Source organism: Streptomyces sp. NPDC058632 (assembly GCF_042717095.1).
Lineage (GTDB): Bacteria > Actinomycetota > Actinomycetes > Streptomycetales > Streptomycetaceae > Streptomyces.
The window spans coordinates 13061-69575 of the sequence record NZ_JBHXQZ010000009.1 but is presented as its reverse complement, the minus strand read 5'-3'; the positions used below and the strand labels follow the sequence as shown (position 1 = coordinate 69575).

The window sequence follows — 56515 nt, the reverse complement described above, 5'->3', positions numbered from 1 at the left end:
GACACCAGAGACGAAGGCGCCCGAAAAGAAGGCGCCGGAGAAGAAGGCGCCGGAGAAGAAGGCGGCGGAGAAGAAGGCGGCGGAGAAGAAAGCCCCCGCGCAGGGCACCGAGGAACGGGCGGACCGCGCCACCCAGAAGAGCGGTACGCGCGTGGCCCCGGTCGCCGCCCCCCTGGGTACGCCGTACCACCAGGCCGGTTCCTCCTGGTCGAAGGGCTACCACACCGGTGTCGACTTCCCCGTGCCCACCGGCACGTCCGTGAAGTCGGTCGCGCCGGGCACCGTCGTCAGTGCCGGCTGGGAGGGCTCGTTCGGCTACCAGGTGGTGGTCCGGCACGCCGACGGCCGCTACAGCCAGTACGCGCACCTGTCGGCGATCTCGGTGAGGAGCGGCCAGTCGGTCGCCGCGGGCCAGCGCATCGGCCGGTCCGGCTCGACGGGCAACAGCTCGGGCCCGCATCTGCACTTCGAGGTGCGGACGGGGCCCGGTTTCGGATCGGACGTCGACCCGGTCGCCTACCTGAGGGCGGGCGGTGTCAGGATGTGACGCGCATGCGGTCCGGCACGTGCGTCGGGAGGTACGGGCCGCCGTAGAAGGGCGCGTACGCGAACACCGGCAGCGACGGCTCCGCCGCCTCGACCGCCGCTCCGATCTCCGCCCCGGCCACCGGGGCGGAGCCCGCGGCAGCCGGGGCCGGCACCCGTACACGTACGTCCCGGGCGAGTTCGGAGCGCAGCAGCCGCTCGGCGGAACGGGACAGCGAATCGGCATCGGCCGCGCTCGAGGACCGCCCGCCGGCCGCCGCTCCGGCCATCGCGACCTCCACCTCCAAAGCCGCCGTACCCACCGGAGCCGCCGGGACGACCGCGGCGACCCGGGAAGCCCTCGAGCCGGCCGGCGCCACCGGGGAGTCCACCCCGGCGCCCTCCGCCTGCCGCTGCTCGCGCGCCAGCCGTTCCGTCGTCAGCAGGATCAGACCGCCGGTCGCCACCACGCCGCAGCTCAGTGCGAGCGCCGTGCCGGTCGTGCCGTAGCGGAAGGTTTCGCCGAACATCGTAATGCCGACCGCCGCCGCGACCACCGGGTTCACCACCGTCAGCGTGGCCAGCGGAGCCGCGAGTCCGGCACCCCGGTAGGAGGCCTGGGAGAGCAGCAGGCCGGCCGTGGCCAGCACGCCGATCACCGCGAGGGACGGCACGTCCCCAGCCGAGACGCCGTCGGCCCAGTCCACCGCCACGGTCTTGGTGAAGACGGACGACATGCCGAAGGCGATGCCGGAGGCGACGGCGAGCAGGATGCTGCGCACCGCCGGGTGCCGCTGCGCGGTCCGGGCCGCGACCATCAGGGCGACGACCGCGACGGTCGTGGTCAGCGCCACCGCCACCCGCTGGCCGGTGTCGAGGGACTGCGCGTCGGACGCGCCGACCAGGGACAGCAGACCGGCGAGACCGACGGTCGCCATGAGGGCGCCGCGCCACGCCGTCGCCCCCGCCCTGCGGCCGACGAACAGCGCCGCCATCGGCAGCGCGAACACGATCGTCAGCGCGCCCAGCGGCTGGACCACGCTCAGCGGGCCGTAGGCGAGCGCCACCACGTGCAGCAGACCGCCGAGGCCGTTCAGCGCGACCGCCGCCCACCAGGCAGGTCGACGCAGCGGCGCGTACTGCTCACCGGGTGAGGACACCGCGACCCGCTCCTGCACGATCGCTCCGCCCGCATACGCCACGGCGGAGACGAACGACAGCAGCACGGACAACGCGAGGGCGCTCATCGGCAGCTCCTCTGCGTGAGACCGGGGCGCCGACCCCGGCGCGGCGAACAGTCGGCTTTCATGGACAACACGATGCCGTGTCCCGCTGTTCCCGTCGTCGTCCCTGAGCACCCAATGAGTCCTACTGCCGATGGAGTACGAAGACGCCCCCGTCATCCCCTGGGTGGGCATCCGGGGGACGACGGGGGCGGACGGACCCTGACGGCTTCCCCTAGGGGGCCTTCGTACCGGCGTCCCCGCGGTACTCCGGGCTCTGCGGAACACTCCGCGGTACTGCCCCGTTCCGTCGTCCCGCCCGTGACGCTCTTCCCCGCGCGCCCCGTCTGGGTGACCATGAGGGCAACGTCCGTTCAGACAGGGGGTCCGCGGGTGCGAGTGGGACTACTGACCCGGGAGTACCCCCCGGACGTGTACGGCGGCGCGGGCGTCCATGTCGAGTTCCTGGCCAGGGAACTGCGTCCCCTGGTGGACCTGGAGGTGCACTGCTGGGGCGAGGGCCGCACCGACGGCGTGCGGCGCCACCGCCCCTGGACCGCCCTCGACGACGCCAACGACGCGCTGCGCGCCTTCTCCGTGGACCTCGCCATGGCGGCGGCGCTCGAGGGCCGCGAACTCGTCCATTCCCACACCTGGTACGCCAACCTCGGCGGCCACCTCGCCAAGGAGCTGTACGGCATCCCGCACGTGATGACCGCCCATTCCCTGGAACCCCTCCGTCCCTGGAAGGCGGAGCAGCTCGGCGGAGGCTACGCCCTGTCGGGCTGGGCCGAGCGCACCGCCGTCGAGGCCGCCGACGCGGTGATCGCCGTCTCCGCCGCCATGCGCGAGGACATCCTCGGCTGCTACCCGGCCCTCGACCCGGCCAGGGTGCACGTCGTGCACAACGGCATCGACACCCGGCTGTACCGGCCCGACCCCGGCACCGACGCGCTGGACCGGATCGGCCTCGACCGGTCCCGGCCGTACGTCCTGTTCGTCGGCCGCATCACCCGGCAGAAGGGCGTGCCCCAGTTGCTGCGGGCGGTGCGCGGCATCGATCCGGCCGCGCAGGTCGTGCTCTGTGCGGGTGCCCCCGACACCCCGGAGATCGAACGGGAGTTCCGCGAGCTGTACGAGGAGCTGAGCCGGGTGCGCGCGGGCGTGCACTGGATCCCGCAGATGCTGCCGCGCCCCGAGGTGGTCCAGCTGCTCACCCATGCCGCCGCGTTCGTGTGCCCGTCGGTGTACGAGCCGCTCGGCATCGTCAACCTGGAGGCGATGGCCTGCGGCACCCCCGTGGTGGCCTCGCGGGTCGGCGGTGTCCCCGAGGTCGTGGAGGACGGCGTGACCGGGGTGCTCGTTACGGTGGACGACGCCTTCGAGCAGGGCCTCGCGCGGGCTCTGGACTCGGTCGTCGGCGACCCGGAGGCCGCCCGGCGGATGGGCGAGGCCGGGCGGGAGCGCGCGGTCGGCGAGTTCGGCTGGGGGGCGGTGGCCCGCCGTACGGTCCTGCTCTACGAGGAGATCCGCAAACAGGCTTAGCGGTACCCGCCCGGGGGCAGGGATGGGGAAATTCGGCGTGAGGGGAGCGGCCATGCGTCGTGGTGGTCCTTCGGTCCTGGGAATCGTGCTGGCGGGCGGCGAGGGCAAGCGCCTGATGCCCCTTACCGCGGACCGTGCCAAACCGGCGGTCACCTTCGGCGGCACCTACCGGCTGGTCGACTTCGTCCTGTCCAACCTGGTCAACGGCGACATCCTGCGGATCTGCGTGCTGACCCAGTACAAGTCGCACTCGCTGGACCGGCACATCACCACCACCTGGCGGATGTCCAGCCTGCTCGGCAACTACGTCACCCCCGTCCCCGCCCAGCAGCGGCTCGGCCCGCGCTGGTACCTGGGCAGCGCGGACGCCATCCTCCAGTCGCTGAACCTGGTGTACGACGAACGGCCGGAGTACGTGGCCGTGTTCGGCGCCGACCACGTCTACCGCATGGACCCGCGCCAGATGCTCACCCAGCACATCGAGAGCGGCGCCGGCGTCACGGTGGCGGGGATCCGGGTGCCGCGCGCCGAGTCCTCCTCCTTCGGCGTGATCACCCCGGGCTCGGACGGCCGGAGTGTGGAGCGCTTCCTGGAGAAGCCCACCGATCCTCCCGGCCTCGACGGCGACCCCCAGCGCGTCTTCGCCTCCATGGGCAACTACATCTTCACCACCAAGGCCCTCGTCGAGGCGCTCCAGCGGGACGCCGAGGACGAGCGCTCGGTGCACGACATGGGCGGCTCGATCCTGCCCCAGCTCACCGAGCGGGGCGAGGCCTGTCTCTACGACTTCAGCTCCAACCACGTGCCCGGCGAGACCATCCGCGACCAGGGCTACTGGCGGGACGTCGGCACGCTGGACGCCTACTACGAGGCCCACATGGACCTGATCGCCGAGCGCCCCGCCTTCAACCTCTACAACCGGCAGTGGCCCGTCTACACCCACTCCGGCCAGCTCTCGCCGGCCCGGTTCAACGCCGGCGGCATGGCGAGCGAGTCCATCATCAGCGCCGGCTGCCTGATCCGCGGCCAGGTCACCCGGTCCGTGCTGTCACCGGGTGTGGTGATCGACCAGGGGGCAGTGGTCCAGGGCTCGGTACTGCACGACAACGTGCACATCGGACGGGGCGCGGTGGTGCGCGGCGCCGTCCTGGACAAGAACGTGGAGGTACCGCCCGGCGCGACCATCGGCGTCAACCCGGAGCGGGACGCGGAGCTGTACACGGTGTCCAAGGGCGGAGTGATCGCCCTCGGCAAGGGACAACTGGTGCCGTAGCGCACGCGCCTGTCGGCAGGACAGGCGCGGTGGTACGGGAGGGACGGGCCCCGGTCGACGCGACCACCGGGGCCTTTGTCATGTCCCTGGACGGGCGACCGAATCCGTGCTGTCATGCCAAGTGCTGTTCGTGACAACGTTGTACAGCTGATTGCAACGCACAGAAAAGAACACGCAGCACACGAATCGAGCACTGAGACCGAGCACTGAGACCGAGCACTGAGCAGAGAGCCGTCACCTTCCCCACAGACGGAGGATCCGTGCGCATCAGACGACTCAGAGACCGTTTCGCCCTGTTCCTGGCCGCCGCGCTGGGAGTCGCAGGGCTCACCGCCACCGGCCGGAGCGCGACCGCTGCCGAGGACGATCCGGTGGACATCCACGGACTGAGGGGCGAGTACTACACACAGTCCGCCTCCGGCGCCTTCGACTTCCACGAGCTCAGGGCCACCGCCTTCGACCCGCACCTCGACTTCGACAACCTGGAGCCGCGGCTGAACCTCACCACCGGCCGGTCGGACGACGTCAGCGTCCGCTGGACCGGGAAGATCGTGCCGGAGAAGACCGGCGCGCACACCTTCTCGATCATCGGCGACAACGGCTTCCGGCTGTGGATCGACGGCCGGCTCGCCATCGACCACTGGGTCGACGACTGGGACCGCGAACAGAGTGCCGAGCCGGTCGAGCTGACCGCCGGCCGGGCCCACGACATCAAGGTCGAGTACTTCGAGCACTACGGCGGCTCCAACCTCCACCTGCGCTGGACCGAGCCCGGCGGCACGAAGGAAGCCGTACCGCAGTCCGCGTTCCGCCTGCCGGACGGCTTCGACTACGACGGCGCCCTCGCCGCCACCGTCCTCGGTTCCGGACGCACCCTGAAGCTCGACTTCCCGCGCCCGCTCGCCGTTCCCCCGGACGGACTCACCGGCCACGTCGACGCGGTCATCGGCGGCGCGCAGTGGCCGCTGACCGGCGCCGAGCGGGACCCGGCCGACCCCAGGGCCCTGCTCGTCACGCTCGGCGAACCCGTCGTCGGCAACAGGACGGGCACCGCCCGCGGCACCGCCGACGTCCGCTACGACGGCCAGGGCGGCCTGACCACCGCCGACGGCGACCGGGTGGACGCGTTCATGAGCAGCGGGCCCAACCGCTCCACCCACGAACTCACCACCAGGTGGGCCGAGGAGGTGGGTCCGGACAACGCCCTCCCCGAGTACCCGCGCCCCCAGCTCACCCGCGACCAGTGGCGCAACCTCAACGGACAGTGGCAGTTCGCCGCTGCCGAGGAGGGGGAACAGCCGCCCGTCGGGAAGACGCTGGGGGAGCGCATCCTCGTCCCGTACCCGGTGGAGTCCCGGCTCTCGGGCATCCAGCGGCACGAGGACCGCATGTGGTACCGCCGCACCTTCACCGTCCCCCGCGACTGGAACATCGGCTCCGGCAAGCGGCTGCGGCTGAACTTCGGCGCCGTCGACTGGCGGTCCGAGGTGTACGTCAACGGTACGAAGGTCGCCGCCCACGAGGGCGGGTACGACAAATTCAGCGCCGACGTCACCGACGCGCTGAAGCCCGGCCGCACCCAGGAACTCATCGTCGGCGTGTACGACCCCACCGACGCCGCGAACGGCGAGAACCCGCCGCTCGGCAAGCAGCGCCTGGACCCCAGCGGCATCTGGTACACGCCCAGCTCGGGCATCTGGCAGACGGTCTGGATGGAGCCGGTCGCCCGTGACCACGTCGACTCCCTGAAACTGGTGCCCGACGTGCCCGGCGAACGGCTCACCGTGGAGGCGGAGGGCGTCCGCGACGGCGTACCGGTCAGGGCGACCGCCTACGACGGACGGCGCAAGGTCGCCACGGCGGCCGGCCGCACCGGGGAGCCACTGGACCTGGAGATCGCGAACCCGCGGCTGTGGTCGCCCGACGACCCGTTCCTGTACCGGCTCGAGGTGACCGTCGGCGCCGACCGCGTCGGCAGCTACTTCGGGATGCGCTCGATCGCCGTCGAGGAGATCGACGGGGTGCCGCGTACGGTCCTCAACGGCGAACCGGTCTTCCTGATGGCCACCCTCGACCAGGGCTTCTGGCCCGACGGCCTGCACACCGCGCCCACCGACGAAGCCCTCGCCCACGACCTGCGCGTGCACAAGGAGCTCGGCTTCAACTCCGTGCGCAAGCACATCAAGGTCGAGCCGGACCGCTGGTTCCACTGGGCCGACCGGCTGGGACTGATGGTGTGGCAGGACATGCCGTCCATGAGGGCCGGGGTGAACCCCGGCGACTCCTCCCGCGCCCGCTACGAGCGCGAGATGAAGCAGATGATCGACGAGCACCTCAGCAGCCCGTCGATCGTCATGTGGGTGACCTTCAACGAGGGCTGGGGCCAGTACGACGTGGGCCGCATCGCCGAACAGGCCAAGGCCTGGGACCCGTCGCGCCTGGTCAACAACCAGTCGGGACTCAACCTCGGCGCCGACGGCCACGCCGGCGACATCATGGACGAGCACGGCTATCCCAGCCCGGCGCTCCCACCGAGCCCGGACGGACGGCGCGCCCTGGTCACCGGTGAGTACGGCGGCCTCGGTCTCGCGGTGCCCGGTCACGCCTGGGCGGTCCAGCAGTCGTACGTCGACGTCGACCCGGAGACCTACACCGAGGACTACCTCACCAAGCTCGACGAGGTACGGGCCCTGGTCTGCCGGGGCAGCAACGGCGCCGTGTACACGCAGATCTCGGACGTGGAGGGCGAACTGAACGGCCTGCTCACCTACGACCGACGCGTGCTGAAGCCGGACGTCGCCCGGGTGAAGGCCGCCCATGACGCCCTGATCCGGGACGCCTCCCGTGCGCAGCCCGCGGGGTGCCCGGCACAGGGCGCCGCGAGGTGAGCGGTTCCTCCGGCGGCCCGCGCCCGTCCGGGTGGCGTTCGTCACCCCGGGTGCCCTCCGGGTCCGCCCCCGAAAGCCGCGCCGGATGCCGCCCTGCAGGGCGTTCCAGGAAAGCCTTCTGACGCCCCGTCGGGAGATTCCGGCCGTACGGCGGTGACCCCGTCAGCCCTTCGAGTCCCGCCCCTCCCGCCGAACCGGCGGGAGGGGCGGAGGCGTAATCTGATGTTAACTGTGTGTGGCGGGATCGTACTTGACCGTAATCGGTCACGGACGGTTGACTGCTGCTCCACCCCGTCGTCGACGCGAGGCAAGCCCGTGAACGCAGACCTGCTCGCTCCTCTCGACCTGGCGTTCTGGAACATCGAGTCCGTCCAGCACCCCATGCACCTCGGGGCCCTCGGGGTCTTCTCGGCCCGTTCGCCCGCCGCGGCCGCCCACGCCGCGGATCTGCTCGCCGCCCGCGCCGCCGCCGTGCCCGGACTGCGCATGCGCATCCGCGACGTGTGGCGGCCCCTGGTCACGCGCCCCTCCTCCCCGTCGGCCCCGCGCCGCCCGCTCGTCACCGCGCTCGGGGCGGCCCTCCGCCGGCCGCTCGGCTCCGCCCTGCGCGGGACGCTCGCCTTCGGCGGCGCCGAACGGGAGACCGACCCCGGTTTCGATCCACTGAACCACGTCCGGCTGCACGCCCCCGCCGCCGACTTCCACGCGGCGGCGGGCCGGCTCATGGAACGCCCCCTGGAGCGCACCCGGCCGCCCTGGGAGGCCCATGTGCTGCCGGGGGAGGACGGAATCTCCTTCGCCGTCCTGTTCAAGTTCCACCACGCCCTCGCCGACGGACTGCGGGCCCTCACCCTCGCCGCGGCCCTGATGGACCCGATGGACCTGCCCACCCCCCGGCAGCGCCCCGCAGCGCCCCCGCGCGGACTGCTCCCGGACGTGCGCGAGGTGCCCGGTCTCGTCCGCGAAGCCCTGTCCGACGCGGGCCGGGCCCTGGACATCGGCGCCTGTGTCGCCCGCTCCACCCTCGACGTGCGCTCGTCGCCCGCGCTCACCTGCGAACCCAGCGGCACCCGCCGCACCGCCGGGGTGGTCCTCGACCTCGACGACGTGCACCGGATCCGCAAGAGCGTCGGCGGCACCGTCAACGACGTGCTGATCGCCGTCGTCGCCGGCGCCCTGCGCCGCTGGCTCGACGAGCGCGGCGACGGCAGCGAGGGGGTCGCCCCGCGCGCCCTCGTCCCCGTCTCCCGGCGCCGTCCCCGCACCGCCCATCCCCAGGGCAACCGGCTCTCCGGCTACCTGACAAGGCTTCCGGTCGACGAGGCGCAGCCGCTCGCCCGACTCGCCCTGGTGCGCACCGCCATGGACCGCAACAAGGACGCAGGGCCGAACCGGGGCGCGGGCGCCGTCGCCCTGCTCGCCGATCACGTTCCGCCGCTCGGCCACCGGCTCGGCGGACCCCTGGTCGGCCAGGCGGCCCGGCTCTGGTTCGACGTCCTGGTCACCAGCGTGCCGCTGCCCGGTTTCGGACTGCGGCTCGGCGGCGACCCGCTCGGCGCCGTCTTCCCCTTCGCGCCGCTCGCTCCCGGCCACTCCCTGGCGGTCGCCGTCTCCACCTACCGCGGCCACGTCCACTACGGACTGGTCGCCGACGGCGTCGCCGTCCCCGACCTCGACCGGCTGGCCGCCGCCGTGACCGAGGAGGTGGAGACCCTCCTCACCGCGTGCGACGCCTGACCGGCCCGCCGCGCCCGCCGCCGCGCCCGCCACCGTCCGTGGCCCCGGCCCCGGCCCCGGGCCGGTACGGGTTTGGCGCTGCGGCCCGGCGCTCCGTAAAATCGCCCGTTCGACAGCGGGCGCGACCGGAGCGCCGCCACGGCAGACCAGGAACGGCAACGGCGATGACGGTGACAGAGGACGGCCCCCGGGCCACGGACACGGTGGCTCACGGGGGCACCGTGGCGCGCGAGGACGTGGTAGCACACGGGCCCGGCATCGACCCGGAGCGGCTGGCCGTGTGCCTCGACGTGCTCGCGGAACTCGACACGATCGACGTCGACCACCCGGACGCGGTCACGGTCCGCCGCGCCACCTCGCACATCTACCGCATGGTCAAGCAGCGCCGCCGCCAGGAGCGCCGGGCCGCCAAGACCGCCCACGACAAGGCGGTCACCGAGGCCACCGCCACCGGCTCCGCCGAGCGCATCGACGACGAGACGGAAGGCATCCTGCCCTCGTCCCGCACCGAGGAGGGCACGATCGCGGGGATACTCCAGCGCCCCCGCTCCTGCTACATCTGCAAGCAGCGGTACATCGAGGTCGACTACTTCTACCACCAGCTCTGCCAGGAGTGCGCCGCCGAGAACCGCAGCCGCCGGGACGCCCGCGCCGACCTCACCGGCAAGCGCGCGCTGCTCACCGGCGGCCGGGCCAAGATCGGCATGTACATCGCGCTGCGGCTGCTGCGCGACGGCGCCCACACCACCATCACGACCCGCTTCCCGAACGACGCCATCCGCCGCTTCAAGGCACAGCCCGACAGCGACCAGTGGATCGACCGGCTGAAGATCGTCGGCATCGACCTGCGGGACCCGGCCCAGGTCGTCGCGCTCGCCGACTCGGTGTCCGCCGCCGGCCCGCTGGACATCCTGATCAACAACGCCGCGCAGACCGTACGGCGTTCCCCGCAGGCCTACAGCGAGCTGGTCACCGCCGAGTCCGCGCCGCTGCCCGCCGGTGAGCTGCCCGCCGCCGAGGTGATCGGCGGCTTCGGCTCCGGTGCGGTGGCCGAGCTTCCGGTCGCGGGCTCCGGCGCGCTCACCGCGCAGGACGTCACCGGCCTCGCCCTGGTCTCCGGGTCGGCCTCCCTGGAGCGGATCGCGGCGGGCACCGCGATCGACGCCGGCGGCCTGGTCCCGGACCTGCACGACACCAACAGCTGGGTGCAGACGGTCGAGGAGGTCACCCCGGTCGAGCTGCTCGAGGTCCAGCTCTGCAACTCGACGGCGCCGTTCCTGCTCATCAGCAGGCTGCGCCCGGCGATGGCGGCCGCGGCGGCGAAGCGGACGTACATCGTGAACGTCTCCGCCATGGAGGGCGTCTTCGACCGCGGCTACAAGGGTGCGGGCCACCCGCACACCAACATGGCCAAGGCCGCCCTGAACATGCTCACGCGCACCAGCGCCCAGGAGATGTTCGACAACGACCGCATCCTGATGACGGCCGTCGACACCGGCTGGATCACCGACGAGCGTCCCCACCCGGACAAGATCCGCCTCGCGGACGCCGGCTTCCACGCCCCGCTGGACCTGATCGACGGCGCGGCCCGCGTCTACGACCCCATCGTGCGCGGCGAGGCGGGCGAGGACCTGTACGGCGTCTTCCTGAAGGACTACGCGCCCGGCAGGTGGTGACGCGGCCGGCCGGCAAAGGCGGCGGGGAAGTCAGTCCACCGCGCCGAGCCGGGAGTTGCGCGCCGCCAGCAGCTCCAGAACGGTGCGCCAGTCCTCCAGGACCCCGGCGTCGAAGCAGGCGGTACGGGCCTCCTCGTCCGCCGTGCGCAGGGCGAGGAGGTCGTCCTCCTCGCCCTGGAGGCCGTGCCGGGGCCGGCGGCGGACCAGTTCCGCCACCCGCTCGCCGAGCAGCGCGCGTACCGCGTCCGCGGCCCGGTCGGCCCCTGCGGCGGGCTCGGCCGGCTGCAGCAGCCGGCCGACCGGCCGGACCAGGCCCGCTATCTGAAGCTCCTTGTCGGCGGGGCGCCCCCGGCGCAGCAGCGCGGCGGTGCGCAAGGCGTGGTCGTACGCGTCGACCGGGGGCCCGCCGGGAACCGGGACGTCCCGGGCACCCCGGCAGGCGTACAGCAGGTCCATCAGCTCCTCGACACTGCGCAGCTCCATGCGCCGCTCCTCCCGGAAGACAGCCGTTCTGCCGTACGGCAGCACACCATGACGAGCTTGCGTGCCGGCCAACAGGACTTGAACTGCGCCATGACCACGCGGCCTTCTCGAAAGCGTGGACACCCCTGTAGTCCGATCGAGCGACCGGCCGCAGTGGCTCCCATAGTGAAATAGCGGCATATGGGGGCGGAATGGGTACGGTCCGACAGGAGATCGTTACGTCGAGTTTTCAGCCCCATCGAGCGGGGGTGCGCTCATTTGGCTAATCTGAGGCGGACGGGCAGCAGTACAGGGTCCTACCCACACCCACCGGTCCGTCATGGGACACGCCGCTTCACAACGGCCTGCTCTCCTACGATCAACCGGCGCCACCGCGTCCGAACGGCTTTCGCATCATGCCCGAGCGGACGTACGACGCGGGCGCGGCAGGACCGGCGCGATACGTCCCGAGGGTGACCGACACATAAGGAGTGCGCGGTGACACCGGAGAAGACCAACGCGGATCAGCCCGTCAAGGAACGCCCCGAGCGAGCGGGCCGCCCGGCCGGCGAGCTCGGCAGCCTCGACGTATGGGCCCGGTCGGCCCCGATCCGCCTGGCGGGCTACGAGGACGACCTCGCCGAGCCCCACATCCTGCCCAGCGTCGACTGACACCGGCCCCGCCCCGCGCCCCGTGTGATCGCCGGGTGCGGGAGCGTGCCAGACTCACGTCCATGCCGATCAGGGAAGCAGTCGCCGACGACTGGCCGCGCATCTGGCCGTTCTGGCACCGCATCGTCGCCGCGGGCGAGACGTACACCTGGGACCCGGACACCTCCGAGGAGGACGCCCGGGTCCTGTGGATGAACCCGGTGAAACAGGTGTACGTCGTCGAGGACGACGCCGGAGCGGTCGTCGCCTCCGCCTACCTCACCCCGAACTACGGCGGCCCGGCGGCCCGGATCGCCAACGCCGGCTTCATGGTCGACCCCGACCACGCCGGCCGGGGACACGGCCGCGCACTCGCCGGGCATCTGCTGGACGAGGCCCGCGCGGCCGGCTACCGGGGCATGGTGTTCAACGCCGTCGTCGAGACCAACCCCGCCGTACGGCTGTGGACCTCCCTCGGCTTCACGATCCTCGGGACGGTCCCCGGGGCGTACGAGCATCCCCGGCACGGGCGGGTCGGACTGCACGTCATGCACCGGGCGCTGTGAGCCGGCCGGCGGCCTGGCTCAGGGACGGGCGTAGGGCCGGGTCATGATCTCCAGGTTGTGGCCGTCCGGGTCGTCGAAGTAGGCACCGCGACCGCCGAAGAGGCGGTTGATCCTGCCGGGTTCGGTGTGGTTCGGGTCGGCGTAGTAGGTGACCCCGACCGCCTCCAGACGGGCGATCATCGTGTCGAACCGGTCCTCGGGGACGAGGAACGCGTAGTGCTGCGACTGGATGGGCTCGTCGCGCTGCTCGTAGTAGTCGAGGGTCACGCCGTTGCCCAGGTCGACGGGCAGGAACGGGCCGAAGGGGGCGCCGACCTCCAGCCCCAGGATCACGGCGAGGAACTCCGCCGACAGGCGGCGGTCGCGGGCGAGGACGGCGGTGTGGTTCAACTGGACGGTCGTGATGGGCGGTTCGGGTATCTCGGGCATGGCCGGCTGGTCTCCGGGTGTCGGTTTCCGTCGGGGATGCCGCGCGGGGCGCGGCGGAGAGCGGGAAGGAACGCGGAGAGGGAGGCGGGGCGCGGGCGGGGCCCCGCGCCCGGCCGGGCGTGAGCGGGGACACCCCCGCCTGGCTCACGCCGAGGCCGGGAGCGTCTTTCGTGTGTGGCCCAAGGCCGACCCGGCAGTCACCCGGCCGACGATAGCCGTGCGCCGCCGATCACCGCAATACCCGGCCCGCTCAGTCGTCCAGCCGGGAGCGCAGCCACTGCTCGACCTCGCCGACATGGGCCGCTGCCGCCACCCGCGCGGCCTCCGGGTCGCGGGCGGCCAGGGCGCGGTGGATCGCGGCGTGTTCGCGGCGGGTACGGGCGAACGCGCCCTCCTCCTGGTAGCCGCGCCAGACCCGTGCCCGGAAGGTGCGGGACGACAGGCCGTCCAGGATCGCGGCCATCGTCCCGTTGCCCGCCGCGGCGGCGATCTCGCGGTGGAAGGCCAGATCGTGGGCGAGGATCTCCTCCGGGTCGTCGGTGGCGTTCATCGCGGCCAGGTGCCCGGCGACCTCGGCCAGCTGGTCCGGCGTGATCCGCGCGGCGGCCAGCGCGGCCGCCGTCGACTCCAGCGCCCGGCGCACCTCGAGGAGTTCGACCAGACGCGGCCCCCGGGACAGATCGGCCACGACCCCGAAGGTCTCCAGCAGGTCGCCGGCCTCCAGCCGCGTCACGTAGATGCCCGAGCCGTGCCGGGCCTCGAGCACACCCAGCACCGTGAGCGCGCGGATGGCCTCCCGCATCGAACTGCGGGAGATGCCCAGCCGGACGGCGAGATCCCGCTCGGTGGGCAGCCGCTCGCCCGGCTGCAGCCGCCCCTCACGGATCATCTCCTTGATCCGCTCGATGGCGCGCTGCGTCACGGTGCCCTTCCGCGGGGCCGGGCCGGTGCCCGTGTCCCCGGTCGCGGTCTCGTCCACGCCCCTCCTCCTGTCGCCGGTGCGCGCAGTCTAGCCATCATGGTGGTCCGACCACTGAGGGTGCGAGGGTGCGTAAATCGCGGCTCAGGGGTGTCCTATCCCGTAAGTGGTCTGATAAATATGCGCCAGGAACGACCGCGTACCGCTTCTGCCACCCACCGAAAGGCCCTTCGTGCCCCCGACCCCCGCCCGTGTCACCGCCGTCGACACGTACGACGTCCGATTCCCCACCTCGCGCGAACTCGACGGCTCCGACGCCATGAACCCCGATCCCGACTACTCCGCGGCCTACGTCGTCCTGCGCACCGACGCCGCCGACGGGCACGAGGGACATGGATTCGCGTTCACCATCGGGCGGGGCAACGACGTACAGGTCGCCGCGATCGAGGCGCTGCGCGGACACCTGGTCGGCCGGTCCGTCGACGCGCTCTGCGCCGACCCCGCCGCCCTGAACCGCGACCTGATCGGCGACAGCCAACTGCGCTGGCTGGGCCCCGAGAAGGGCGTGATGCACATGGCGATCGGCGCAGTCGTCAACGCCACCTGGGACCTGATCGCCAAACGCGCGGACAGACCGCTGTGGCGGCTGCTCGCCGAGGCCGAACCCGAGTGGCTGGTCCGGCAGATCGACTTCCGCTACCTCACCGACGCCCTCACCCCCGAGGAGGCCCTGACCCTCCTGCGCCGCGGTCGTGAGGGTGCCGGGGAACGCACGGCCCGGCTGCTGGCGCGCGGCTACCCCGCCTACACCACCTCACCCGGCTGGCTCGGCTACGACGACGACAAGCTGACCCGGCTCGCCGTCCGCGCGGTCGCCGACGGCTTCGGCCAGATCAAGCTCAAGGTCGGCGCCGACATCGAGGACGACATCCGCCGCTGCAGGGCCGCCCGCGCGGCCGTCGGCCCCGGCATCCGCATCGCGATCGACGCCAACCAGCGTTGGGACGTGGACGAGGCGATCCGCTGGACGAAGGCGCTCGCCGCGTTCGACCCGTACTGGATCGAGGAGCCCACGAGCCCCGACGACGTGCTCGGCCACGCGGCGATCCGGCGGGCCGTCGCCCCGGTGAAGGTGGCCACCGGCGAGCACGCGCACAACCGGATCGTCTTCAAGCAGTTCCTCCAGGCCGGCGCCCTCGACATCGTCCAGATCGACGCCGCCCGCGTCGGCGGCGTCCCCGAGAACCTCGCGATCCTGCTGCTCGCCGCCAAGTACGGAGTGCCGGTGTGCCCGCACGCCGGCGGTGTCGGCCTGTGCGAACTCGTGCAGCACCTGTCGATGTTCGACTACGTGGCCCTCTCCGGCACCACCGAGGACCGGGTCATCGAGTACGTCGACCATCTGCACGACCACTTCCTCGACCCCGTGGTGATCCGCGAGGGCCACTACACGGCACCCACCGCACCGGGCTTCTCGGCCGCCATGCGCCCCGAGTCCCTGACCCGGTACACCTACCCCGACGGCGGCTTCTGGGCCGCCGACCCGGGCACCCGGCCCGGTACGGATTCCTCCGGCACGACGAACGAGAAGGAGCGGGTGGCATGAGCGACTTCGAGGGTCTGACGGCCCTGGTGACCGGCGGCGCCTCCGGCATCGGCCGGGCCGCCGCGGAGCTCCTCGCCGCGCGCGGCGCCCGGGTGGCCGTCCTCGACCTGGACCCGTCCGGCGTCGCGGCGCCCCTCACCGGGCACCGCGCCGACGTCACCGACGACGCCTCGCTGCGCGCGGCGGTGGCCGCCGCCGTCACCGGCCTCGGCGGGCTCGACGTGCTGGTCAACAACGCCGGCATCGGTGCCCGGGGCACCGTCGAGACCAACTCCGACGACGAGTGGCACCACGTCTTCGACGTCAACGTCCTCGGCATGGTCCGCACCGCCCGCGCCTGCCTGCCGCACCTGCGGGCGTCCGCGCACGCGGCGATCGTCAACACCTGCTCCGTCGCGGCCACCGCGGGCCTGCCCCAGCGGGCCCTGTACAGCGCGACCAAGGGCGCCGTTCACTCCCTGACCCTCGCCATGGCCGCCGACCACGTCCGCGAGGGCATCCGCGTCAACTGCGTCAACCCCGGTACCGTCGACACACCCTGGATCGGCCGCCTGCTCGACGCGGCCGACGACCCCGCCGCCGAACGCGCCGCACTCGAGGCCCGCCAGCCCACCGGCCGCCTCGTGACGGCCGGCGAGGTCGCCGCCGCCATCGCCCACCTGGCGAGCCCGCTGTCCGGTGCCACCACCGGAACCGCCCTCGCGGTCGACGGCGGCATGCAGGGCCTGCGGCTGCGCCCGGCCGCCCGGTGAACCGGCTCGGCCGCAGCGGCGTCGAGGTCACCCCCCTGGCCTTCGGCGCCGCCGGGATCGGCAACCTGTACACCGAGGTCGGCGAGGACACGGCGCACGAGGCGGTGCAGGCCGCCTGGCAGCGCGGCATCCGCTTCTTCGACACCTCCCCGCACTACGGCCTCGGCCTGTCCGAACGCCGCCTCGGCGCCGCCCTGCGCGCCCACCCGCGCAGCCGGTACACGGTGTCCACCAAGGTCGGCCGCCTCCTCGAACCCGCCGGCACCGGCGGCGAGGACCTCCCACAGGATTTGGCCCACGGATTCGCCGTGCCCGCGACCCACCGCAGGGTCTGGGACTTCAGCGCCGACGGCGTACGGCGCGGCCTGGAGGCCAGTCTGGAGCGCCTCGGCCTCGACCGCGTCGACGTCGTCCACCTCCACGACCCCGACGACCACGCCGAGCAGGCCTTCCGCGAGGGCTATCCGGCGCTGGAGAGGCTCCGCTCCGAAGGCGTGGTCGGCGCGATCGGCGCGGGCATGAACCAGACCCGTATGCTCACCCGCTTCGTCCGCGACACCGACGTCGACGTGGTCCTGTGCGCGGGCCGCCACACCCTGCTCGACCAGAGCGCGCTGAGGGACCTGCTGCCCGCCGCGCAGGAACGCGGCATCTCCGTCGTCATCGGCGGCGCCTTCAACTCCGGCCTGCTCGCCGACCCGAAGCCGGGCGCCACCTACGACTACGGCAGCGCGCCACAGGAGTTGCTGGACCGCGCCCGGCGGCTGCAACGGGCCGCCGAACGCCACGGCACCACCCTGCGCGCCGCCGCCCTGGCCTTCTGCGCCGCCCACCCGGCTGTCGCGAGCGTCCTGGTCGGAGCCCGCTCGGCGGCCGAAGTCCACGACTGCGCCGACCAGTTCACCGCCCCCGTACCCGCCGCCCTGTGGCAGGAGCTGCGCACCACCGGCCTTCTGCCGCCCGAGGCCCCTGTCCCGGCCGAGGAGCTGGTGAGGGAATTGCCGAGGGAGCTGCCGTGACTCCCGCCGGCATGCCCCCCGACGCGGTGACCGTCGACGCGCACCACCACGTCTGGGATCTGTCCGTCCGCGACCAGGACTGGATCACCGGCCCCCGGCTTCAGTCCCTGCGACGCGACTTCACCATGGACGACCTGCTTCCCGAGGCCCGCGCGGCCGGGGTGCGCCGTACCGTCCTGGTCCAGACCGTCACCGTCCCCGAGGAGACCCCGGAGCTGCTGGCCCTGGCCGCCGCGCACGACCTGATCGCCGGGGTCGTCGGCTGGACCGACCTCACCCGCCCCGGCCTCGCCGACGAACTGGCCCGGCTGCGCGAACGGCCCGGCGGACCGTACCTGAAGGGCATCCGGCACCAGGTCCAGGGTGAGCCCGATCCCCACTGGCTGCTGCGGACCGACGTCCAGCGCTCCCTCGCCGCCGTCGCCGACGCGGGACTGGTCTACGACCTGGTCGTCCAGCCCCACCAGCTGCCCGCCTGCGTCCGCGCGGCGGCGTCGCTGCCCCGGCTCACCTTCGTCCTCGACCACGCCGGCAAGCCGCCCGTCGCCTCGGGCCGGCTCGAACCCTGGGCCCGGGACGTCCGCGCCCTGGCCGCGCTGCCGAACACGGTCTGCAAACTCTCCGGACTGGTCACCGAGGCCGCCCCGGTCACCTGGAGCGTCGACGATCTGCGCCCGTACACCGACGTCGTCCTGGACGCCTTCGGCCCCGGACGGCTGATGTTCGGCTCGGACTGGCCGGTGTGCACCCTCGCCGCGTCCTACGGCGACGTCCTGGCCGCCGCCCGCGCACTGACCGCGGACCTCGACGCCACCGGACGGGGGGAGGTCTTCGGAGCCACCGCCACCCGCGTCTACGGCCTGTGAACCGCCCCCGTCAGCCGGGTCGGCGGCAGATACTCGCGCACGTACGTCCGCTCCCAGCACGCCCCCGTCTCCCGCAGCTCGCGCCAGGTCGTGTAGCGGTAGCGGAACAGCCGGGCGCGGACGTACAGGGGCGGCGCGTGCGACGGGAACGGGGAGCGGCGCAGCAGCCGCAGCGTGTCGCGGTCCCCCTCCAACAGCCGCTCCACCAGCGCGCCGAACCACGGCCCGGCGTAGGACGGCGACAACGCGGCGAACCACATCATCCAGTCGAGCCGCAGATGGTACGGCGCGAACTGACGCGGCCAGCGCCGGGGGTCCCCCGGCTTGCCCCGGAACTCGTACGCCCGCCAGTCCGAGTCCTTGCGGGGCCTGTCGTCCGCGGTGCCCTCGACCACCACCTCGTACCGGATCCGGCTGACACTGCCGAACGCCCCGTAGCTGTTGACCAGGTGGAGCGGGTCGAAGGACCGGTTCATCACCTGGCGGCGGGAGAGCAAGTTGCGCACGGGGTGGTAGCCGAGGGCGAGCAGCAGCGCGGACACCGCGAGGACGACGACCACATACCACAGCGGGGCGCCGGCCGGGTCCGGCGGACCGGCGGGGAACACCGACACGGGGAACGCGACCGCCGACAGGGCCAGCACGATCGTGATCCAGTTCAGCCAGGAGAAGTTGCCCGACAGCACCAGCCACAACTGCGTGAGGACCATCAGCGCGGCGGCGACCGTGGCGACCGGCTGCGGAGCGAACAGCAGGAACGGCACGATCAGTTGGGTGACATGGTTCGCTGCCGCCTCGACCCGGTGCAGCGACTTCGGCAGATGGTGGAAGAACCAGCTCAGCGGCCCCGGCATCGGCTGGGTCTCGTGATGATGGTCCAGGCAGGTGAGGTCGCGCCAGCAGGCGTCGCCGCGCATCTTGATCAGCCCCGCGCCGAACTCGACCCGGAACAGCACCCATCGCAGCAGGAACAGCACGACCACCGGCGGCGCCACCTCGTCGTTGCCGAGGAACACCGCGAGGAAGCCGACCTCGAGCAGCAGCGACTCCCAGCCGAAGGCGTACCAGGTCTGCCCGACGTTGACGATCGACAGATACAACGCCCACGGCACCAGCCACAGCAGCATCCCGGCCCACAGCGGAAGCCAGGAGTCCGCCCCCGCGAGCAGGGCCGCCGACACCGCGCAGCCCGTCCAGGCGCACCCCGCGAAGAACCGGTCCGAGTAGCGCAGCTGGAACAGACCGGGTGCCCGCGCGAACGGGGTCCGCTCCACGAACCGGGGCACCGGCAGCATCCCGCGCTCGCCGATCAGCGCACGGAACTGCAGCACCGCCGTCAGGAAGGCGACCAGGTACAGCCCGGCCAGCGCCCGCTGGAAGACCAGCCGGCTCAGCCAGTAGTCGGATGCGGTGAACCAGTCCACAGCGGTGCGCTCCCTTCCCGCCCATTGTCCGCCCCGCGGGCTCCGGGGCACACCGGTCGAAGAATCGGATGAATCCTGACAAGGTGGGTCCATGGCTGATCGGGGAGCGAGCGCCCTGTCACTCCCGGACGACTGGCCGGACCACCCGGATCCGATCCTGGCGCTCAACCGCATGGGCAGGTTCGACTGGGACCTGGACACCCGGGTGATGCTGATGGACGCCCAGGCGCGTGACATCTTCGACCTGCGCCCCGACGAATCCGAGGCTCCCGACGTACTGGTGACCCGGATCCCGCCCGCCGAGACCGTGCGCCTGGACATCGCCGTCTCGCAGGCACTGAAGGACGGAAGCGAGAACTACGGCGTCTACTTCCGCGTCCGCCGCCGCGACGGCACCCTGCGCTGGACCCACGTCCGTGGCTACATCGGCCGGGACGCGACCGGACTGCCCCGACACATCCTCGGCATCGTCCGGGACGCCACGGAGGAACTCGGCGACGGCGGGGCCAGAGGGGAACAGGCCTCCCAGGAGGACGCCCTGCGCCAGCAGACCAACATCGTCCAGCTCACCACGGCCGCCCTCGCGCACGCCCGCACCGTGCAGGACGTCATCGACGTCGTCAAGGACACCCACGGCCTCACCCTTCTGGGCGCCACCAGCCTCGTCATGGGCCTGGTCGAGGCCGGCCGGATCCGGCTGGTCGCCGAGGGGCCCGTCGGCAGTTTCGTCCCGGGCACCCGTATCACCCGGATCGACGAGCAGTACCCGATGAGCGAGGCCGTACGGACCCTGAGCCCGCGCTTCATCGAGTCGCCGGAGGAGTTCGCCGAACGCTACCCGGTGCTGTGGCCGCACCTCGCCGACCTGCACATCACCTCGGCGGCCTACCTGCCGCTCATCGTCCAGACCCGCCCCATCGGCGCCATGGGCCTGCTCTACAGCGACCGGCGCGGCTTCACCCCCGAGGAGCGCAACATCCTCGTCGCCCTGTGCAGCAGCATCGCCCAGAGCATGCAGCGGGCCATGTTCTACGAGCAGGAGATGGACCTCGCGCAAGGACTCCAGCAGGCCATGCTGCCCCGCACCATCCCCAGCGTGCCCGGCGCCGACGTCGCCGTCCGTTACCGCGCGGCCAGCATCGGCGGTGGCCTCGGCCGGGACATCGGCGGCGACTGGTACGACCTGATCCCGCTGCCCGGGGGCCGGGTCGGCGCCGTGATCGGCGACGTCCAGGGCCACGACACCCACGCCGCCGCCGTCATGGGCCAGCTGCGTATCGTGCTCCGGGCCTACGCCGCCGAAGGGCATCCGCCGGCCACCGTGATGGCCCGCGCCTCCGTCTTCCTGCACGAACTCGACACCGACCGCTCCGCGACCTGTCTGTACGCCGAGGCCGACCTGTCCACCGGTGTCCTCCAAATGGTCCGGGCCGGCCACATCGACCCGCTCGTCCGGCGTGCCGACGGCGTATGCCACCGCGTCCACGTGCCGGGCGGGCTGCCGCTCGGCCTGTCCGCCGAGTTCGACCGGCTGGAGTACCCGGTCGGGACGATGGAACTCGACCCCGGCAACGTGCTGCTGTTGTGCACCGACGGTCTGGTCGAGGAGCCCGGCGCCGACCTCGACGACGGCATCGGGACCCTCTCCGCGCTCGTCACCACCGGTCCCGAGGACGTACGCGAGCTGGCCGACCGGCTCATCGACGTGGCCGAGGAGCGCGGCGTGGACGACGACGTGGCCCTGCTCCTGCTGCGCCGCCGCCCGCCGGACAGCCCGCGCGCGGGAGGCCGGCTGCAGCAGCACGTGGCCCCCGGCGACCCCGAGGCCCTCACCGAGGCCCGGCGCATGGTCCGCGCCGGGGTCGGCGCCTGGGGCACCGGGAACCGCGCCGACGAGATCGAACTGGTCGCCGACGAGCTGATCACCAACGCCCTGATGCACACCGAGGGATCCGCCGTCGTCACCCTCCGGGTACTCACCGGTGGCGAGCGGCGGCTGCGCGTGGAGGTCGCCGACTCCTCCAGCGCCCTGCCACGCCGCCGCGAGGCGGGGGAGTCGGGCGTCTCGGGGCGGGGCCTGCTCCTGGTCGAGCTGCTCGCGGACGAGTGGGGCGTGGAGGCACGGGGCGGAGGCAAATGCGTGTGGTGCGAGTTCTCGGTGACCAAGACCTCCGGCCACGGCCACGACCCCGGTGACGGTGCCCGTGTCGCCGACGCCGATGCCGACGGTACGGGACGCGGCTCCCGCTGACCGGTCCGGGGCGCCACTGCGGACGTGGGCCGGAACTTCCCGGGGCCGAGGCGCTGCGGACGTTCCCCACCGAGCGGCTGCTGGGCCACGAGACCACCGCCGTGCCGGGGCCGGTGACCGCGGGGGTTGTGGGGATTCCCGATGTCACCCGGGCTTCAGCGTCACCAGGTGCTCGCCGTCGGAGGAGCGCAGCTCGTAGCGGTCGACCTGCCCGGTGTGCAGGGTGGAGCCGCCCGTCATGGTGTTGGGGCGGGCGTCGTGACGGGGCACGTTCCAACTGGTCACGGTCTCCTCGGAGCCGTCCTGCCCGACCACCACCAGCCGGCAGACACGGGGCCCGGCGCCGTCCTTGACCTTCAGCTGCAGCCGGCTGCCCCAGTCCTCGTCCGCCGTCGTGATCTCCGCCCACACCCCGGACCGCTCATCGGTCGCCGCGATGCTCGCGGGCACCTGCCCGCCGCCGTCCGTCGACAGCACGGCGAGCGCCGGCGCGGTCGACGCGAGCACCACCGAGGCGGCCAGTGCGAACAGCAGCCGACGGCGCACCGCCCGGTTCCGGCCCGCCACCTCGGACAGCAGCCGGTCCAGCATCCTCGGGCCCGGCTTGGACATCGGGTGCGTCAGCGGCGGGGTGGAGCGCCGGTACAGCATCAACTGCCGTGTCGTCGCCCCGAATTCGGTCACCTGTGCAGCGCAGCTGGGGCACTCCATGAGGTGGTCCTCGAAGCGGAAGGCCTCCGCCTCGTCCAGCACGCCGAGCGCGTACGCGCCGACGTCGCGATGCCTTTCCAGGGACCTCATGCCGAATCCTCGTGCCGTTGGGTGTGGGTGGGGTTACTCCTTGCTCCCACCGGTACGCACCAGGCAGTCGATTCACTCAAGCCGCATGCCGAATCGTAACCAAAGGATTCGGAGCCCTCCGGACCGCGGATTGGTCCGATTCACCGGAAGGCTAAAAAAGGTGGATGGCGAGGTGTCCGAGGGGCAGCCCGAGCTGCCACGCGGGCGTCCACACCTTCGGCCCCTCGTCCTCCCCGCCCCCCGCGACGCCACCCGGTACCGCGTTCAGATCGGGTGCCAGCAACTCCGTCTCCCGCAGCCACCGCCAGGCCGACCGGGCGAGTTCCAGGCCGGGATCCGCCGCGGCCCGGCCGGCGGCGTCCGCGGTCAGGTCCGCCAGACGTCTTCCCACCCACTCCTGCCACGGCTGGTCGTACGCGGTCAGCGACAGCCAGGTCTCCAACTGGGTGATCACCCGGATGCCGGAGAGCTCGCCGTCGGCGTCGGACAGGAAGACGGTCAGTGCCAGCGCCTCCCGGCCGGCCCGGAACTCGAAGGACGTCGTCGGCATCAGATCGCCGCTGCGCAGCAGTTCGTCGGCGATGTACTCGGCGTACAACCAGGCCATGGGGACGGTCGGTTCGCCGTCGCCCGTGCCGTCGGTGCTCTCTTGACCTCTGTGCGGCATCCCTTCCAGCCTTCCTCCGGTACGTGCGCGTCGCCCGAACCCGGGCCCCGGTCCGCAGCACGGATGAGGACAGCCGATTACCCAACGGGGGTCGTCGGCAAGGCGCTTTACGGAGACTTGACCCGGCCGCCGGTTTCACCGCAGGTCGGCGGCGTATCCCGGAAGCACTCGGCGCAGGGCGCGCAGCGCGTAGTACGCGCGGGACTTCACGGTACCGGGCGGTATCCCCAGTGCCGCCGCGGCCTCCGCCACACTCGCCCCCTGGAAGTACACGAGCACCAGGACTTCACGGTGCTCCGGAGTGAGAGTCTTCACAGCCTGGCGGACATCGAGCGCAGCCGCGGCCCGTTCGGCGTGGTCGGAGGTCACCCGCGCGTTCTCCAGCACCGCGTCGCCGACCTCGGGCGGCCGGGCCTGCCGGGCCCGCCGCGCGTCGATGGCGAGCCGCCGGCCCACGGTCATCAGCCAGGGCCGTACGGACTCGAAGTCGTCGGCGCGCAGCGCCTCGGGATGCTGCCAGGCGCGTACCAGCGTCTCCTGGACGAGATCCTCGGCGCGCTGCCGGTCCCCGTCGCAGAGCCGGAGCAGCAGTGCGAAGAGGGGCCGGCCGTGCTCGCGTTGCAGGGCGGCGAGTTCGTGCTCGGCGGTTGTCCCGTTCATGAGTGTCATTCCGGCCGTCATGGCGGTATGGCAACGCACGGCGCCCGCCGGGGACAGAGAGCGCACAACGGCGTGCGGCGGACGGTCGATCGCGTCGACGAACGGTTCGACGAACGGTCCTGGCGACCGTTCACGCACGCCGGACGGCCCAAAGACGGACCAAGGGGCGTGTCGGAACAGCGAGGCCAGAGGAAGGGCTTCTTATCTATTTGTCAGTAAATACGGCAAGAGAACACCGCACATTGGGGTGAAGTGATGATCGCACGCAGTAGACAGGTGGCCCTGGCCCTCACCGTCGTCCTCGCCGCGGGCGCCGCCTGGCAGGCCCGGGAGCACCGGCCATCGGAATCCGGCCATCCGGTTCCCCCGGCCGGGCGGGACCGCGGCTTCACCCTGGTCGCCTCCGGGGGCGTACTGCCGCACAGCTCGGTCATCGACCGCGCCCGCTTCGACGCCGGCGGCACAGGACACGACTTCCGGCCGGCGTTCTCCGGCATCCGGTCCGTCGTCGCCGACGCCGATCTGGCGCTGTGTCACATGGAGACCGTGTACGGCGCCGACGGCGACCGCACCGGCCACCCCGCCCTCAAGTCCCCGCCCGAGGTGGCCCAGGGCCTCGCCGCCACCGGCTACGACGGCTGCTCCACCGCCTCCCACCACGCCCTGGACGACGGTACCGACGGCATCCGCCGCACCCTGGACGCCCTCGACCGGGCCGGCGTACGGCACGCCGGCGCCGCCCGCTCCGAGCGTGAGGCCCGCACGGCGACCGTCCTGCGCGCGGGCCCGGCCAAGGTCGCCCATCTCGCCTACACCCACGGCACCAACGGCCTTCCGCTCCCGCCCGACGCGCCCTGGGCCGTCGGCCTGATCGACGAGCCCCGGATCCTCGCCGACGCACGGGCGGCCCGGAAGGCGGGTGCCGACGTGGTCGTCGTCTCCCTGCACTGGGGCACCGAGTGGCAGGAGGCCCCCGACGGGCAGCAGCTCGCCCTCGCCCGCTCCCTCACCGCCGCCCGCACCGGCCACCGCCCCGACATCGACCTGGTCCTCGGCACCCACGCCCACGTCCCGCAGGCCTACGAGAAGATCAACGGCACCTGGGTGATCTACGGGATGGGCGACCAGATCGCCGGCGCGACGACCAACCACCAGGGCGCCCCGGACCCCCGCGGCAACCAGTCCACGCTGGGCCGCTTCACCTTCGCCCCGCCCCAGCGCCCCGACGGGCGCTGGGAGGTGACCAAGGCCGAGTTCGTCCCGCAGCTCTACGACGTGGACGCCGGCCGCGTGGTCAACCTCAACCGGGCCCTCGCCGGGGGTGCCGAGGTCCGTTCCGTCCGCGACCGCATCCGGAACGTGGTGCTCAGCCGGGGCGCGGCGAAGGACGGGCTGGTCATGGGGGAGTAGTCCGTACCGGTCAAGGCGGCGACCGGTTCACGTCCACGGTGTCGAACAGGGTCAGCATCTGTGCGAGGACGCGTACACAGGTGCGCAGGTCGGCGTCCGTGAGGTCCCCGCCGACCTCCCGCAGCACGGCGTGCTCACGGGCGACGACGGCGGCGATCGCCGCCCGGCCCTCGTCGGTGAGCCGGATCAGCGACGACCGCTGGTGGGCGGGGTTGGGGGTGCTCTCCACCAGGCCCCGCGCGGCGGCGTCGTTGACCATGCGCTGCACGAACTGACGGCTGATCGCCTGCGCGCGGCCCATCTGGGGCACGGTCATCGGGCCGTGCTTGTGCAGCAGGTCCAGCACGGCGCGTACCCCGACGGACAGACCCTCGACGGCCTCGCCCTGCTCGACCTCACGCTGCACCCGGCGGTACAGCGGGCCGACCAGGTCGAACACCTCCATCAGGCGCGGGCCGAGTTCGTCGGGCGGAAGGGGCTCGTCGGTGTCGTTCACCCCCTCATCATGACACCTCGGTTGCCAAAGTTTGCCGAAGGTGACACCTTGGTTGTCATGAATACGGTTTCGGAACTCCAGTACTTCACTTCCTCCGACGGCGACCTCGCCTACCACGACAGCGGTGCGGGAGACCTGGTCGTCCTCCTCCACTCCGGCTTCGTCGACCACCGGCTCTTCGCGGACCAGATCCCGGCCCTCGCCACCCGCCACCGGGTGATCGCGCCCGACGTACGCGGCCACGGCTCCTCCGCCAACGCCACGGAACCCTTCCGCTGGGCGGACGACCTCGCCGCCCTGCTGCGCCACCTCGACGCGGGGCCCGCGGCCCTGGTGGGCGTGTCGATGGGCGGCGCCATCGCGACCGACACCGTCCTCGAACATCCGGATCTGGTACGCGCGGTCGTTCTCTGCGGGGCGGCCACCAGTGAGTTCGAGTACACCGATCCGTGGATCCGCCAAATCCAGGCCGAGTTCGCCCGCACGCTGGGCACCGGTGACATCGAGGGCTGGCTGGACGCCTTCGTGCGGGTCGCGGCGGGCGAGCACCGCGGTACCGACGCCCTCGGGCCGGACATCCCGCGCCGGCTGCGGGAGATGGCGCTGCACACGATCTCCAAGCACACCCCGGACGAGAAGGACCGGCGCGTCCCCGTCACCAACACCTGGGACCGGGTACCGGCGATCGACGTGCCGGTGCTCGCGGTCAACGGCTCACTCGAACCCGCCGACCTGACCGCGGCGGCCGAGCGTCTCGTCCGCGGTGTACGCGACGGCCGCTCCGCCACCATCGAGGGGGCGGGACACTACGCGTGCATGGAGCGGCCCGAGGTCTTCAACGAGACCCTCCTCGGTTTTCTGCGCACTCTCTGATGCCGCCCGCCTTCCCACGCACCTTCTGACGCGGCGGTATCTACGGCATCACCGTCACCGGCCAGCGCCCCGCCTTCACCAGCCGGACCGCCACCGACCCCACGAACCGGTGGCCCGCCTGCTCCGAGGCGCCCACCACCACCGCGTCCGCCTTGAGGTCGTCCGCGGCCTTCACCATGCCGTTGTACGGGTCGCCGCGGAACGTGTGGAACTCCCAGCGGAAGTCGAACACCCCCCGCACCTGCTCGGACGCCTCCCTGACCTGCCTCACCAGGTCCTCGGCGATCTCGTCGGTCGCCTCCGCCACCGGCGCCCCGAGCGCCGCGCCCGCCGCCAGTACCGGCTGCACGTACACGACGGCGAGCAAAGCGTGCTGACGCCGGGCCATACCGGAGGCGTAGGCCGCCGCCCGGAGGGAGGTGTCGGAGCCGTCCACTCCGACCACGATCACCTTCGGGCCGTCCGTGCCCCGTTCGAACTGCGTCGAGTGCTTCTCCGTCACGGCGCCGAGGCTATCGGACGTCCGTACGGCGGCCGTACTGGGCCGAGCGGGTGGAAAGACCCCGCCGTACCGGTGTCGCGGAGGTCCACCCGCCACCGGGCGGGCGACTGATGAGTCATGCAGAAGGATCAGTTGCTCACGCGGCGCCGGGCGCTGCTCACCGGCGCCGCCGTCGTGGGGGCGGCCGGCGCGGCCGGACTCCTCGCGACGGGTTCCGGCACCGAGGCGGCACGCCCCGCCACGCCCGCCGCCGGAGCCCAGGCCGCAGGCCGCCCGCTCAAGCCCTCCGCGTACCGCCTCAGACCCCTCACCGGCTACGGCCCGCCCCAGGCCCTGCTCGGCAGAACCCGGGTGCGGAGCGCACCGCTGCTGCGCGTGTCCAGACGGGGCAGCACCATGGTGCTGACCTTCGACGACGGACCCGACCCCCGCTACACCCCGGACATCCTCGACACACTCGCCGCGTACGACGTCCGCGCGATGTTCTTCGTGTGCGGGGAAATGGTCTCCTACAACAAGGACCTGCTCGCCCGCATGGCCGACGAGGGACACGTCGTCGGCAACCACACCTGGTCCCACCCCCTGCTCACCCGGCTGACCCGCGGCAGGATCCGCTCCGAGATGGAACGCACCTGCGACATCATCGAGGAGGGGTACGGCGAGCGCCCCCAGTGGTTCCGCGCGCCCTACGGAGCCTGGAACCGCGCCACCTTCCAACTCGGCGCCGAACTGGGCATGGAACCCCTCGCCTGGACCGTCGACACCCTCGACTGGACCAGCCCCGGCACCCGCACCATCGTCGAGCGGGTGGAGAACGGCGCCGCCCCCGGCGTCGTGGTGCTCTCGCACGACGCCGGGGGCGACCGCTCCCAGAGCGTGCGGGCCCTGCGCGCCTACCTGCCCGAACTGCTGGACTCCGGCTACCGGATCACGGTGCCCCGCCGGCAGTACGCCTGAGCGCGTACCGCCCCGCCCGGCCGGTCCCGTCCCCCCGGCCGGAGGGGCCGGCCGCTCAGCGGACCTCGGCGAGGCGGGCGAAGACGACGACGTTCCCGTCGTAACCGTCCTGCTGGGTGAAACCGCCGCCGCAGGTGATGACCCGCAATTCCGACGCGCCCTTCGAGTTGTAGACCCGGTCACCGGGAAAGTCGTTCTTCGCGAAGACCTCGATGCCGTAGATCTCGAACACCGCGGTCTTCCCGTCCTTGCGCTCGATCTCGACGCGGTGGCCCTTCCGCAGAGCCCCGAGCCCGTAGAAGACGGCCGGGCCCAGATGGTTGTCGACGTGGCCGACCACGACCGCCGTGCCCTTCTCCCCGGGAGCGACCCCACCGGTGAACCAGCCCGCCAGATTGGGGTCCTCGGGCGGCGGCGCGTCCACCCACCCCTCCGCGTCCAGACCCACCGCCATCACCGGCGCGTCCACCTGGATCGCAGGAATCCGGACCTGGCCCGGAACCGAGTACGGCAGCGGTCGCACCGCCGCGGCCGTGGAGGCACCGGGCACCTGGCTGTCCGCGGCGGCGGCACCGGCGGGCTGCGGCGGCCCCTCGTCGAACTCCCCCGAACCATTCCGGATGAGCGCGAGGCCGGTGAGCAGAACCAGCGCTATCACGCCCCACGGAGCACGCTTCTTCCGCCGCGCCTCCTCTTCGAATTCGGCCGGTTCGAAAGCAGACATTCGCTTTTCCCCTCTCGACACGGCCGTCGCCGTATCACTCGCGCATGGCAGAAACGCTAGAGGCGGCGCGGAGAACCGGCGACGGGGAAAAGGCGAACGGGTGGCCGCGCGGTGATCGGTAAGCCATCCGGGGTGCCGCCGAACGAAGATCTTCTGACGGTCCGTGACCTGCGGTGATATCCGAAACCACGGATGTGGGAGGGCCGCGGCCTCACCGGGACGGAGCATCGTCGACATGCGCGCCGGGGCAGGGCAACTGAGGGTCTTGCTGGGAGGCGCTTTCTCGCCGATCGACCGGGGACCGGCCCCGGGGCGCCTTCCGCGGAGGATCACATGCGAAAGTCACGTGCCCTGGCGTCCGTCGGCGCCGCGGTCGCCGTCCTCGGGCTCGCCGCCCCGGTCGCCGTCGCGGACGGCGGCCGGGTCCCCAGCCCGTCCAACATCGTCGCCCTGCCCAGCGTCATCGCCCGTGGCGGCCAGCTGACCATCACCGTCGACGGCTGTCCCAACGGCGGCCACGCCACGTCCAACGCCTTCTCGAGGACCAACCTGACTCCGGTCCACGGCGCCGGTGACACCGCGAAGGGCACCGCCACCATCGACGACGACGCCCGCCCCGGCTCGTACGACATCACGGTGCACTGCTCCGGCCGGAGCCTGACCCGGCCTGCCGCCTTCACCGTCATCGGCGGGGTCCGCGGTGGCCTCGGCGGCAGCAGCACCGACGGTGCGACCCCGACCGACATGGCCATCGGTGGCGGACTGGTGGCCGCCGCGGCCGCCGCCGGCGGTGTCTTCTGGATGCGCCGCCGCGCCGAGAAGCAGTTCTGAGCCCAGCCCTTTTCAGCGGCCGTTTCGCACGTGTGACTGGAAGCCGCGCCCCGGATCCCCGACCGGACCCGGGGCGCAGCCGTGTGGGGCCGTCAGGTGCCTTCCCGTGCACCGTCGCGGCGGGTGAAGCGGTACGCGGCGCCCACCGAGCCCGTGACGAGTGCGGCACCGAGCCCGATCCCGCCGACGTCGAGGCCGGCCGGACTACCGCCCTCCCCGGCGTGCACACCCCTCGGATGTCCGGTCGCGCCCCCGGCTTCCGCGGGCAGCGGGGACGGGAGCGGTACGGGGCGGCCACCGGCGACGGTCAGACTCGTGGTGCCGGTGACACCCTCACAGGTGAACGCCACCTGGTGTACCGTGCCGGGCCTGGCGTCCCGGTACACCTCCGCCGTCACCCTCGAGCGCTTCTTCGGGATGGCCACCGTGTCGAGGACCGGCGAGGAGACCGTCACGTACCCCTCGCACCCGCCGTCGGCCCGGTCCACCCGCAGAGTGACCCGGTCGCCGGGCTCGACGAGGGCGGGCCGGACACCGAAGCCGGACGGTGTGACCTCACCGCCCACGGCGACGGCACCCGGCGCGGCGGCGAGGGCCAGGGCCACGACGCCCAGGAGTGCGGCGGAAGCGACGCGTATCGCGTGCATGGTGAGTCCTCCGGGTCCCGAGGAGCAGCGGCGGATCCGTTCCGCTCGCGCCAGGAATGCGCCTCGATGTCCGAAACGGTAGAAAGTCGCACCGGGCGGCGCGATCGCAGTCGCGCGAACGGGTCACTCCTGTGGGCCGCACGAGGGACAACCGATGCTGCGGGAGGGGGACGCGCACGGCGTGGCGCACGCCCCCGGGGCCGGAACCGTGGTGCGGGCCGGTCAGCTCCCGACGTCGGGGAACAGGAGGCGGAACGGATCGGCCGACGCGGCGAGGCCACGGCTGAACGGCGCGTCGAAATCCCAGATCAGGAAGAGCAGGAAGGCGATCAGCGCCGAGAACAGTCCGGCGAGGATCAGCTCCCGCCGGGTGCGCCGGATCTGCAGCGCGAAGATCATCCCGATGGTGATGACGGCCCCGCCGATCAGTCCGAACCACACCACGCCCGGCATGGTCTCCCCGGTCGACTCCGCACGGGCCGCGCGTGCCTGGTCGGCGGCGGACACCTGGTCGACGAGCGGCTGATAGGCCTGGGCCTCGAAGTCCGTCCGCGGTTCGTAGTCGGTGACGTCCCGGCGGATCCGGTCGAGCAGCTCGGTCCCGCGCCCGGTGACCTGTCCGTCGTCGGCCATGGCGCGCCACTCGGTGGTCACGACGTGTCCGACATAGGCGTTGACATCGTCCCGAATGCGGTCGCGGACGTCGGCAGGGTAGATCCGTACCCGCTCCGAGATCTCGTGCAGCGCCACCGCCTCCGCCCGTACGTGGTCCTGGGCGGCGCTGCGCCCCTCCCAGACCCCGGCGATGGCAAGACCCAGGACGATGGCGTACACCACGCCGATCCACATCGTCATGTACTCGATGACGTCCGGGGTCTCGCTGGGGTCCTCGTCGTCGGGAGCCGCGCGGTGACGTACGAGGGTGATGGCGACCACCACGACGCAGACGGCCGGCATCGCGAGGGTGAGAACAAGCCATTCCGGCAAGAGGTGCCTCCACGGCGGGTTGTCGGGTTCGGCGGGGACGGACGGGACCGGGGCTCAGCGGGGCCGCAGCGCGGCGATGGCGACGACCGCGGGCGTGATGATGAGCAGGACGAAGGTGAGCGGTGACATGGCGCCGCCGGACGGCCGCTTGACCGTGAGCGCCGCGCGATACCGGGGGTAGTGCACGGGCGTCAGGGACGGGCGCGGGGTGGGTGTCGCCGATGGCGTGGGGGAGGGGCTCGGCGGTGGCGGTGGCGGAGGAGGAGGCGGGGCCGGACGGGCGGGGGGTGGCGCCGGGCGGGCCTGGCGCGGGGGCGGGGGTTCGGGCTTCGTGGTGGTGGGAGTGGGCTTCGGTGGCGGGGCCGGTGGCGGGGGAACGGGTGGTGGCGGTGGCGGCGGAGTGGGTTCGGGCGCAGGTGGCGGAGGGGGCGGGGTCGGCGCAGGTGTCGGCGTGGGTGGGGGCGCGGAGGGTGAACAGGCCGGAGGGAGTGGCCAGGTCACGTTTCCGACGACCGCCACCGCCTCCGTTCCCTCCGGGCCCGTCGAGGCGTAGGCGCACGCGTCGGCCACCGCCGTGCCCGGCGCGCCGGTGAGCGCCCAGGTCAGCGTCGCCGTCGCCAACACCCTGGCAGCGAGGGCGGATCGGGTCGGTACGAGTCCTTGCACGATGAAGATCATGAGCCGTGTCCCGCCGGGACACGCGCGAGTGCCGGGCGATTACCCCAATGGAGGTAAATCCGGCAACTTCCGTTTGGTCCTGCGCTGATCACTCGATGGGGGGAGCGCGCGCGGATGTGTGATGCGGTAGGGGCGGACCGGGTGATAAGGGGAGGAACCGCGAGCTCCGGAAGAAATATCGGCCCGCGTTGAACACGGCAGGTGCGCTCATGCGTACTCCACGTCGAGCGGCGGCGCAGCAGGGCGCTGCAACACCCTTGCGATAATCTGGAGTTGAGATGAAGACCTCCTGGCGGACCGCCTCACTGGTGGTGAGCGCCGCGGCGGTGCTGACGCTGACGACGGCGTGCGGTCAGGACACCCCGCCGCCGGCCAGCAGTCAGAACGTGGGCGCCTCGGCCGCGCCCGGAGACCTCGGAGGCATCGACACCGGGGCCGGTGCGGAGGCCTCCACGAGCCCCGCCGGCGGAGCGGGCAAGCTGGCCGTCGCCAGTAACGCCACACTCGGCAAGCTGGTGACGGACGAGCTCGGACTCACCCTCTACCGCTTCGACCAGGACACCGCCGAGCCTCCCAAGTCGAACTGCGACGGCGACTGCGCCGAGACCTGGCCGCCGGTGCTCGCCGACGACGCCGCGGCCGGTGAGGGCATCGACGAGTCCCTCCTCGGTGAGGTCACCCGGGCCGACGGCACCAAGCAGCTCACCGTCGACGGCTGGCCCGCCTACCACTACGTCAAGGACGTCAACGCCGGTGACGTCAACGGCCAGGGCGTGGGCGGCAAGTGGTTCGCGCTGACCCCCGAGGGCAAGAAGGCGCAGGAGGCCGGCGAGCAGCCCGGCCTGTCCACCCGCGAGGATTCCGAACTCGGCGAGATCGTCGTCGACAAGGACGGCAGGACCGTCTACCGCTTCATGAAGGACGAGGCCTGGCCGGAGCCGGTCTCCGCCTGCACCGGTGCCTGCCTGGAGAAGTGGCCGGTGGTGGCGCCGGTCGACATCAACGACACCAAGGGCATCCAGAAGAAGAACTACATGACCTTCACCCGCCCCGACAACAAGGCCGAGCAGCAGACGATCAACTGCTGGCCGATCTACACCTTCGCGGGTGACAAGGCCGCCGGTGACACCAACGGCCAGGGCGTCGGCGGGACCTGGTACGCGGTGCGGCCGAACGGAGAGCCGGTCGGCGCGCCGGAGAAGTAGCGCAACCTCCCCAGGGTGTCGTTTCCTTCCGGCACCGCCGGCCTCGGCCCGGTCCGCCTCTCCGTGTCCCGCGGAGAGGCGGACCGTTTTGCCGTGATTCACCGGAACTCGCGGATTTTCCGACGCTCTTCACCTTTCCTGCGCCGCTCGCCCGTTTCTCCGTGCGTCGTGCCATTCCGTGCGCCCGGTTTCTTTGTGTGCCGGAACTCTCCGGAATGCCGCGCATACCTTTCGTAGCGTGCTCACGGTTGCCAATTCGGCACATGCCGCAGGCAGTGACCGGGAACGGATGGTCAATTTCCGTTTGGGGTCGCTCCATTGGCGAGCGATCAGTAGCCTCTGCTCGGACACCGGATCGCCAACGCTGTGGAGAGATAGATGGAGCGTCCCGCCTGGGCCCCGCGGAGCATCGACATCACGGTGCCCAGCGTTTCCCGGATGTACGACTACTACCTGGGCGGTTCGCACAACTTCGAGGTCGACCGGGAAGCGGCCCGCCGGGCCATGGAGTTCATGCCGGGACTGCCGAAGGTCATGCAGGCGAACAGGGGGTTCCTGCGCCGGGCGGTGCGGTTCGCGGCCGATGAGGGCATCGCCCAGTTCCTGGACATCGGATCCGGCATCCCGACCTTCGGCAATGTGCACGAGGTGGCGCAGGCGGCCGTTCCCGGCGCGCGGGTGGTCTACGTCGACCACGACCCGGTGGCCGTCGCGCACAGCCAGGCCGCCCTCGAGGGCGACGAGGACGCGGCCGTTGTCGCCGCCGACCTCCGAAAGCCCCAGGAGATCCTGGACAGTTACGAGGTCGGGCGCCTGATCGACCTGAATCGCCCGGTGGCGCTGCTGCTCGTCGCCGTGCTCCACTTCGTGGACGACGCGGAGGACCCGTACGCGGCGGTGGCTCAGCTGCGCGACGCACTCGCGCCCGGCAGTATGCTGATGCTCACCCATGCCTCGTACGAGGGAATTCCGCTGCCGCCGGAGCGGGCCGGTGGCGCGGTGGACGTGTACAAGGACATCCGCAACCCGTTGATCATGCGCTCGCGCGACGAGATCGCGCGGTTCTTCGAGGGGTACGACATGGTGGAACCCGGACTGGTGCCGATGCCGAAGTGGCGGCCGGACACCGCACCGGAGGACGAGGATCCCTACGCCTTCTCCGCTTACGCGGGCGTGGGGCGTACCGCGTGAGCGCGGAGCCGGACGGGCCGGAGGACAGACTGCGCCGGTTCGCGACGATCTGGAGCCGGGCGGTCTTCCCGGTGACCTCGACCTCGTCGACCCGGCCGGAGTTGGAGATGCAACTGCTCCCGCTGGCACGGCGGTTGAGCGAGGCGCTATGGGCGAGGGCCTTCGACCCGGACACCGGCAAGGCGGTCGGCGCCGCCCTGGTCCAGGCGCACTGCACCGACCCGGAGGCGCTCAGCCGGACCCTGGACTGCGTGGACGCCTACCTCGTCCTGTACTGCGGCGGCGACGGCGACCGCGAGGACCTGCGGGCGCGAAGCGCCAGGCTGCAGCACGCCATGGCCGCCGGATACGCGCAGGCGCTGCGCGAGCGGACGCTGGCCGAGCAGGAGGCCATCGCCCAGGCCGCGCTGCGGGCGCAGGGCGTGGTGGCACAGGCCCTGCACGACACCGAGGCCAGGTTCCGCGCGGTCTTCGAGGGCGCGGCCATAGGCATCGGCATCGCCGACCTCAAGGGCAACATCCTCCAGGTCAACGCCGCCCTGCGGCGCATGTTCGGCCTGTCGGAGCAGAGCCTGCGCAGCCGCAGTGTCCCGGAGTGGACGCATCCCGACGACGCCCCGCAGACCTGGACCCTCTACGACGAGCTGGTACGCGGCGAGCGTGAGCACTACCACCTCGAGAAGGCGTTCTACCGGCCCGACGGCACGGTGCTGTGGACCAACCTCACGGTGTCCCTGCTGCGCGACGCCGACGGTGAACCGCAGTACCAGCTCGCGCTCATGGAGGACACCACCGAGCGGCGGCTGCTCAACCTCCGGCTGCGCTACGAGGCCACCCACGACGCGCTGACCGGTCTGCCCAACCGCACGTTCTTCTTCGAGCGGCTCGAGAAGGCGCTGAACGCGGGCGAGGGACAGCGCTTCGGCCTGTGCTACCTCGACCTGGACGGCTTCAAGACCGTCAACGACAGTCTCGGACACGCGGCCGGAGACCGGCTGCTCGTCGAGGTCGCCGACCGGCTCCAGTCCTGTGCCACCGCGCCCGGGGAGATGGTCGCCCGGCTCGGCGGCGACGAGTTCGTGGCGCTGACCACGGGCCCCGACACCCAGCACACGGTCGACGAACTCGCCGCCCGCATCATGAACGCGCTGCTCGCCCCCATCGGCGTCGACGGCAGGGACCTGACCGTGCGCGGCAGCATCGGCGTGGTCGAGGGGCCGGCCGGGGAACGCGGTCCGGCGGAGGTGCTGCGCAGCGCCGACATCACCATGTACCGGGCCAAGTCGGCGGGCGGCAACCGCTTCGAGCTCGCCGACCCGGAGTCCGACGCCCGCGCCATCACCCGGCACGGCCTCACCACGGCGCTGCCCGCGGCGCTGGAACGGGGCGAGTTCTTCATCGAGTACCAGCCGCTGGTCCACCTCGGCGACGGCAGTGTCCGGGGCGCCGAGGCGCTGGTGCGCTGGCTGCACCCGCAGCACGGGGTGCTGTCGCCGGACCGGTTCATCCCGCTCGCCGAGCACACCGGGCTGATCGTCCCGCTGGGCCGCTGGGTGCTCGAGCAGTCCGTGCGGCAGGCCCGCGCATGGCAGGAGCGGCACGGCGGCGCGGACGCGCTCGGTCCGTTGCGCATCAACGTGAACCTCTCGCCGTGCCAGCTCACCCACCCCGGCCTGGTCCAGGACACCGTCGACATCCTGGAGCGCACCGGCGTCGAGCCGGACGCGCTGTGCCTGGAGGTGACCGAGTCGGCGCTGATCGGCGCGGACGACGACCTGCTGAAGCCGCTGCGCCGGCTCGCGGAGATGGGCATCGACATCGCCCTGGACGACTTCGGCACCGGCTACTCCAACCTGGCCAACCTGCGCCGCCTCCCGGTGAGTGTCCTCAAGCTGGACCGCTCCTTCACCCAGAGCATGCAGCAGTTTCCGGCGGACCCGGTCGACCTCAAGATCGTCGAGGGGATCGTCTCCCTGGCCCACAGCCTCGACCTCGCCGTGACGGTGGAGGGCGTCGAGACGGGGGCCCAGGCCGAACAGCTCCGCATACTCGGCTGCGACACCGCCCAGGGCTGGTACTACGCCCGCCCGGGTCCACCGGAGCGGCTGCACGAACTGGCACTGGTGGACGCGACGGGGTGACTCCGTCGTGCCGACGGCCTGACGGAGGCGGCGCGGCGATGCCGGGCAGCGGTCGCCACGATGCGCCGACGGTGACCGCCTCGACGGCCCGGTCCCCGTGCCCGCCCGCCGACCCGGTCCGCGGGCAGCCCTCGCGCCTCCGGGCGCCCGTGCAGGCAGTCGCCGCGGCCGGCCCTGCGGGGCGTCGGCGCGCACCCGTCGGCCCGGTCCGTGGGCGCGCCCGGACTCAGGCTCCCGCACCTCCGGGCGCCGCAGGCACTCCCGCGTCCGGTGTGTGCTCCGCCGTCCGTCCGGTCCGCGGGCTGCACAGGACGTCCCGTTCTCGGGCCCGGCCCGTACCGGCCGCCGACAGGGAACGCCGCCGACCGTGCGGGCCGCTGTCGGCCGTCAGCAGTGCTCGGCCGGCCCGGCACGGGCCCGGACGTGCGCCCGCAGGAACCTCGGCGTGGCTCCCGGGCCGGGAGCCCACGGTTCGAGGCCGGTCGTGGTCCTGGGCGGACGCGGTGCACGGGGCACGGCGAGGGCGCTGCCCGCGCAGCGGGTGCAGGGCCACCCGACCGGCCTGCCACCGGCCGTGGCGCCGGTGCGGGGCCGGTCGGTACGGCCGGGTGCGGCCGGTGCGGTGCGGCCGGCGCGCTCACCGCTCCAGCAGCATCCGCTGGAGCTCCCGGGCCGCCCGCGGCGGAGCCACGTCGCTGCGGTGGGCCAGGGCGATGGTGCGGTCGAGGCCGGGGCGGGCCAAAGGAGTGACCCGTAGCCCCTGACCGGACCGCGCGGCGACCATGCGGGGCACGACGGCGAAGCCCAGGCCCGCCCGGACGAAGCCCAGCACGGCGTCCATTTCCCCGCCCTCCACCGCGAAGTCCGGCTCGAAGCCCTCCGCGCGGCACGCGGCCACCGTCAGCTCCCGCAGGTCGTAGCCGTGCCGGAACATCACCAGGCGCTCGCCCTCCAGGTCGGCGACGCGCACGGCGCGCCGGCCCCGGCCGGGCTTGGGGGCGTCCGGGGAGGAGACCACCACCAGGTCCTCGCGCAGCAGCTCCACCGTGGTGAGCGCGGGAGAGGGGGTCGGCAGGGGCAGCACGACCAGGGCCAGGTCCAGGGCGCCGCGGGCCAGCTCGCGCACCAGGTCGTGGGAGCCGCCCTCCTCGATCAGCAGCCGGACGCCCGGATAGCGGTCGTGGAAGGCGCGCAGCACGTCCGGCAGCAGACCGGTGCACAGGCTCGGGGTCGCCCCCAGCCTGACCCGGCCGCTGCGCAGCTGTGCCAGCTCCTGCACCTCGTGCCGGGCCGTGTCCGCGTCGGCGAGGATGCGCCGGGCCAGCGGCAGCAGTGCCTCGCCCGCGTCGGTCAGCGTGATGTTTCCGCGGGCCCGCAGGAACAGATCCGCCCCCAGTTCCCGCTCCAGCGCCTTGATCTGCTGGGAGAGGGACGGCTGTGCGACATGGACCGTCTCCGCGGCCCGGGTGAAGTGCCGGGTCTCGGCGACCGCCACGAAGTACTGGAGCTGCTGGAACTGCATGGGCCCAGCATAGACGTACCATAGGAAGAGGCTATGGAAACGAGGTATTCCATGTCTTGGACCGATCGGGGCCTTTGGCCCTAGCGTGCTGTGACATGGCTCTGGCAACGCGGACGGACCGACGGCCGTCCATGGCACGCACCGTGTGGGACTCGACCGTCGGCAAGAAGACGGTGATGGCCGTCAGCGGCCTGATCATGCTGCTCTACCTGGTCGCCCACATGCTCGGCAACCTGAAGATCTACTTCGGGGCGCCCGAGTTCAACGAGTACGCGCACTGGCTGCGCACCATGGGCGAGCCCCTCCTGCACCACGAGTGGGCCCTGTGGGTGGTCCGCGCCGTGCTCGTCGTCGCGGTCGTCGCGCACGCCGTCTCCGCGTACCAGCTCAGCCGCCGCGACATCAGGGCGCGTCCCAGCAAGTACGTCCACAAGAAGGCGCGGGCCGGTTACGCCACGCGCACCATGCGCTGGGGCGGGATCATCCTCGCCCTGTTCATCGTCTGGCACATCCTCGACCTGACCACCGGCCACGTGCACTCCGGCGGCTTCGAGGCGGGCAAGCCCTACCAGAACGTCGTGGACACCTTCTCCACCTGGTACGGCAACGTCGTCTACATCGTCGCGGTACTCGCCGTCGGCCTGCACATCCGCCACGGCTTCTGGAGCGCCGCCCAGACCCTCGGCGTCGGCAGCCGCACCCGCGACCGCGCCCTGAAGGCCCTGGCGAACGTCCTCGCGCTGCTGCTCACGATCGGCTTCCTCGCCGTCCCCGTGGGCGTCATGACCGGAGTGGTGAGCTGATATGACTACCTATGCCGCGTACGCGACCGGTGAGCCGGTCGTCGACACCAAGGCCCCGTCCGGGCCGATCGAGGAGCGCTGGGACAAGCGCCGCTTCGAGGCCAAGCTGGTCAACCCCGCCAACCGGCGGGGGCAGACCGTCATCGTCGTCGGTACCGGCCTGGCCGGCGGCTCCGCCGGTGCGACGCTGGCCGAACAGGGCTACCGCGTCGTGCAGTTCTGCTACCAGGACTCTCCGCGCCGGGCCCACTCCATCGCCGCCCAGGGCGGCATCAACGCGGCGAAGAACTACCGCAACGACGGCGACTCCGTGCACCGCCTCTTCTACGACACCGTCAAGGGCGGCGACTTCCGCTCGCGCGAGTCCAACGTGCGCCGCCTCGCGCAGATCTCCGTCGAGATCATCGACCAGTGCGTCGCCCAGGGCGTGCCGTTCGCCCGCGAGTACGGCGGCCTGCTCGACACCCGCTCCTTCGGCGGCGTCCAGGTCTCCCGCACCTTCTACGCCCGTGGCCAGACGGGCCAGCAGCTCCTCCTCGGCGCCTACCAGGCGCTCTCGAGGCAGATCGCCGCCGGCAACGTCGAGATGCACCCGCGCACCGAGATGCTCGACCTGATCGTCGTCGACGGCCGGGCCCGCGGGATCGTCGCCCGGGACCTGATCACCGGGAAGATCGACACCTACTTCGCGGACGCCGTCGTCCTCGCCACCGGCGGCTACGGCAACGTCTTCTACCTGTCGACGAACGCCATGAACTCCAACGCGACCGCCGTCTGGCGGGCACACCGGCGCGGCGCGTACTTCGCCAACCCCTGCTTCACCCAGATCCACCCCACCTGCATCCCGCGCACCGGCGACCACCAGTCCAAGCTGACGCTGATGAGCGAGTCGCTGCGCAACGACGGCCGCATCTGGGTGCCCAGGGCCAAGGGCGACGACCGCCCGCCGAACAAGATCCCCGAGGACGAGCGCGACTACTACCTGGAGCGCATCTACCCGTCCTTCGGCAACCTGGTGCCCCGCGACATCGCCTCCCGGGCCGCGAAGAACGTCTGCGACGAGGGCAGGGGCGTCGGTCCCGGCGGCCAGGGCGTCTACCTGGACTTCGCCGACGCCATCGAGCGCCTGGGCCGCAAGGCCGTCGAGTCCAAGTACGGCAACCTCTTCGACATGTACCAGCGGATCACCGACGAGGACCCCTACCGGGTGCCGATGCGGATCTACCCCGCCGTGCACTACACGATGGGCGGCCTGTGGGTCGACTACGACCTGCAGACCACCGTCCCCGGCCTGTTCGCCATCGGTGAGGCCAACTTCTCCGACCACGGGGCCAACCGGCTGGGTGCCTCCGCGCTGATGCAGGGCCTGGCCGACGGTTACTTCGTCCTCCCGGCCACCATCAACGACTACCTGGCGCGCAACCCGCACAAGGACGAGGTCGACGCCGGCCACCCGGCGGTGCAGGAGGTGCTGGCCGAGACCGAGGACCGGCTGAACCTGCTGCTCTCCGTCGACGGCGACCGCACCCCCGACTCCTTCCACCGCGAACTCGGCGAACTCATGTGGGAGTTCTGCGGCATGGCCCGCACAGACTCCGGCCTGCGCAAGGCGCTGGAGCGCATTCCGCAGCTCCGCGAGGAGTTCTGGCGGCGGATCAAGGTTCCCGGCACCGGCGAGGAGTTCAACCAGTCGCTGGAGCGGGCCAACCGCATCGTCGACTACCTCGAGCTCGCCGAGCTGATGTGCCTCGACGCGCTGCACCGCGCCGAATCCTGCGGCGGCCACTTCCGCGAGGAGTCCCAGAGTCCCGACGGCGAAGCCGCCCGCCGGGACGAGGAGTTCACCTACGCCGCCGCCTGGGAGTTCACCCACACCGGCGACGCCCCCGTCCTGCACAAGGAAGACCTCGTCTTCGAGTACGTCCACCCCACCCAGCGGAGCTACGCATGAAGCTCACCCTGCGCGTATGGCGGCAGAAGAACGCCGACGCCGACGGTGCCATGTCCACGTACGAAGTGGACGGCATCTCGCCCGACATGTCCTTCCTGGAGATGCTCGACACCCTCAACGAGGAACTCACCCTCGAGGGCGAGGACCCGGTCGCCTTCGACCACGACTGCCGCGAGGGCATCTGCGGTGCCTGCTCGCTGGTCATCAACGGCGACGCCCACGGCCCCGAGCGCACCACCACCTGCCAGCTGCACATGCGGTCCTTCAAGGACGGCGACACCATCGACGTCGAACCGTGGCGGGCGGCGGCCTTCCCGGTGGTGAAGGACCTCGTCGTCGACCGGACGGCCTTCGACCGGATCATCCAGGCCGGCGGCTACGTCAGCGTCCCCACCGGCTCCGCGCCGGAGGCGCACGCCACGCCAGTCCCCAAGCCGGACGCGGACCTCGCCTTCGAGCACGCCGAGTGCATCGGCTGCGGCGCCTGCGTCGCGGCCTGCCCCAACGGCGCGGCGATGCTGTTCACCTCGGCGAAGATCAACCACCTCAACGTGCTGCCGCAGGGCGCGCCCGAGCGCGAGACCCGGGTGCTCGACATGGTGGCGCAGATGGACGACGAGGGCTTCGGCGGCTGCACCCTCGCCGGGGAATGCGCCACCGCCTGCCCGAAGGGCATCCCGCTGACCTCCATCACCGGGATGAACAAGGAGTGGCTGCGCGCCACGGCCAAGGGAGCCGGCCGGTAACCACCGGGCAGGCAGCAGGGAAACGTTCGCCAGGGGGCGAACGGGCGGGACCGGGAGTGGTGCTCATCCCCGGTCCCGTCTGCTGTCCGGGCGACGTCCGATGCCGGCCGGGCAACGCCTGGCATTCAGCATTCCCACATCCGTACTCCCGGCTCAGGTCACGTACACGCCAACCGGCGTCGGCAGAAACAAGGGGAGTCCCCACCTTCCCGCTCCGGCGCGTGACCAGGAGAGAGCCATGACCGGCGTCCTGACCGTAGACCACCCCGTGAAGTCCGCGGCACCCACTCGCTACACCGTCACCCTCGCCCGCGACGAGGACGACGTGCGTGCCGCCCAGCGGCTGCGGCACGACGTCTTCGCCGGCGAGCTGGGCGCCCTGCTGGCCACCCCCCGGCCGGGCCTGGACATCGACCCCTTCGACGCCTACTGCGACCACCTCCTCGTGCGCGAGGAGGTGAGCGGCCGGGTCGTCGGCACCTACCGGCTGCTGCCGCCCGAGCGCGCCGCGGTCGCCGGCCGCCTGTACGCGGAGACCGAGTTCGACATCGCCGCCCTCGCCCCGATCCGGCCGGGCCTCGTCGAGGTCGGCCGCTCCTGCGTGCACCCCGACCACCGCGACGGCGCGGTCATAGGCCTCATCTGGGCCGGCATCGCCCGCTACATGATCGACCGGGGTCACGAGTGGCTCGCGGGCTGCTGCTCCATCCCGCTCGCCGACGGCGGCGCGCTCGCCGCCGCCACCTGGGACCGCGTCCAGGGCAAGCACCTCGCCCCCGAGGAGTATCGCGTACGCCCCCTGCACCCGTGGCGGGCGACGACCGCGGCGCCCGTCGCCCGCACCGAGCTGCCCGCCCTGCTGCGCGGCTACCTCCGGCTCGGCGCCTGGGTCTGCGGCGAGCCCGCGCACGACGCGGACTTCGGCGTCGCCGACCTGTACGTGCTGCTGCCGATGAGCCGGGTCAACCAGCGCTATCTGCGGCACTTCCTCTCCCTCGTACCGGCGAAATGAGCGTCTGGCTGCCGGGCGCGCCCTGCACCCCGAGCGGCTGCGTGGAGCCGACGGGGGCCGCGAGGACCGTACCGAGGGCGGTGCTGCGACTGGCCGCGGTCGTCGTTCTGGTCCTCGCCGGGGTCCTGCTGCTGCCCGTCGGGCGGCGGATCCCGGCGGCTCTCGTCGGCCGGTGGTGCCGGTGGATCGTACGGGCCGCCGGGGTCCGGGCCCGTATCACCGGAGGCGCCGCGCCCGCCGGCGGGCTGCTGCTCGTCGCCAACCACATCTCCTGGCTGGACATCCCGCTGCTGGGCGCGGTCCGTCCGGCCCGCATGCTGGCGAAGGCCGAGATACGGCAGTGGCCGCTGGCGGGGCCGCTGGTCGAGCGCAGCGGCGTCCTGTTCATCGACCGCGACCGGCTGCGCGCCCTGCCGGGCACGGTCGCCCGGATCGCCGGGGCGCTCGGCGAGGGCTCGGCCGTCGCGGTCTTCCCCGAGGGCAGCACCTGGTGCGGCCGCGGCCGGGGCTCCTTCCGCCGGGCGGCCTTCCAGGCGGCGCTCGACGCCGGGGCCCCGGTCCAGCCGGTCCGCATCCGCTACCGCGACGCGCACGGAACACCCGCCACCGCCCCGGCCTTCGTCGGGGACGACACCCTGGTGGCGTCCCTGTGGCGGGTGGTCTCGGCCCGGGGCCTGGTCGCCGAGGTCGAGATACGGGCCGCCATCCTGCCGGGCAGCCACCCGGACCGCCGCACCCTGGCCGCCGCCGCGCAGCCGCACGACGGTCCGGGGCGGGGCCATCGGGCCGGTCCGCGAACCGCGCGGAGGGCGGGACATCAGGCCGGGCGCCGGGTCGGACGCCAGGGTGGACACGCGGTCGGGGGCCGGGCCGGAAACCCGGTCCGGAATCCGGCCGAGGACCTTCGGCCGCGGTCACCAGAAGTGAGCGCTGTCGAAAATTAAGTGGCCTTTGTCCTCTATGTGAAGTTTTTACCGCGCTGAGGAGGACATCCGGACGGGAGTGACACCTGAAAGGAGGGTGAGGCCAGATGATCACCCGCGATGAGGTCAGGATCCTCCTGGACCACCCCGTCTACGACGGCGAAGGCAACAAGATCGGTGAGGCCAAGCACGTCTTCTTCGACGACATGAGCGGTCGCCCCGAGTGGGTGAGCGTCAAGACGGGCATGTTCGGCACCAGCGAGTCGTTCATTCCCATCCGTGACGCCGAACTGGTGGAGGACCACCTCGAAGTCCCGTACCCCAAGGACAAGATCAAGGGCGCACCCGACGTCGACGTCGACTCGCAGGGCCACCTGTCGGAGTCGGAGGAACACCGGCTGTACGACTACTACGGCATCGACTGGGGCGGTGTGCTGCGCGACGACGCCAAGGACTCCGGTGAGGGCCGCACCGACAAGAACCCCGGCAGGGGCAAGGCCGGGGCCGCGGGTGCCGCCGGCGTAGCCGGTGCTGCCGGCGCCGCCCGTGCGTCGGGCAAGGACCGGACGGCGACGAGGACGACCACCACCGCGGGGACGGCACCGGCGGCCGCGGCGGGCACGTCGGCGACGACCGGCAAGGCCGTCCCCACCGGTGCCGCGGCGACCGCCGGCCGGACCGGCGTGCGGGCAGGGCAGGGCGCCGAGTCCATGACACGCATGGAGGAGGAGATGCACGTCCGCGTCGAGCGGCGCGAGACCGGACGGGCCAAGCTGCACAAGTACGTCGTGACGGAGGACGTCGAACAGACCGTGCCCGTACGCCACGAGGAGGTGCGCGTGGTGCGCGAGCCGATCACGGAGGCCGACCGCGAGGCCGCGGCGTCCGGCGTCGAGATGGGTGAGGCCGACTACGAGGTCACGCTGCACGAGGAACGGCCCGTCGTGGAGACCAGGGCGGTACCCGTCGAGCGGGTGCGGCTGACCATGGAGGAGCGCACCGAGAACGAGACCGTACGGGGTCGGGTCCGCAAGGAGCGGATCGAGAGCGAGGGCGTACCGGGCGACACCACGCGGCGGGACGACGCCGCCGGACGGGGCCGCGACGTTCCGCGCCGGGGCCGCCCATGACCGGACGGCACACCGCGTGCGCGCGCCGGTGAGTCCGCTCACCGGCGCACCGCGCTGTCGTCCTCCGTATCCGTGGGATCCGTGGGCCCGGCGAGACCGGTCAGGGCGGCGAGCCGCCGGTAGGAGTCCAGCAGGGCCGTACGGTCGTGGGTGCTGGTGGTGACGAGGACCTCCTGGGCCCCCGTCTCCTTCAGCACCGTCTCCAGTTCGCCGGCAACCTGCTCCTCCGTGCCGGTGATGTGGCCGCCGAGCCCGGACTCGTACAGGCCGCGTTCCTTCGCCGTCATGGTGAGCGACTCGACGCGCTCGGCGGGCGGCAGCGGCGGGAAGGTGCCGCGGGTCCGCGAGTGCGCCATCGACCAGGCCTCCGGGATCAGGAGCCGGCGGGCCCGTTCGGGGGTGTCCGCCACGGCGACCGTCCCGGAGATCACCACGTACGGCTCGCTCGCCCAGGCGGACGGGCGGAAGTGCTCCCGGTAGTGGTCGATGCCGCGCCGCATCCGGTCGCGGCCGCGCAGGTCGCCGATGACCATGGGCAGGCCCGCGCGGGCGGCGATCGTCGCGCCCTCACCCATGGCCAGCACGAACGGCGGCACGGTCAGGCCCTCGGCCGGACGGGCGTGCACGCCGGTGGGGGACGTACCGCGGAACCAGCCGAGCAGTTCGTCGATCTGGGCGCCGAAGTCCTCGGCGTCGTCCTTGTCGCGGCCCAGGGCCCTGCGTACCCCGTCGGTGAATCCCACCGAGCGGCCCAGGCCCATGTCGACCCGCCCCGGGAAGAGGGATTCCAGCACGCCGAACTGCTCGGCCACGACGAGCGGTCGATGGTTGGGCAGCATGACTCCGCCGGTGCCGACGCGGATCGTCCGGGTTGCCGCGGCGACGGCGGCGGCCAGCACCGTCGGCGCGGAGCCGGCGACCCCGGGCACGCCGTGGTGCTCCGAGACCCAGAACCGGTGGTAACCGAGTTCCTCCAGCTCCCGCGCCAGGCGCACGGTGTCGCGCAGCGCCTCGGGACCGCTGTGCCCCTCACGGGTGCGGGAGCGGTCGAGGACGGAGAAACGGGTCCGGGAGATCAGCGGGGTCACATCCGGTCCAACGCCCGGGCGGCCGCGGCATTCCCTCCGGGAGCATTTCCGGGCACGACGAGCAGGAGCGCGCCGCTTGTCTAGGCCGGGCGGCGTGACCAACCGTGACAAGCGCCCGCTCGCCGTGTTCGACCTGGACAACACCCTCGCCGACACCGCGCACCGGCAGCGGTTCCTGGAGCGCAGGCCGCGGGACTGGGACGCCTTCTTCGCCGCCGCACCCGAGGATCCGCCCCTCGCGGAGGGCCTCGCGCTGGTGCGCGAGAGCGCGCGGGAGTGCGAGATCGTCTACCTCACCGGGCGTCCCGAGCGCTGTCGGCGCGACACGCTGGAATGGCTGGCCGCCCAGGCGCTGCCCGAAGGGCCGGTGCACATGCGCGGCGACGCCGACCGGCGGCCCGCCCGGTACACCAAACAGGCGATCCTGCGTCGCCTCGCCCGCACCCGGGAGATACGGGTGCTCGTGGACGACGACGAACTGGTCTGCGCGGACGCCCGGCGGGCGGGATTCACCGTCGTACACGCCCGCTGGGCGGCCCCGTCGGGGGAGCTGAAGGCGGCGCAGGAACGGGAGGGACGGACCTGACGTCCATCCTTCCCGCTCTCCTGCGGGGACGGGGCGGGCGGCTCAGGCCGAGTCGTCCAGGCGGAAGCCGACCTTCAGGCCCACCTGCCAGTGCGCGATGCGGCCCTCCTCGAGTCGGCCCCGCACCTGGGTCACCTCGAACCAGTCCAGATTGCGCAGGGTCTGCGAGGCGCGCTCGACGCCGTTGCGGACGGCCTGTTCCACGCCGTCGGGCGACGTGCCGACGATCTCCGTGACCCGGTAGGTGTGGTTCGGCATACGGGTGCTCCTCTCGTCGGCGGCTCCCACCGGTCCGAGGGCCGCCTCCTGTGTCACACGTCACTCCACCGTGCCCGAGGCGGTGCCCGAGCGCGAGATGTCGGGCCGCTTCGGGCACCGGATGTCCGGCATCCCCTTGACCCGCGCATTGGTCCATACCAAGATGCGGTGCACCCGTACGAGCCCCCACGCTCGCCCCCACGCCGGGCCCTTCGCCCTGTCCGTCAGACAGAAACAGGACCCTCGTGAGACCTCGACCGTTCGCCCTCGTCTGCGTGTCCGCCCTTCTCCTCAGCGGCTGCGGCCTGCTGCCCGGTGGCGGCGGAAACGAACGGCCCACGGTCACCGTGTGGTTGATGCAGCACAGCGCGTCGCAGGAGTACCTGGACCGCTTCACCGAGGACTTCGAGCGCACCCACTCCGGCCTCGACATCGACATCCGCATCCAGGAGTGGACCGGCATCGGCGAGAAGGTGCAGGGTGCGCTGGCGGCCAAGGACGGGGCGGGGCCCGACGTCATCGAGGTCGGCAACACCCAGGTCGCCCAGTACGCCGAGGGGAACGGGCTGCACGATCTCACCCTGGAGTCCATGCGGGACTGGGGTCGTGAGGACTGGCTGCCCGGCCTCGCCGAACCAGGGCAGTTCAGCTCCCAGCAGTACGGCATCCCCTGGTACGCGGCCAACCGCGTCGTCATCTACCGCAAGGATCTCTTCCGGCAGGCCGGCGTCACCGACCCGCCGAAGACCCGCGAGGCCTGGCTCGCCGCCACCGAGAAGCTCAACACCGCCGGAAACCAAGGGATTTATCTGGCCGGGCAGGACTGGTACACGCTCGCCGGATTCATCTGGGAGGACGGCGGCGAACTCGCGAAGGAACGCGACGGAGTCTGGCAGGGCGCCCTGCACGGCCCGGCCGCCCTGCGCGGCATGGACTTCTACCGCCGGTTGCAGGCACTCGGCGGCGGACCGGTCGACGCCGACGAGGAACACCCGCCGCAGGCAGGCGTGTTCGCCGAGGGCCGGGTCGCACAGATCGTGGCCGTACCGGGACTCGCCCGCGCCATCGTGCGGCAGAACCCGGATCTTGAGGACGAGTTGGGCTACTTTCCGGTCCCGGGCAGGACCGCCGACCGGCCCGGCGCGGTCTTCACCGGCGGCTCCGACCTCGTCGTCCCGGCGAACGCCGGTAACAAGGACGGAGCCATCGAGGTCGTCTCCGCGCTCACCGGCGCCGAGTGGAACACCGAACTGGCCCGCACCATGAACTACGTCCCCAACAAGACCACCCTCGCCGACGCAGTGGCCGAGGAACCGGGGGTCGCGGCCATGGCGGCCGGAGCCGCCGAGGGCCGGGCGACCCCCGGTACGCCCCGGTGGGGCGCGGTCGAGGCGGACAACCCGATCAAGACGTACATGACGAAGGTGCTCACCGGGGCCGACCCGGCCACCGAGGCGGAGCGTGCCTCACGGCGCATCACCGAGATCCTGGACCTGGACCCGCAGTGAACGCGGGGCGAAAGGAGCCGGCCGGTCCCCGGTGAGCACCGGTGCTGTTCGGAGGTGCCCCGGTCAGCGCGCCACGCCCAGGGACAGCGCGAACCGCCCCTCCCCGTCCGTCCACCACCGGGCCGACTCCAGCCCGGCGGCAGCCAGTTCCTCCCGTACGCGTTCCTTGCGGAACTTCGCCGAGATCTCGGTGCGCAGTTCCTCGCCCGCGTCGAAGTCGACGGCGAGGTCGAGCGCGGGAATCTTCACGGTCTGCCGGCCGCGCGAGCGCAGCCGCATCTCGATCCACTCGTGCCCGGCGTCCCACACGGCCACATGGTCGAAGGCGGCCGGATCGAAGTCGGCGCCCAGCTCCCGGTTGATGACGGCCAGGACGTTCTTGTTGAACGCGGCCGTCACCCCGGCCGCGTCGTCGTACGCCCGGACCAGCGCCTTCTCGTCCTTGACCAGGTCCGTACCGAGGAGCAGCGCGTCACCCGGGGCGAGCATCGCCCGCACGGAGGCCAGGAACGCGGCCCGCTCGGCGGGCAGCAGATTGCCGATCGTGCCGCCGAGGAACGCCACCAGGCGCGGGCCCGGGGTGCCGGGCAGCGTCATACGGCCGGTGAAGTCGTCGATCAGGGCGTGCACGTTCAGCCCCGGCCGCTCGGCGGCGAGTGCCCGACCCGCCAGGGTCAGGGCGCTCTCGCTGACGTCGACGGGGACGTAGGTGTGCAGCCCGGGCAGCGCGTCGATCAGGTGGCGGGTCTTCTCCGAGGAACCCGAGCCCAGTTCGACCAGGGTGCGGGCACCGGACGCCTCGGCGATCTCACCGGAGCGGGCGAGCAGGATCTCGCGCTCGGCGCGCGTCGGGTAGTACTCGGGCAGTGTGGTGATCTCCTCGAACAGCTCACTGCCCCGCGCGTCGTAGAACCACTTCGGCGGCAGCGTCCTGGGACTGCCGGTCAGGCCCTCGCGGACATCGGCGCGCAGGGCTGCGCCGGCGGCGTCCTCGGGCAGGGTGCGGGTGAGACGGAACGGACTCACGGGCGGTGCTCCTTCGGTGGTGCCGGTGTATGTCGTGCCGGTGCGGGCCGTGCCGGTGTGCCGGTGCTCGCCAGGACGTCGCCCGGCTCCTTGAGCGGGGTGAGCAGCACGTCCGTGCGGCTCGCGGCCAGCAGGGTGCGGTCGGGGACCTCGCGCCAGTGCGGATCGTCGTCGTACGGCTCGGAGGCGACGACGGTGCCGCCGCCCGGCCGGGCGAGGTACCACAGCGTGTCGCCCCACGCGGTCGCGGTGATCGTGTCGCCCTGGGTGAGCAGCAGGTTGAGCCGGGACCCGGGGGCCGCCGCGGCGATCTCCAGCACGGTGTCGGCCAGCGCCTGCCCCTCCTCGTCCCCGGCCCGCAGCCGGGCGAGCACGAGGGCCCACACGAACGCGGAGTCGTTGCGGGCCTCCAGCGACAGCACGTCCTCGGGCGGCAGGGTGGCCACGAACGGCGCGAGCGTGCCCGGCCAGCCCCGCACGGCCCCGTTGTGGCTGAACAGCCAGGCCCCTGCGGCGAACGGCGCCGCCGCGGCCTCGGCGTCCGCACCCGAGAGGGTCGCGTCCCGTACGGCCGCGAGCAGTGCCGGGGTGCGGACGACCCGGGCGAGATCGGCGAACGGCAGATCCGCCCAGACCGGTCCCGCCCTGCGGTACCGGGCCGGCACCGGGTCACCGGGCGCGTACCAGCCCACCCCGAAACCATCGGCGTTGACCGTCCCGTACCGCTGGTGCCGGGGCGCCCACGACTGGCGGTACAGCCCGTGCGACGGGTCCACGAGGAGCCGGCCGAGCGGCTCCTCGGGCCCCACGTACGCGATATGACGGCACATCAGACGTTCTCCGAGCGGGCCGTGCGGAACCCGGAGAAGATCTGCCGCCGGATCGGATGGTCCCAGTTGCGGAACGTGCCCCGGCAGGCCACCGCGTCCACCGCGAACGAACCACCGCGCAGCACCTTGTACCCGGGCCCGAAGAACACCTCCGAGTACTCCTTGTAGGGGAAGGCCCTGAACCCCGGGTAGGGCAGGAAGTCGCTCGACGTCCACTCCCACACGTCACCGATCAACTGGCGCACCCCGAGCGGCGACCCACCCGCCGGATAGCTGCCCGCGGGTGCGGGCCGCAGGTGGCGCTGGCCGAGGTTGGCGTGCTCCGGACCGGGTTCGGCGTCGCCCCAGGGGTAACGCGCCGAGCGGTCGCCGGCCGGGTCGTGCCGGGCGGCCTTCTCCCACTCGGCCTCGGTGGGCAGCCGGCGCCCGGCCCAGCGGGCGTACGCGTCCGCCTCGTACCAGCACACGTGCAGCACCGGCTCGTCGGGCGGTACGGCCTCGGTGACACCGAAGCGGCGCCGCAGCCACTGCCCGCCGTCCCGGCGCCAGAACAGCGGGGCGGTCACGGAGTTCCGGCGGATGTGGGCCCAGCCCTCCGTGGTCCACCAGCGTGGCTCGTCGTAGCCGCCGTCCTCGACGAACGCCTGGTACGCGGCGTTCGTCACCGGCGTCGTGTCGATGTGGAACGGCGCCACCTCGCGCCGGTGCGCCGGGCGTTCGTTGTCCAGCGCCCACGGCTCGTCCGAGGTGCCCATGGTGAACGGACCGCCCGGGACGAGCACTTCGGACGGACCGGTGAACAGCGCCCCCGGGTCCGGGTCCGGGGCCCGCAGGGCCGGCGGGCCGCTGCGCAGCTGATGGGTGATCAGCATGGTTTCGTCGTGCTGCTGTTCGTGCTGCGCGACCATCCCGAAGGCGAACCCCGCCTCGGTCAGCCGTTCACCGTGGAACGCGGTGCTCTCCAGAACGTCCAGCGCCCGGCCGCGTATCTCCGAGGCGTACCGGCGGGCCTCCCGGGGAGACAGCAGCGGCAGCTTCGGCCGCTCGGCACGCGGATGCTCGAAGGCGTCGTAGATGCTGTCGATCTCGGGCCGTATCGCCTCCTGACCGCCGACGGCCCGCAGCAGCCACTGCTCCTCCTGGTTGCCTATGTGAGCGAGGTCCCACACCAGCGGCGACATCAGCGGTGAGTGCTGCGCGGTGAGATCGGGCCCGTCGACACAGCTGGTCAGCAGGGTGGTCCGGTCGCGCGCGGTGATCAGCGAGGCGACCGCGCGCTCGCGCAGGGCTTCGGTGTCGGGGGCGGGGCCGGTCATGAGGAGGTGTCCTTCCCGTACGGACGCGCTCCGTGCGCGTACGAGGTGGGCGTGCCGGGGGAGCGGGGTGCGGTTCGGCGGTGAGCGCCGGGCGTGCCGTGCGGGCGCGTCGCGACCGCTCCGGCGCGCAGGGCGTCGAGCGTGTCGTCGGCCGGGCAGCGGCCGCGGGCGACATAGCGGTCCTGGTAGGCCTCCACCGCTTCCACGACGTCGGTCGTGGCACCGAGCCCGGGCAGGGCCCGCAGCGCCGCCGCGAAGCAGACGGCGGCCACCTCGCGCAGCTCCGGGTCGGCCAGGCCGCCGCGGGCCGCGTCCCGCCACAGCGGGTTGTGCGGCGCGGGCATGCCGTGGGTCCGTTCGGCCAGCGGCTTCACCGCCCGGTAGGCCGTCTCCGCGGCCTCCGGATCGTCGAACAGCGCCGTCGTCACGGCCAGCGGCACGATCCAGCCGTCGTCACCGGGCTGCGCGTCGATCATCCGCAGCTCCAGGTGGCCGCGCGGCCTGACCGGCGGGAACAGCGTGGTGACGTGGTAGTCGAGGTCCTCCCGGGTGGGTGCCCTCGGCACCCCGGACCTGGTCCACTCGCGGAAGGTCAGCCCCTCCGGCACGTCCCACGGTCCGCTGTCCTGCCGTACGCACATCACCGGCGCGTCCAGGACGTGCCGGGCCCAGGCGCCGCGCGGATCGGAGTCCAGCACGGGGCCGCCCGCGCGGCCGGTGCCGATCTGCGCCCAGCGCAGCTGCCGCGTGGACAGCCAGCCGGTGGGCCGGTGACCGGCCAGCGGGGAGTTGGCGAACGCGGCCACGAGCACCGCGCCCAGCTGGTGCGCCAGCCACCAGCGCCGCACATGACCGAGGGTGCCGGGTTCCTCGTACCCGGCGTCCAGGCACACCTGCACGGACGCCGACGCGCACATCATGGCGCGGCCGGCGGGGCCGGTGCGGTCGAGACAGGTCTCCATGGCGTCGTAGCGCGGTTCGCGCAGGAACCGGCGCGGAGTGTGCCAGGGGTCGTGGCCGAGGCCGACGAGGCCGAGCCCGTCCTCGCGCAGAACCGCGCGGACGGCGTCGAGGTCGGCGCGGACGGTGCCGACGCACTCCATGAGGGAGGCGGTGGGCTGCGAGCTGAGCTCCAGCTGGCCTCCGGGTTCGACGGTGAGCGCCGAATCCAGGGGCACGGTCCGCAGAGCGGCGTAGGCCGCTTCGAGTCGTTCGGTTGTCACGGGGAGCCGCGGGGTGCGCAGCTCGTGGACGAGCCATTCCACCTCCACACCGAGGCGGCGCGGTGGCCCGGTCTTGAAGCAGATGCCCCGTACGAGGGCCTCCACCTCGGCTTCGGTGACGGCGGGACGTGGCTCGATACAGTCACTTGCCGAATCGGACATGTGGGAATCCTCCTGAGATGCCACCATGTCGGCCGCCCGGCGTCTTTTGACCGGGCAGGCATCAACTCGTCCACCCAAAACCCTCACGAGGCCCGGCACAAGAGCGCCTGGCGGGGCGTTCCGCGTCGGCAACCTCTCCGTCCCGTCCGTTTCCGAGGGCTTTTCCGGGGGCGCTTCCACCGCCTTCCCCGGCCTTCCGGGGAGGGAAAATCCGTTGCGTCGCCCCCCCAGCATCGCTCAGGATGCTCGTATGAGCACGACGGGGGAAAAGCCGGCGGACACGCCTGCGCGGTATCGCCCGCGAGACCGAGCAGATCGTGGCGGCCGGGCTCTACCGTGCTCCGGCCGACGGCCGCGAGGTGCGCCTGGCAGCGGAGATCGGAGCCGCACGGGACGGTACGCGGATGTACGGACCGGAGCCGCTGCGGGTGCAGGCCCTGGCCCATGTGCAGGGACCGGTGCTCGCCCCGGTCCGGGCTCCGGTGCGCTCTTCGGGGCCGGCTCCGGGCCCGGATGCCGGCTGGGTGCCGTCCTCGGCGCTCCGACCGGAGGGGCCCAGGATCGAGGTCACCGGGGAGAGCAGCCTGGAGGCCGCGCGCCGGCTCGCGGGAGACCGGTACGGCTCGCCCGGCGGGCCCGCCGTGCTGAACTTCGCCTCCGCCCGGAATCCAGGGGGAGGCTACCTCAACGGCGCCCAGGCCCAGGAAGAGGCGCTGTGCCGCGCCTCCGCACTGTACGTCTGCCTGCTGCGGGCGGCCGAGTTCTACGACCACCACCGGACCCACCGCGACCCGTTCTACACCGACCGGGTGATCCACTCACCCGCCGTGCCCGTCTTCCGCGACGACCGCGGCCGGCTCCTCGACGAGCCGTTCACGGCCGGCTTCCTCACCTCGGCCGCCCCGAACGCCGGCGTGATCCTGCGGACGGCACCGGAACGCGCGGCCGGGCTGCCCCGCGCCCTGGCCGTCCGGGCGGAGCGGGTGCTGGAGACCGCCGTGGCCCACGGCTACCGGCGGCTGGTGCTGGGCGCGTGGGGCTGCGGGGTGTTCCGCAACGAGCCGGCGCAGGTGGCGGCCGCGTTCCGGGCACTCCTGGAGCCGGGTGGACGGTTCGCGGGAGCGTTCGAGCACGTGGTGTTCGGGATCCTGGACCGCACCCGCACCAGCGAGGTCCGCGCGGCGTTCGAGCGGACGTTCGCCGGCCTGGCGACGACTCCGTGAGGACCCGGCAGCGCATCCGGTGCGGGCTCCGACGAGAGCTCCGGCGGAGGGCCCGGTGGGGAACCGACGGGAGTCAGCTCCAGCCGTACCGCTCCCGCAGCCGGTGACGCACCAGATTGAACCGCATCCGGTCCAGGGCGCACGCCTCGCGGCGCATGCCGTCCTCGTGCAGCCGCAGCACCCGGTCGACGGCGACCCACGAATCGCGGCCCGAACGGTCCCACGGTCCGCCGCCGATCGGCACCCAGTCCCGGTCCCCGTTGCGCTGCCTGCTCGACAGCTGCACCGCGAGGAACGTTCCGGCCGGCTCCCGCGCGACGACGAGCACGGGACGGTCCTTGCCCCGGCCGTCGTTCTCCTCATAGGGCACCCAGGTCCAGACGACCTCCCCGGGATCGGGGTCGCCGTCGTGCTCGGGCGAGTACTCCGTGCGTACCCGGCCCACCTCACCGGGCTCGGCCTCGGTGGTGGCGGTGGGGCCGAAGCGTCCCGGGACTTCCTCAGTGCTGTACTCGGTCACAGGCGTACCGTACGGGATGCCCCAGGACCATGATCAACCGCCGTGCGGCAGCGGCGGTCCCACGCCGTTCAGGCCGTTCAGGCCGTTCACGCGATGTCGCGGACGCGCAGACCCGTGAGTTCCCGTCCCGAGACCATCCCGGCCTCGATCCGGACGAACACCCCGTCACGCATCGGCATCCGGGTGTCGGGAGCGGTCCGCAGCAGCCGCTCGTGCTCGACGGGTTCGGTCACCACGGCGGCCCGGCCCGTGATCACCACACTCCAGCCGGACCGGCGTTCGGGCTGGAAGTCGTCGGCCTCGAAGGCCACCACGACACCGTCGATCGCGCGCACCAGGTCGGAGTCCCGCGAGGTGGACAGCAGCACGGAGCCGTCCGGGTCCAGGGAGAAGTCGACCGGGAGGACGGCGGGCAGGGCCTGCCGGGTGTACACGACGCGCCCGACCGGCACCTCGGCCAGCAGGCGCAGACACTCCGGGCGGCCGAGTGCGCGGAAACCATCGCTGGGGAGCATCAGTCCATGGTCGACGGCGGGAACCCGCCGCACCAGGGCCGGACGGCCCTGATGAGACGTACCGGCGCTTGAAGGCGTTCCGGGCGGGTACTCCGGACCCGGTGGGGTCCGGCAGGGACGGCCGGGCCCTGCCGTGAGGCCCCCGAACGAGTTCCGTCCAAGAGGCCCCGTGACATGGGCAGGACCGCACTGATCGTCATCGACATGATCAACACCTATGATCATGCGGACGCCGAGCTGCTGATACCGGCCGCACGGTCGGTGGTGCCGGTCATCTCCGGCCTGTTGCGGCGGGCCCGGGAGCGGGACGTGCCGGTGATCTACGTCAACGACAACTTCGGAGAGTGGCGGTCGCACCACGGCGAGCTGCTCGACAAGGCCCTGTCGGGCCCCCACGCGGCTCTCGTCGAACCGCTGCGGCCGACGGATTCCTCCCTCTTCGTGGTCAAGGCCCGCCATTCGATCTTCTTCGAGACCCCGCTGCACTACCTGCTCCACGCGCAGGGCATCGACCGGCTCGTGCTGTGCGGCCAGGTGACCGAACAGTGCGTGCTGTACTCCTCGCTCGATGCCCACATCCGCGCCATCGAGGTGACCGTCCCACGTGACGCCGTCGCCCACATCCACGCCGACCTGGCGGACGCCGCCCTGCGGATGATGGAGCGCAACATGAACGCGGACGTGTGCGACAGCGCAGAACTGTGGGCGGAGTGACGGCGCCGGCCCGACAGCGGCGCGTACCTCGGCTCCCGCACATCTCCCGCCCCTGCGATTCCGGCGATTCCGGCGACCGGCCGGGGGGAGAGGCCGTGGAAACGACCATTGTCCGGTTGACGGTGTGGGTTCGCGTGGTCCGGATCGGGGGCCGGCCGACGCGGTCCGTGCCCAGCACCCCGGGGAGCGGCACGGCCGACGGGCCCCTGGCGGATGTCAGGGCAGCGCGGACGAGGCGACGCCCCGTCGCCGCCCGCGAAAAACACCTCGACGAGCCCCGGCGCAGGTGTCTACCATGCCGGTGCGGCATCGCGTGCCGGTCACCGGCCGGGTGAGGCATGGAGGCGCCGCGGGTGCCCGTGGAGGCATTGAAACAGTGTCAGTCGAGTTCAACCACACCATCGTTCTCACCCGTGACCGGGAGAAGTCCGCCCGTTTTCTCGCCCGGATCCTGGGCCTGGAGGTCGGCGAGCCGGCCGGAATGTTCCTTCCGGTGACGACGGCCAACGGCGTCACCCTGGACTTCGCGACCATCGACGCCGACATCCCCGTGCAGCACTACGCGTTCCTCGTCTCCGAGGACGAGTTCGGTCCCGTCCTCGCCCGGCTCGTGGACGAAGGGGTCCCCATACAGGCCGATCCGCACGGCCGTCACCCGCGGCGCATCAACCGCAACGACGGCGGCCACGGCGTGTACTTCCCCGACCCGGCGGGCCACGGCCTGGAAGTCATCACCCGTCCCTACGGCACCGACCCCGACTCCCCCCTCGACGGCGTCACGGAGGAAGTCCCCGGAGCGGTCTGATCCAGCCGGAGCCGGAGCCGGAGCCGGAGCCGGGGGGGGGGGGGGGGCCCCGCGGGGGGGCCCCCGCCCCCC

54 protein-coding genes (1 of these 54 only partly in view) are annotated in these 56515 nt (G+C 72.4%); 31 read left to right on the top strand and 23 right to left on the bottom strand.

Annotated features, from left to right (window positions below):
* A protein-coding gene (locus ACFWVE_RS05955) for a transglycosylase family protein (RefSeq protein ID WP_384008644.1) crosses the window boundary here: on the top strand, positions 1 to 547 show its 3' portion. It extends 767 nt beyond the left edge of the window; the window shows 547 of its 1314 coding nt (coding positions 768-1314); its start codon lies beyond the left edge, outside the window; its stop codon occupies positions 545 to 547.
* Here the strand turns inward: ACFWVE_RS05955 and ACFWVE_RS05950 are convergent.
* Positions 537 to 1772, bottom strand: coding sequence for a DMT family transporter (locus tag ACFWVE_RS05950; RefSeq protein ID WP_384008642.1), 1236 nt, complete (start codon positions 1770 to 1772; stop codon positions 537 to 539). The two genes, ACFWVE_RS05955 and ACFWVE_RS05950, sit on opposite strands and share 11 nt — an antisense overlap.
* Before the next feature lie 369 nt (positions 1773 to 2141).
* On the opposite strand from ACFWVE_RS05950, the gene glgA reads away from it, so the two are divergent.
* The 5 genes from glgA to ACFWVE_RS05925 all read left to right on the top strand — a co-directional run bounded on the left by glgA (position 2142) and on the right by ACFWVE_RS05925 (position 10867).
* A complete protein-coding gene (gene glgA, locus ACFWVE_RS05945; RefSeq protein WP_384008640.1) occupies positions 2142 to 3293 on the top strand; it encodes a glycogen synthase in 1152 nt (383 codons plus the stop codon).
* A 52-nt stretch (positions 3294 to 3345) separates the two neighbouring features.
* Positions 3346 to 4566, top strand: coding sequence for a glucose-1-phosphate adenylyltransferase (gene glgC / locus ACFWVE_RS05940; protein WP_384008639.1), 1221 nt, complete (start codon positions 3346 to 3348; stop codon positions 4564 to 4566).
* Between the two features lie 260 nt (positions 4567 to 4826).
* Positions 4827 to 7454, top strand: coding sequence for a PA14 domain-containing protein (locus ACFWVE_RS05935; protein WP_384008637.1), 2628 nt, complete (start codon positions 4827 to 4829; stop codon positions 7452 to 7454).
* A 315-nt stretch (positions 7455 to 7769) separates the two neighbouring features.
* Positions 7770 to 9191, top strand: coding sequence for a wax ester/triacylglycerol synthase family O-acyltransferase (locus tag ACFWVE_RS05930; RefSeq protein WP_384008635.1), 1422 nt, complete (start codon positions 7770 to 7772; stop codon positions 9189 to 9191).
* A gap of 164 nt (positions 9192 to 9355) precedes the next feature.
* Complete coding sequence (locus ACFWVE_RS05925) at positions 9356 to 10867, top strand: SDR family NAD(P)-dependent oxidoreductase (protein ID WP_384008633.1); 1512 nt, start codon at positions 9356 to 9358, stop codon at positions 10865 to 10867.
* A gap of 30 nt (positions 10868 to 10897) precedes the next feature.
* On the opposite strand, the gene ACFWVE_RS05920 is transcribed toward ACFWVE_RS05925, so the two are convergent.
* Complete coding sequence (locus tag ACFWVE_RS05920; protein WP_384008631.1) at positions 10898 to 11350, bottom strand: hypothetical protein; 453 nt, start codon at positions 11348 to 11350, stop codon at positions 10898 to 10900.
* A 477-nt stretch (positions 11351 to 11827) separates the two neighbouring features.
* Here ACFWVE_RS05920 and ACFWVE_RS05915 point away from each other — a divergent pair, with 477 nt between their 5' ends.
* Together ACFWVE_RS05915 and ACFWVE_RS05910 are read left to right on the top strand one after the other, a co-directional pair.
* Positions 11828 to 12001 (top strand): hypothetical protein, encoded by a 174-nt coding sequence (locus tag ACFWVE_RS05915; RefSeq protein WP_384008629.1) that lies wholly within the window; start codon positions 11828 to 11830, stop codon positions 11999 to 12001.
* A 62-nt stretch (positions 12002 to 12063) separates the two neighbouring features.
* Positions 12064 to 12546, top strand: a complete 483-nt coding sequence (locus ACFWVE_RS05910; RefSeq protein ID WP_384008627.1) for a GNAT family N-acetyltransferase — start codon at positions 12064 to 12066, stop codon at positions 12544 to 12546.
* An 18-nt stretch (positions 12547 to 12564) separates the two neighbouring features.
* Here the strand turns inward: ACFWVE_RS05910 and ACFWVE_RS05905 are convergent, their stop codons facing one another.
* Together ACFWVE_RS05905 and ACFWVE_RS05900 are read right to left on the bottom strand one after the other, a co-directional pair.
* Complete coding sequence (locus tag ACFWVE_RS05905) at positions 12565 to 12975, bottom strand: VOC family protein (protein WP_384008626.1); 411 nt, start codon at positions 12973 to 12975, stop codon at positions 12565 to 12567.
* A gap of 250 nt (positions 12976 to 13225) precedes the next feature.
* Entirely contained in the window at positions 13226 to 13954 is a 729-nt protein-coding gene (locus tag ACFWVE_RS05900) for a FadR/GntR family transcriptional regulator (protein ID WP_384008624.1), read from the bottom strand.
* A gap of 172 nt (positions 13955 to 14126) precedes the next feature.
* On the opposite strand from ACFWVE_RS05900, the gene ACFWVE_RS05895 reads away from it, so the two are divergent.
* From ACFWVE_RS05895 to ACFWVE_RS05880, 4 genes are read left to right on the top strand one after another with little or no spacing between them, the layout of a single operon-like run.
* On the top strand, positions 14127 to 15500 hold the full coding sequence (locus ACFWVE_RS05895; RefSeq protein ID WP_384008622.1) for an enolase C-terminal domain-like protein: 1374 nt from the start codon (positions 14127 to 14129) through the stop codon (positions 15498 to 15500).
* On the top strand, positions 15497 to 16252 hold the full coding sequence (locus ACFWVE_RS05890; protein WP_384008620.1) for an SDR family NAD(P)-dependent oxidoreductase: 756 nt from the start codon (positions 15497 to 15499) through the stop codon (positions 16250 to 16252). Before ACFWVE_RS05895 ends, ACFWVE_RS05890 begins: the two co-directional genes overlap by 4 nt.
* Positions 16249 to 17271 (top strand): aldo/keto reductase, encoded by a 1023-nt coding sequence (locus tag ACFWVE_RS05885; RefSeq protein WP_384008618.1) that lies wholly within the window; start codon positions 16249 to 16251, stop codon positions 17269 to 17271. Before ACFWVE_RS05890 ends, ACFWVE_RS05885 begins: the two co-directional genes overlap by 4 nt.
* 26 nt (positions 17272 to 17297) lie before the next feature.
* Positions 17298 to 18137: an amidohydrolase family protein gene (locus tag ACFWVE_RS05880; protein WP_384008713.1), complete on the top strand. Its 840-nt coding sequence runs from the start codon at positions 17298 to 17300 to the stop codon at positions 18135 to 18137.
* On the opposite strand, the gene ACFWVE_RS05875 is transcribed toward ACFWVE_RS05880, so the two are convergent.
* The gene (locus tag ACFWVE_RS05875) at positions 18125 to 19561 is read right to left on the bottom strand and encodes a lipase maturation factor family protein (RefSeq protein WP_384008616.1); all 1437 of its coding nucleotides are present in this window, start codon (positions 19559 to 19561) and stop codon (positions 18125 to 18127) included. The genes ACFWVE_RS05880 and ACFWVE_RS05875 overlap by 13 nt on opposite strands.
* 91 nt (positions 19562 to 19652) lie before the next feature.
* Here ACFWVE_RS05875 and ACFWVE_RS05870 point away from each other — a divergent pair, with 91 nt between their 5' ends.
* On the top strand, positions 19653 to 21812 hold the full coding sequence (locus ACFWVE_RS05870; RefSeq protein ID WP_384008614.1) for a SpoIIE family protein phosphatase: 2160 nt from the start codon (positions 19653 to 19655) through the stop codon (positions 21810 to 21812).
* A gap of 144 nt (positions 21813 to 21956) precedes the next feature.
* Here the strand turns inward: ACFWVE_RS05870 and ACFWVE_RS05865 are convergent, their stop codons facing one another.
* From ACFWVE_RS05865 to ACFWVE_RS05855, 3 genes are all read right to left on the bottom strand, one after another.
* On the bottom strand, positions 21957 to 22613 hold the full coding sequence (locus tag ACFWVE_RS05865; RefSeq protein WP_384008613.1) for a zf-HC2 domain-containing protein: 657 nt from the start codon (positions 22611 to 22613) through the stop codon (positions 21957 to 21959).
* 151 nt (positions 22614 to 22764) lie between these two features.
* Entirely contained in the window at positions 22765 to 23280 is a 516-nt protein-coding gene (locus ACFWVE_RS05860; RefSeq protein WP_384008611.1) for a hypothetical protein, read from the bottom strand.
* Positions 23281 to 23415: 135 nt separating this feature from the next.
* The gene (locus tag ACFWVE_RS05855) at positions 23416 to 23961 is read right to left on the bottom strand and encodes a sigma-70 family RNA polymerase sigma factor (RefSeq protein ID WP_384008609.1); all 546 of its coding nucleotides are present in this window, start codon (positions 23959 to 23961) and stop codon (positions 23416 to 23418) included.
* A gap of 234 nt (positions 23962 to 24195) precedes the next feature.
* Here ACFWVE_RS05855 and ACFWVE_RS05850 point away from each other — a divergent pair, with 234 nt between their 5' ends.
* Entirely contained in the window at positions 24196 to 25350 is a 1155-nt protein-coding gene (locus ACFWVE_RS05850; protein WP_384008607.1) for a CapA family protein, read from the top strand.
* A 10-nt stretch (positions 25351 to 25360) separates the two neighbouring features.
* On the opposite strand, the gene ACFWVE_RS05845 is transcribed toward ACFWVE_RS05850, so the two are convergent.
* Positions 25361 to 25846, bottom strand: coding sequence for a MarR family winged helix-turn-helix transcriptional regulator (locus ACFWVE_RS05845; RefSeq protein ID WP_384008606.1), 486 nt, complete (start codon positions 25844 to 25846; stop codon positions 25361 to 25363).
* 57 nt (positions 25847 to 25903) lie between these two features.
* Between ACFWVE_RS05845 and ACFWVE_RS05840 the strand changes: the two genes are divergently transcribed.
* On the top strand, positions 25904 to 26719 hold the full coding sequence (locus tag ACFWVE_RS05840) for an alpha/beta fold hydrolase (RefSeq protein ID WP_384008604.1): 816 nt from the start codon (positions 25904 to 25906) through the stop codon (positions 26717 to 26719).
* Between the two features lie 40 nt (positions 26720 to 26759).
* Here the strand turns inward: ACFWVE_RS05840 and ACFWVE_RS05835 are convergent, their stop codons facing one another.
* Entirely contained in the window at positions 26760 to 27221 is a 462-nt protein-coding gene (locus ACFWVE_RS05835; protein WP_384008603.1) for a universal stress protein, read from the bottom strand.
* Positions 27222 to 27338: 117 nt separating this feature from the next.
* Between ACFWVE_RS05835 and ACFWVE_RS05830 the strand changes: the two genes are divergently transcribed.
* Complete coding sequence (locus ACFWVE_RS05830; RefSeq protein WP_384008601.1) at positions 27339 to 28178, top strand: polysaccharide deacetylase family protein; 840 nt, start codon at positions 27339 to 27341, stop codon at positions 28176 to 28178.
* Positions 28179 to 28233: 55 nt separating this feature from the next.
* On the opposite strand, the gene ACFWVE_RS05825 is transcribed toward ACFWVE_RS05830, so the two are convergent.
* Positions 28234 to 28902: a class F sortase gene (locus tag ACFWVE_RS05825; RefSeq protein ID WP_384008599.1), complete on the bottom strand. Its 669-nt coding sequence runs from the start codon at positions 28900 to 28902 to the stop codon at positions 28234 to 28236.
* A 333-nt stretch (positions 28903 to 29235) separates the two neighbouring features.
* Here ACFWVE_RS05825 and ACFWVE_RS05820 point away from each other — a divergent pair, with 333 nt between their 5' ends.
* On the top strand, positions 29236 to 29733 hold the full coding sequence (locus ACFWVE_RS05820) for a hypothetical protein (protein ID WP_384008597.1): 498 nt from the start codon (positions 29236 to 29238) through the stop codon (positions 29731 to 29733).
* Positions 29734 to 29825: 92 nt separating this feature from the next.
* On the opposite strand, the gene ACFWVE_RS05815 is transcribed toward ACFWVE_RS05820, so the two are convergent.
* From ACFWVE_RS05815 to ACFWVE_RS05805, 3 genes are all read right to left on the bottom strand, one after another.
* On the bottom strand, positions 29826 to 30380 hold the full coding sequence (locus ACFWVE_RS05815) for a hypothetical protein (protein ID WP_384008596.1): 555 nt from the start codon (positions 30378 to 30380) through the stop codon (positions 29826 to 29828).
* 222 nt (positions 30381 to 30602) lie between these two features.
* Positions 30603 to 31367: a hypothetical protein gene (locus ACFWVE_RS05810; RefSeq protein WP_384008594.1), complete on the bottom strand. Its 765-nt coding sequence runs from the start codon at positions 31365 to 31367 to the stop codon at positions 30603 to 30605.
* A 54-nt stretch (positions 31368 to 31421) separates the two neighbouring features.
* Positions 31422 to 31553, bottom strand: a complete 132-nt coding sequence (locus tag ACFWVE_RS05805; RefSeq protein WP_384008593.1) for a hypothetical protein — start codon at positions 31551 to 31553, stop codon at positions 31422 to 31424.
* A gap of 770 nt (positions 31554 to 32323) precedes the next feature.
* Here ACFWVE_RS05805 and ACFWVE_RS05800 point away from each other — a divergent pair.
* The 3 genes from ACFWVE_RS05800 to ACFWVE_RS05790 all read left to right on the top strand — a co-directional run bounded on the left by ACFWVE_RS05800 (position 32324) and on the right by ACFWVE_RS05790 (position 36582).
* On the top strand, positions 32324 to 33250 hold the full coding sequence (locus ACFWVE_RS05800) for an SCO0930 family lipoprotein (RefSeq protein ID WP_384008591.1): 927 nt from the start codon (positions 32324 to 32326) through the stop codon (positions 33248 to 33250).
* Positions 33251 to 33628: 378 nt separating this feature from the next.
* Complete coding sequence (locus tag ACFWVE_RS05795; protein WP_384008589.1) at positions 33629 to 34441, top strand: SAM-dependent methyltransferase; 813 nt, start codon at positions 33629 to 33631, stop codon at positions 34439 to 34441.
* Entirely contained in the window at positions 34438 to 36582 is a 2145-nt protein-coding gene (locus ACFWVE_RS05790; protein WP_384008587.1) for a putative bifunctional diguanylate cyclase/phosphodiesterase, read from the top strand. The genes ACFWVE_RS05795 and ACFWVE_RS05790 overlap by 4 nt, the downstream gene beginning before the upstream one ends.
* A 637-nt stretch (positions 36583 to 37219) precedes the next feature.
* On the opposite strand, the gene ACFWVE_RS05785 is transcribed toward ACFWVE_RS05790, so the two are convergent.
* Positions 37220 to 38104, bottom strand: coding sequence for a LysR family transcriptional regulator (locus ACFWVE_RS05785; RefSeq protein ID WP_384008585.1), 885 nt, complete (start codon positions 38102 to 38104; stop codon positions 37220 to 37222).
* A gap of 131 nt (positions 38105 to 38235) precedes the next feature.
* On the opposite strand from ACFWVE_RS05785, the gene ACFWVE_RS05780 reads away from it, so the two are divergent.
* From ACFWVE_RS05780 to ACFWVE_RS05755, 6 genes are all read left to right on the top strand, one after another.
* Complete coding sequence (locus ACFWVE_RS05780) at positions 38236 to 38907, top strand: succinate dehydrogenase (RefSeq protein WP_384008584.1); 672 nt, start codon at positions 38236 to 38238, stop codon at positions 38905 to 38907.
* Position 38908: 1 nt separating this feature from the next.
* On the top strand, positions 38909 to 40858 hold the full coding sequence (locus ACFWVE_RS05775) for a fumarate reductase/succinate dehydrogenase flavoprotein subunit (RefSeq protein ID WP_384008582.1): 1950 nt from the start codon (positions 38909 to 38911) through the stop codon (positions 40856 to 40858).
* Positions 40855 to 41604: a succinate dehydrogenase/fumarate reductase iron-sulfur subunit gene (locus ACFWVE_RS05770; protein ID WP_381370354.1), complete on the top strand. Its 750-nt coding sequence runs from the start codon at positions 40855 to 40857 to the stop codon at positions 41602 to 41604. Before ACFWVE_RS05775 ends, ACFWVE_RS05770 begins: the two co-directional genes overlap by 4 nt.
* A 238-nt stretch (positions 41605 to 41842) precedes the next feature.
* On the top strand, positions 41843 to 42616 hold the full coding sequence (locus ACFWVE_RS05765; protein WP_384008580.1) for a GNAT family N-acetyltransferase: 774 nt from the start codon (positions 41843 to 41845) through the stop codon (positions 42614 to 42616).
* Positions 42613 to 43560, top strand: a complete 948-nt coding sequence (locus tag ACFWVE_RS05760) for a lysophospholipid acyltransferase family protein (protein ID WP_384008578.1) — start codon at positions 42613 to 42615, stop codon at positions 43558 to 43560. Before ACFWVE_RS05765 ends, ACFWVE_RS05760 begins: the two co-directional genes overlap by 4 nt.
* 86 nt (positions 43561 to 43646) lie before the next feature.
* On the top strand, positions 43647 to 44669 hold the full coding sequence (locus ACFWVE_RS05755) for a PRC and DUF2382 domain-containing protein (RefSeq protein WP_384008576.1): 1023 nt from the start codon (positions 43647 to 43649) through the stop codon (positions 44667 to 44669).
* Between the two features lie 38 nt (positions 44670 to 44707).
* Here ACFWVE_RS05755 and ACFWVE_RS05750 read toward each other — a convergent pair whose 3' ends face one another.
* Complete coding sequence (locus ACFWVE_RS05750) at positions 44708 to 45757, bottom strand: LLM class flavin-dependent oxidoreductase (protein ID WP_384008574.1); 1050 nt, start codon at positions 45755 to 45757, stop codon at positions 44708 to 44710.
* Positions 45758 to 45851: 94 nt separating this feature from the next.
* Between ACFWVE_RS05750 and ACFWVE_RS05745 the strand changes: the two genes are divergently transcribed.
* A complete protein-coding gene (locus ACFWVE_RS05745; protein ID WP_384008572.1) occupies positions 45852 to 46343 on the top strand; it encodes a hypothetical protein in 492 nt (163 codons plus the stop codon).
* A gap of 42 nt (positions 46344 to 46385) precedes the next feature.
* Here the strand turns inward: ACFWVE_RS05745 and ACFWVE_RS05740 are convergent, their stop codons facing one another.
* Positions 46386 to 46601, bottom strand: a complete 216-nt coding sequence (locus ACFWVE_RS05740) for a dodecin (protein WP_384008711.1) — start codon at positions 46599 to 46601, stop codon at positions 46386 to 46388.
* Between the two features lie 245 nt (positions 46602 to 46846).
* Here ACFWVE_RS05740 and ACFWVE_RS05735 point away from each other — a divergent pair, with 245 nt between their 5' ends.
* Positions 46847 to 48109 carry an extracellular solute-binding protein gene (locus ACFWVE_RS05735; protein ID WP_384008570.1) on the top strand — a complete coding sequence of 421 codons (1263 nt, stop codon included), beginning with the start codon at positions 46847 to 46849 and terminating at the stop codon, positions 48107 to 48109.
* 63 nt (positions 48110 to 48172) lie between these two features.
* On the opposite strand, the gene egtD is transcribed toward ACFWVE_RS05735, so the two are convergent.
* From egtD to egtA, 4 genes are read right to left on the bottom strand one after another with little or no spacing between them, the layout of a single operon-like run.
* Positions 48173 to 49135, bottom strand: coding sequence for an L-histidine N(alpha)-methyltransferase (gene egtD / locus ACFWVE_RS05730; protein ID WP_384008568.1), 963 nt, complete (start codon positions 49133 to 49135; stop codon positions 48173 to 48175).
* On the bottom strand, positions 49132 to 49965 hold the full coding sequence (gene egtC, locus ACFWVE_RS05725) for an ergothioneine biosynthesis protein EgtC (protein WP_384008566.1): 834 nt from the start codon (positions 49963 to 49965) through the stop codon (positions 49132 to 49134). Before egtC ends, egtD begins: the two co-directional genes overlap by 4 nt.
* Complete coding sequence (egtB, locus tag ACFWVE_RS05720) at positions 49965 to 51281, bottom strand: ergothioneine biosynthesis protein EgtB (protein WP_384008563.1); 1317 nt, start codon at positions 51279 to 51281, stop codon at positions 49965 to 49967. Before egtB ends, egtC begins: the two co-directional genes overlap by 1 nt.
* Positions 51278 to 52666, bottom strand: coding sequence for an ergothioneine biosynthesis glutamate--cysteine ligase EgtA (egtA, locus tag ACFWVE_RS05715; RefSeq protein WP_384008561.1), 1389 nt, complete (start codon positions 52664 to 52666; stop codon positions 51278 to 51280). The genes egtB and egtA overlap by 4 nt, the downstream gene beginning before the upstream one ends.
* Positions 52667 to 52983: 317 nt before the next feature.
* Between egtA and ACFWVE_RS05710 the strand changes: the two genes are divergently transcribed.
* Positions 52984 to 53889, top strand: coding sequence for a TIGR02452 family protein (locus tag ACFWVE_RS05710; protein ID WP_384008559.1), 906 nt, complete (start codon positions 52984 to 52986; stop codon positions 53887 to 53889).
* A gap of 73 nt (positions 53890 to 53962) precedes the next feature.
* Here ACFWVE_RS05710 and ACFWVE_RS05705 read toward each other — a convergent pair whose 3' ends face one another.
* Positions 53963 to 54409 (bottom strand): type II toxin-antitoxin system PemK/MazF family toxin, encoded by a 447-nt coding sequence (locus ACFWVE_RS05705; RefSeq protein WP_384008557.1) that lies wholly within the window; start codon positions 54407 to 54409, stop codon positions 53963 to 53965.
* Between the two features lie 86 nt (positions 54410 to 54495).
* Positions 54496 to 54924 (bottom strand): pyridoxamine 5'-phosphate oxidase family protein, encoded by a 429-nt coding sequence (locus ACFWVE_RS05700; RefSeq protein ID WP_384008555.1) that lies wholly within the window; start codon positions 54922 to 54924, stop codon positions 54496 to 54498.
* Positions 54925 to 55098: 174 nt separating this feature from the next.
* Between ACFWVE_RS05700 and ACFWVE_RS05695 the strand changes: the two genes are divergently transcribed.
* Entirely contained in the window at positions 55099 to 55638 is a 540-nt protein-coding gene (locus ACFWVE_RS05695; protein ID WP_384008553.1) for an isochorismatase family cysteine hydrolase, read from the top strand.
* Positions 55639 to 56014: 376 nt separating this feature from the next.
* A complete protein-coding gene (locus ACFWVE_RS05690) occupies positions 56015 to 56443 on the top strand; it encodes a VOC family protein (RefSeq protein WP_384008551.1) in 429 nt (142 codons plus the stop codon).
* Positions 56444 to 56515 lie beyond the last annotated feature (72 nt).

Excerpts from the sequence above, each read along its gene's own strand:
- ACFWVE_RS05950 (WP_384008642.1), bottom strand. The coding sequence starts at position 1,772 with ATGAGCGCCCTCGCGTTGTCCGTGCTGCTGTCGTTCGTCTCCGCCGTG.
- glgC (WP_384008639.1), top strand. The coding sequence starts at position 3,346 with ATGCGTCGTGGTGGTCCTTCGGTCCTGGGAATCGTGCTGGCGGGCGGC.
- ACFWVE_RS05925 (WP_384008633.1), top strand. The coding sequence starts at position 9,356 with ATGACGGTGACAGAGGACGGCCCCCGGGCCACGGACACGGTGGCTCAC.
- ACFWVE_RS05920 (WP_384008631.1), bottom strand. The coding sequence starts at position 11,350 with ATGGAGCTGCGCAGTGTCGAGGAGCTGATGGACCTGCTGTACGCCTGC.
- ACFWVE_RS05910 (WP_384008627.1), top strand. The coding sequence starts at position 12,064 with ATGCCGATCAGGGAAGCAGTCGCCGACGACTGGCCGCGCATCTGGCCG.
- ACFWVE_RS05905 (WP_384008626.1), bottom strand. The coding sequence starts at position 12,975 with ATGCCCGAGATACCCGAACCGCCCATCACGACCGTCCAGTTGAACCAC.
- ACFWVE_RS05890 (WP_384008620.1), top strand. The coding sequence starts at position 15,497 with ATGAGCGACTTCGAGGGTCTGACGGCCCTGGTGACCGGCGGCGCCTCC.
- ACFWVE_RS05870 (WP_384008614.1), top strand. The coding sequence starts at position 19,653 with ATGGCTGATCGGGGAGCGAGCGCCCTGTCACTCCCGGACGACTGGCCG.
- ACFWVE_RS05865 (WP_384008613.1), bottom strand. The coding sequence starts at position 22,613 with ATGAGGTCCCTGGAAAGGCATCGCGACGTCGGCGCGTACGCGCTCGGC.
- ACFWVE_RS05860 (WP_384008611.1), bottom strand. The coding sequence starts at position 23,280 with ATGCCGCACAGAGGTCAAGAGAGCACCGACGGCACGGGCGACGGCGAA.
- ACFWVE_RS05855 (WP_384008609.1), bottom strand. The coding sequence starts at position 23,961 with ATGACGGCCGGAATGACACTCATGAACGGGACAACCGCCGAGCACGAA.
- ACFWVE_RS05850 (WP_384008607.1), top strand. The coding sequence starts at position 24,196 with ATGATCGCACGCAGTAGACAGGTGGCCCTGGCCCTCACCGTCGTCCTC.
- ACFWVE_RS05840 (WP_384008604.1), top strand. The coding sequence starts at position 25,904 with ATGAATACGGTTTCGGAACTCCAGTACTTCACTTCCTCCGACGGCGAC.
- ACFWVE_RS05830 (WP_384008601.1), top strand. The coding sequence starts at position 27,339 with ATGCAGAAGGATCAGTTGCTCACGCGGCGCCGGGCGCTGCTCACCGGC.
- ACFWVE_RS05825 (WP_384008599.1), bottom strand. The coding sequence starts at position 28,902 with ATGTCTGCTTTCGAACCGGCCGAATTCGAAGAGGAGGCGCGGCGGAAG.
- ACFWVE_RS05820 (WP_384008597.1), top strand. The coding sequence starts at position 29,236 with ATGCGAAAGTCACGTGCCCTGGCGTCCGTCGGCGCCGCGGTCGCCGTC.
- ACFWVE_RS05815 (WP_384008596.1), bottom strand. The coding sequence starts at position 30,380 with ATGCACGCGATACGCGTCGCTTCCGCCGCACTCCTGGGCGTCGTGGCC.
- ACFWVE_RS05800 (WP_384008591.1), top strand. The coding sequence starts at position 32,324 with ATGAAGACCTCCTGGCGGACCGCCTCACTGGTGGTGAGCGCCGCGGCG.
- ACFWVE_RS05795 (WP_384008589.1), top strand. The coding sequence starts at position 33,629 with ATGGAGCGTCCCGCCTGGGCCCCGCGGAGCATCGACATCACGGTGCCC.
- ACFWVE_RS05785 (WP_384008585.1), bottom strand. The coding sequence starts at position 38,104 with ATGCAGTTCCAGCAGCTCCAGTACTTCGTGGCGGTCGCCGAGACCCGG.
- ACFWVE_RS05780 (WP_384008584.1), top strand. The coding sequence starts at position 38,236 with ATGGCACGCACCGTGTGGGACTCGACCGTCGGCAAGAAGACGGTGATG.
- ACFWVE_RS05775 (WP_384008582.1), top strand. The coding sequence starts at position 38,909 with ATGACTACCTATGCCGCGTACGCGACCGGTGAGCCGGTCGTCGACACC.
- ACFWVE_RS05770 (WP_381370354.1), top strand. The coding sequence starts at position 40,855 with ATGAAGCTCACCCTGCGCGTATGGCGGCAGAAGAACGCCGACGCCGAC.
- ACFWVE_RS05765 (WP_384008580.1), top strand. The coding sequence starts at position 41,843 with ATGACCGGCGTCCTGACCGTAGACCACCCCGTGAAGTCCGCGGCACCC.
- ACFWVE_RS05760 (WP_384008578.1), top strand. The coding sequence starts at position 42,613 with ATGAGCGTCTGGCTGCCGGGCGCGCCCTGCACCCCGAGCGGCTGCGTG.
- ACFWVE_RS05755 (WP_384008576.1), top strand. The coding sequence starts at position 43,647 with ATGATCACCCGCGATGAGGTCAGGATCCTCCTGGACCACCCCGTCTAC.
- ACFWVE_RS05740 (WP_384008711.1), bottom strand. The coding sequence starts at position 46,601 with ATGCCGAACCACACCTACCGGGTCACGGAGATCGTCGGCACGTCGCCC.
- egtC (WP_384008566.1), bottom strand. The coding sequence starts at position 49,965 with ATGTGCCGTCATATCGCGTACGTGGGGCCCGAGGAGCCGCTCGGCCGG.
- egtB (WP_384008563.1), bottom strand. The coding sequence starts at position 51,281 with ATGACCGGCCCCGCCCCCGACACCGAAGCCCTGCGCGAGCGCGCGGTC.
- egtA (WP_384008561.1), bottom strand. The coding sequence starts at position 52,666 with ATGTCCGATTCGGCAAGTGACTGTATCGAGCCACGTCCCGCCGTCACC.
- ACFWVE_RS05700 (WP_384008555.1), bottom strand. The coding sequence starts at position 54,924 with ATGCTCCCCAGCGATGGTTTCCGCGCACTCGGCCGCCCGGAGTGTCTG.
- ACFWVE_RS05695 (WP_384008553.1), top strand. The coding sequence starts at position 55,099 with ATGGGCAGGACCGCACTGATCGTCATCGACATGATCAACACCTATGAT.